The organism is Streptomyces aurantiogriseus, from assembly GCF_014649375.1.
Classification (GTDB): Bacteria; Actinomycetota; Actinomycetes; order Streptomycetales; family Streptomycetaceae; genus Streptomyces; species Streptomyces aurantiogriseus.
On the sequence record NZ_BMSX01000006.1, the window covers coordinates 1 to 57,671 of the forward strand.

The 57,671-nt window shown below is 71.8% G+C and carries 44 protein-coding genes and 2 pseudogenes; 21 read left to right on the forward strand and 25 right to left on the reverse strand.

Annotation, left to right across the window (positions count from 1 at the left end; all coding sequences use genetic code 11):
- Positions 1 to 374 precede the first annotated feature (374 nt).
- Complete coding sequence (locus IE263_RS14605) at positions 375 to 824, forward strand: PTS sugar transporter subunit IIA (protein WP_189936334.1); 450 nt, start codon at positions 375 to 377, stop codon at positions 822 to 824.
- A 78-nt stretch (positions 825 to 902) separates the two neighbouring features.
- A complete protein-coding gene (gene ptsP, locus IE263_RS14610; protein WP_189936336.1) occupies positions 903 to 2,573 on the forward strand; it encodes a phosphoenolpyruvate--protein phosphotransferase in 1,671 nt (556 codons plus the stop codon).
- Between the two features lie 74 nt (positions 2,574 to 2,647).
- On the opposite strand, the gene IE263_RS14615 is transcribed toward ptsP, so the two are convergent.
- Both IE263_RS14615 and IE263_RS14620 read right to left on the reverse strand, forming a co-directional pair.
- Positions 2,648 to 3,550: a DUF8829 domain-containing protein gene (locus tag IE263_RS14615; protein ID WP_189936338.1), complete on the reverse strand. Its 903-nt coding sequence runs from the start codon at positions 3,548 to 3,550 to the stop codon at positions 2,648 to 2,650.
- Positions 3,551 to 3,795: 245 nt separating this feature from the next.
- Positions 3,796 to 5,763, reverse strand: a complete 1,968-nt coding sequence (locus tag IE263_RS14620; protein ID WP_189936340.1) for an acetoacetate--CoA ligase — start codon at positions 5,761 to 5,763, stop codon at positions 3,796 to 3,798.
- A 213-nt stretch (positions 5,764 to 5,976) separates the two neighbouring features.
- On the opposite strand from IE263_RS14620, the gene IE263_RS14625 reads away from it, so the two are divergent.
- Positions 5,977 to 8,355, forward strand: coding sequence for a glycoside hydrolase family 31 protein (locus IE263_RS14625; RefSeq protein ID WP_189936342.1), 2,379 nt, complete (start codon positions 5,977 to 5,979; stop codon positions 8,353 to 8,355).
- On the opposite strand, the gene IE263_RS14630 is transcribed toward IE263_RS14625, so the two are convergent.
- Positions 8,346 to 8,882 (reverse strand): NUDIX domain-containing protein, encoded by a 537-nt coding sequence (locus IE263_RS14630; protein ID WP_189936344.1) that lies wholly within the window; start codon positions 8,880 to 8,882, stop codon positions 8,346 to 8,348. The genes IE263_RS14625 and IE263_RS14630 overlap by 10 nt on opposite strands.
- Before the next feature lie 46 nt (positions 8,883 to 8,928).
- Positions 8,929 to 9,738 carry a M15 family metallopeptidase gene (locus IE263_RS14635; protein ID WP_189936346.1) on the reverse strand — a complete coding sequence of 270 codons (810 nt, stop codon included), beginning with the start codon at positions 9,736 to 9,738 and terminating at the stop codon, positions 8,929 to 8,931.
- Positions 9,739 to 9,899: 161 nt separating this feature from the next.
- On the opposite strand from IE263_RS14635, the gene IE263_RS14640 reads away from it, so the two are divergent.
- The 5 genes from IE263_RS14640 to glpK all read left to right on the forward strand — a co-directional run bounded on the left by IE263_RS14640 (position 9,900) and on the right by glpK (position 15,962).
- On the forward strand, positions 9,900 to 10,325 hold the full coding sequence (locus IE263_RS14640) for a Zn-ribbon domain-containing OB-fold protein (protein ID WP_189936987.1): 426 nt from the start codon (positions 9,900 to 9,902) through the stop codon (positions 10,323 to 10,325).
- A complete protein-coding gene (locus tag IE263_RS14645; protein WP_189936348.1) occupies positions 10,322 to 11,512 on the forward strand; it encodes a lipid-transfer protein in 1,191 nt (396 codons plus the stop codon). The genes IE263_RS14640 and IE263_RS14645 overlap by 4 nt, the downstream gene beginning before the upstream one ends.
- A gap of 167 nt (positions 11,513 to 11,679) precedes the next feature.
- The gene (locus IE263_RS14650) at positions 11,680 to 13,335 is read left to right on the forward strand and encodes a GGDEF domain-containing protein (RefSeq protein WP_189936351.1); all 1,656 of its coding nucleotides are present in this window, start codon (positions 11,680 to 11,682) and stop codon (positions 13,333 to 13,335) included.
- A gap of 336 nt (positions 13,336 to 13,671) precedes the next feature.
- Positions 13,672 to 14,421 carry an MIP/aquaporin family protein gene (locus IE263_RS14655; RefSeq protein WP_189936353.1) on the forward strand — a complete coding sequence of 250 codons (750 nt, stop codon included), beginning with the start codon at positions 13,672 to 13,674 and terminating at the stop codon, positions 14,419 to 14,421.
- 20 nt (positions 14,422 to 14,441) lie between these two features.
- Positions 14,442 to 15,962: a glycerol kinase GlpK gene (glpK, locus tag IE263_RS14660; protein WP_189936355.1), complete on the forward strand. Its 1,521-nt coding sequence runs from the start codon at positions 14,442 to 14,444 to the stop codon at positions 15,960 to 15,962.
- Between the two features lie 127 nt (positions 15,963 to 16,089).
- On the opposite strand, the gene IE263_RS14665 is transcribed toward glpK, so the two are convergent.
- The 5 genes and pseudogenes from IE263_RS14665 to IE263_RS14685 form a co-directional block, all read right to left on the reverse strand.
- The gene (locus IE263_RS14665; RefSeq protein ID WP_189936357.1) at positions 16,090 to 16,695 is read right to left on the reverse strand and encodes a GTP-binding protein; all 606 of its coding nucleotides are present in this window, start codon (positions 16,693 to 16,695) and stop codon (positions 16,090 to 16,092) included.
- A pseudogene (locus IE263_RS14670) lies at positions 16,676 to 20,310 on the reverse strand (hydantoinase B/oxoprolinase family protein). The gene IE263_RS14665 and the pseudogene IE263_RS14670 overlap by 20 nt, the downstream one beginning before the upstream one ends.
- Positions 20,311 to 20,334: 24 nt before the next feature.
- Complete coding sequence (locus IE263_RS14675) at positions 20,335 to 20,730, reverse strand: DUF742 domain-containing protein (RefSeq protein WP_189936358.1); 396 nt, start codon at positions 20,728 to 20,730, stop codon at positions 20,335 to 20,337.
- Positions 20,731 to 20,739: 9 nt separating this feature from the next.
- Complete coding sequence (locus tag IE263_RS14680; protein WP_189936361.1) at positions 20,740 to 21,174, reverse strand: roadblock/LC7 domain-containing protein; 435 nt, start codon at positions 21,172 to 21,174, stop codon at positions 20,740 to 20,742.
- The gene (locus IE263_RS14685; RefSeq protein ID WP_189936363.1) at positions 21,171 to 24,071 is read right to left on the reverse strand and encodes a sensor histidine kinase; all 2,901 of its coding nucleotides are present in this window, start codon (positions 24,069 to 24,071) and stop codon (positions 21,171 to 21,173) included. The genes IE263_RS14680 and IE263_RS14685 overlap by 4 nt, the downstream gene beginning before the upstream one ends.
- Positions 24,072 to 24,491: 420 nt before the next feature.
- Here IE263_RS14685 and IE263_RS14690 point away from each other — a divergent pair, with 420 nt between their 5' ends.
- Positions 24,492 to 25,139, forward strand: a complete 648-nt coding sequence (locus IE263_RS14690; protein ID WP_189936365.1) for a hypothetical protein — start codon at positions 24,492 to 24,494, stop codon at positions 25,137 to 25,139.
- A gap of 229 nt (positions 25,140 to 25,368) precedes the next feature.
- Here the strand turns inward: IE263_RS14690 and IE263_RS14695 are convergent, their stop codons facing one another.
- The 4 genes from IE263_RS14695 to IE263_RS14710 form a co-directional block, all read right to left on the reverse strand.
- Entirely contained in the window at positions 25,369 to 29,973 is a 4,605-nt protein-coding gene (locus tag IE263_RS14695) for a coiled-coil domain-containing protein (protein ID WP_189936367.1), read from the reverse strand.
- A 47-nt stretch (positions 29,974 to 30,020) separates the two neighbouring features.
- The gene (locus tag IE263_RS14700) at positions 30,021 to 30,893 is read right to left on the reverse strand and encodes a hypothetical protein (protein ID WP_189936369.1); all 873 of its coding nucleotides are present in this window, start codon (positions 30,891 to 30,893) and stop codon (positions 30,021 to 30,023) included.
- Between the two features lie 52 nt (positions 30,894 to 30,945).
- Positions 30,946 to 32,472 carry a hypothetical protein gene (locus IE263_RS14705; RefSeq protein ID WP_189936371.1) on the reverse strand — a complete coding sequence of 509 codons (1,527 nt, stop codon included), beginning with the start codon at positions 32,470 to 32,472 and terminating at the stop codon, positions 30,946 to 30,948.
- A 99-nt stretch (positions 32,473 to 32,571) separates the two neighbouring features.
- Positions 32,572 to 33,279 carry a GntR family transcriptional regulator gene (locus IE263_RS14710; protein ID WP_189936373.1) on the reverse strand — a complete coding sequence of 236 codons (708 nt, stop codon included), beginning with the start codon at positions 33,277 to 33,279 and terminating at the stop codon, positions 32,572 to 32,574.
- A gap of 206 nt (positions 33,280 to 33,485) precedes the next feature.
- Here IE263_RS14710 and IE263_RS14715 point away from each other — a divergent pair, with 206 nt between their 5' ends.
- The 5 genes from IE263_RS14715 to IE263_RS14735 are packed head-to-tail and all read left to right on the forward strand — an operon-like array spanning position 33,486 to position 37,873.
- Positions 33,486 to 34,787, forward strand: a complete 1,302-nt coding sequence (locus IE263_RS14715; protein WP_189936375.1) for an MFS transporter — start codon at positions 33,486 to 33,488, stop codon at positions 34,785 to 34,787.
- Positions 34,784 to 35,614, forward strand: a complete 831-nt coding sequence (locus IE263_RS14720) for a putative hydro-lyase (RefSeq protein ID WP_189936377.1) — start codon at positions 34,784 to 34,786, stop codon at positions 35,612 to 35,614. Before IE263_RS14715 ends, IE263_RS14720 begins: the two co-directional genes overlap by 4 nt.
- 20 nt (positions 35,615 to 35,634) lie before the next feature.
- The gene (locus tag IE263_RS14725; RefSeq protein WP_189936380.1) at positions 35,635 to 36,393 is read left to right on the forward strand and encodes a LamB/YcsF family protein; all 759 of its coding nucleotides are present in this window, start codon (positions 35,635 to 35,637) and stop codon (positions 36,391 to 36,393) included.
- The gene (locus IE263_RS14730; protein ID WP_189936382.1) at positions 36,390 to 37,007 is read left to right on the forward strand and encodes a 5-oxoprolinase subunit B family protein; all 618 of its coding nucleotides are present in this window, start codon (positions 36,390 to 36,392) and stop codon (positions 37,005 to 37,007) included. The genes IE263_RS14725 and IE263_RS14730 overlap by 4 nt, the downstream gene beginning before the upstream one ends.
- Positions 37,004 to 37,873 carry a 5-oxoprolinase subunit C family protein gene (locus IE263_RS14735; RefSeq protein WP_189936384.1) on the forward strand — a complete coding sequence of 290 codons (870 nt, stop codon included), beginning with the start codon at positions 37,004 to 37,006 and terminating at the stop codon, positions 37,871 to 37,873. The genes IE263_RS14730 and IE263_RS14735 overlap by 4 nt, the downstream gene beginning before the upstream one ends.
- 41 nt (positions 37,874 to 37,914) lie before the next feature.
- On the opposite strand, the gene IE263_RS14740 is transcribed toward IE263_RS14735, so the two are convergent.
- The 5 genes from IE263_RS14740 to IE263_RS14760 all read right to left on the reverse strand — a co-directional run bounded on the left by IE263_RS14740 (position 37,915) and on the right by IE263_RS14760 (position 43,549).
- Positions 37,915 to 38,784 carry an SGNH/GDSL hydrolase family protein gene (locus tag IE263_RS14740; protein WP_189936386.1) on the reverse strand — a complete coding sequence of 290 codons (870 nt, stop codon included), beginning with the start codon at positions 38,782 to 38,784 and terminating at the stop codon, positions 37,915 to 37,917.
- Positions 38,781 to 40,118 carry a glycosyltransferase gene (locus tag IE263_RS14745; protein ID WP_229910993.1) on the reverse strand — a complete coding sequence of 446 codons (1,338 nt, stop codon included), beginning with the start codon at positions 40,116 to 40,118 and terminating at the stop codon, positions 38,781 to 38,783. The genes IE263_RS14740 and IE263_RS14745 overlap by 4 nt, the downstream gene beginning before the upstream one ends.
- Complete coding sequence (locus tag IE263_RS14750) at positions 40,115 to 41,242, reverse strand: glycosyltransferase family 4 protein (protein WP_189936387.1); 1,128 nt, start codon at positions 41,240 to 41,242, stop codon at positions 40,115 to 40,117. Before IE263_RS14750 ends, IE263_RS14745 begins: the two co-directional genes overlap by 4 nt.
- A gap of 170 nt (positions 41,243 to 41,412) precedes the next feature.
- Entirely contained in the window at positions 41,413 to 42,831 is a 1,419-nt protein-coding gene (locus tag IE263_RS14755; RefSeq protein WP_189936389.1) for a HEAT repeat domain-containing protein, read from the reverse strand.
- Between the two features lie 325 nt (positions 42,832 to 43,156).
- Entirely contained in the window at positions 43,157 to 43,549 is a 393-nt protein-coding gene (locus tag IE263_RS14760; RefSeq protein WP_189936391.1) for an ankyrin repeat domain-containing protein, read from the reverse strand.
- 262 nt (positions 43,550 to 43,811) lie between these two features.
- Here IE263_RS14760 and IE263_RS14765 point away from each other — a divergent pair, with 262 nt between their 5' ends.
- Together IE263_RS14765 and IE263_RS14770 are read left to right on the forward strand one after the other, a co-directional pair.
- Positions 43,812 to 44,006, forward strand: a complete 195-nt coding sequence (locus IE263_RS14765) for a hypothetical protein (protein WP_189936393.1) — start codon at positions 43,812 to 43,814, stop codon at positions 44,004 to 44,006.
- A gap of 51 nt (positions 44,007 to 44,057) precedes the next feature.
- Entirely contained in the window at positions 44,058 to 45,626 is a 1,569-nt protein-coding gene (locus tag IE263_RS14770) for a hypothetical protein (protein WP_189936395.1), read from the forward strand.
- Between the two features lie 126 nt (positions 45,627 to 45,752).
- Here IE263_RS14770 and IE263_RS14775 read toward each other — a convergent pair whose 3' ends face one another.
- On the reverse strand, positions 45,753 to 47,261 hold the full coding sequence (locus IE263_RS14775) for an SCO1417 family PLP biosynthesis transcription factor (protein WP_189936397.1): 1,509 nt from the start codon (positions 47,259 to 47,261) through the stop codon (positions 45,753 to 45,755).
- A gap of 99 nt (positions 47,262 to 47,360) precedes the next feature.
- Between IE263_RS14775 and yczE the strand changes: the two genes are divergently transcribed.
- The 4 genes from yczE to IE263_RS14795 all read left to right on the forward strand — a co-directional run bounded on the left by yczE (position 47,361) and on the right by IE263_RS14795 (position 50,873).
- The gene (gene yczE, locus IE263_RS14780) at positions 47,361 to 48,038 is read left to right on the forward strand and encodes a membrane protein YczE (RefSeq protein WP_189936399.1); all 678 of its coding nucleotides are present in this window, start codon (positions 47,361 to 47,363) and stop codon (positions 48,036 to 48,038) included.
- Positions 48,035 to 48,802 (forward strand): glycerophosphodiester phosphodiesterase family protein, encoded by a 768-nt coding sequence (locus tag IE263_RS14785; protein ID WP_189936401.1) that lies wholly within the window; start codon positions 48,035 to 48,037, stop codon positions 48,800 to 48,802. The genes yczE and IE263_RS14785 overlap by 4 nt, the downstream gene beginning before the upstream one ends.
- A 71-nt stretch (positions 48,803 to 48,873) precedes the next feature.
- A complete protein-coding gene (locus tag IE263_RS14790; protein WP_189936403.1) occupies positions 48,874 to 50,220 on the forward strand; it encodes an MFS transporter in 1,347 nt (448 codons plus the stop codon).
- Between the two features lie 278 nt (positions 50,221 to 50,498).
- A complete protein-coding gene (locus IE263_RS14795; protein ID WP_020128921.1) occupies positions 50,499 to 50,873 on the forward strand; it encodes an RNA polymerase-binding protein RbpA in 375 nt (124 codons plus the stop codon).
- Between the two features lie 182 nt (positions 50,874 to 51,055).
- On the opposite strand, the gene fxsA is transcribed toward IE263_RS14795, so the two are convergent.
- The 4 genes from fxsA to IE263_RS14815 all read right to left on the reverse strand — a co-directional run bounded on the left by fxsA (position 51,056) and on the right by IE263_RS14815 (position 55,169).
- The gene (gene fxsA / locus IE263_RS14800) at positions 51,056 to 51,616 is read right to left on the reverse strand and encodes an FxsA family membrane protein (RefSeq protein ID WP_189936405.1); all 561 of its coding nucleotides are present in this window, start codon (positions 51,614 to 51,616) and stop codon (positions 51,056 to 51,058) included.
- Between the two features lie 47 nt (positions 51,617 to 51,663).
- On the reverse strand, positions 51,664 to 52,518 hold the full coding sequence (locus tag IE263_RS14805; RefSeq protein WP_189936407.1) for a polyprenol monophosphomannose synthase: 855 nt from the start codon (positions 52,516 to 52,518) through the stop codon (positions 51,664 to 51,666).
- Positions 52,519 to 53,079: 561 nt separating this feature from the next.
- On the reverse strand, positions 53,080 to 54,681 hold the full coding sequence (locus IE263_RS14810) for an amidohydrolase (RefSeq protein ID WP_189936409.1): 1,602 nt from the start codon (positions 54,679 to 54,681) through the stop codon (positions 53,080 to 53,082).
- Positions 54,682 to 54,728: 47 nt separating this feature from the next.
- Entirely contained in the window at positions 54,729 to 55,169 is a 441-nt protein-coding gene (locus tag IE263_RS14815; protein ID WP_189936412.1) for an Lrp/AsnC family transcriptional regulator, read from the reverse strand.
- Positions 55,170 to 55,435: 266 nt separating this feature from the next.
- Between IE263_RS14815 and IE263_RS14820 the strand changes: the two genes are divergently transcribed.
- A complete protein-coding gene (locus IE263_RS14820; RefSeq protein WP_189936414.1) occupies positions 55,436 to 55,894 on the forward strand; it encodes a hypothetical protein in 459 nt (152 codons plus the stop codon).
- A 24-nt stretch (positions 55,895 to 55,918) separates the two neighbouring features.
- Here IE263_RS14820 and IE263_RS14825 read toward each other — a convergent pair.
- Positions 55,919 to 56,214: pseudogene (locus tag IE263_RS14825) on the reverse strand (phosphotransferase family protein); the annotation flags it as partial.
- Between the two features lie 213 nt (positions 56,215 to 56,427).
- A complete protein-coding gene (locus IE263_RS14830) occupies positions 56,428 to 57,579 on the reverse strand; it encodes an Rv3169 family protein (RefSeq protein ID WP_189936416.1) in 1,152 nt (383 codons plus the stop codon).
- Between the last annotated feature and the right edge of the window lie 92 nt (positions 57,580 to 57,671).

Below are 57,671 nucleotides of genomic sequence, written 5' to 3' on the forward strand. Positions count from 1 at the left end.
TTCCTTTGTACTCACCCGAGAGACTCTCTCAGGCTTTCCTCCGGGCGCTTCCCTTCGGTGTTTCCAACTCTACCAGGGTTTTTCCGGCCCCCTGACCACCCTCCCGCAGGCATGCAGAAGATGATCCAGAGATAGGATCTGACAAGTTGGATGCTGCTCGGTTAAGCGCGCTTGTTTGCGTCGCTCACCCTCAAGCAGGAGTACGACTGTACACGGGGCCCCGGAGCGCGTGCAAATCCCCTAGACTGGTGGTCTAGACCACGGAGGAGCTCTCGTGCGGAACCGGTAGTTCATGTGACATACCCTGCTGCACAGTGCGTCGTCCGGGGTAGCAGTGACGGCCCATATACATCTCCACCCCTGGGAGGCTTCCCATGACCACCGTGACGTCCCCCCTGGCAGGACGCGCCATCGGACTGGCCTCGGTGCCTGATCCGGTCTTCTCCGGGGCCATGGTCGGCCCGGGGACGGCGATCGACCCGGTGCGTGAGCCTTCCGAGGCTGTCGCACCCGTGGACGGAGTCATCGTCTCCCTCCACCCGCACGCCTTCGTCGTGGTCGACGCCGATGGACATGGCGTGCTCACCCACCTCGGTATCGACACTGTGCAGCTCAACGGCAAAGGCTTCGAGCTCCTCGTGAACAAGGGCGACACCGTGACGCGCGGACAGGGCATCGTGCGCTGGAATCCGGCCGCTGTCGAAGAGGCCGGCAAGTCCGCGGTGTGCCCGATCGTGGCGCTGGAGGCCACTGCCGACGCACTCGGTGAGCTCCGCGACGACGGCGACGTGAAGACTGGCGACGTTCTCTTTTCCTGGCGCTGAGGCCGAGGCCGTCGTATGACGGCACGTAGGACTACCACCGCGGCGGCGGGACCCGCCGCACTATCGGAGACGGGTGAGATGGAGACAACGCTGCGAGGCGTCGGCGTGAGCCACGGTGTGGCGATCGGCGAGGTTCGGCACATGGGAACGGCGGTGCTCGAACCGCCCGCCAAGCAGATCCCGGCGGAGGAGGCGGAGCGTGAACAGGGGCGCGCCCGCAAGGCCGTGGAAGCTGTGGCAGCCGACTTGATTGCGCGCGGCAATCTGGCGGGGGGCGAAGCCCAGGCGGTGCTGGAGGCGCAGGCCATGATGGCTCAGGATCCTGAGCTGATGGCCGACGTGGACCGGCGCATCGCCGTCGGGAGCACGGCCGAACGTGCCGTGTACGACGCATTCGCCGCCTACCGCGAGTTGTTGGCAGGGGCCGGCGAGTATCTCGCTGGTCGCGTGGCTGACCTTGATGATGTGCGGAATCGTATCGTCGCCCGTCTGCTGGGCGTTCCGATGCCGGGTGTCCCGGACAGCGACGAGCCGTATGTGCTCGTGGCGCGGGACCTGGCGCCGGCCGACACGGCTCTGCTGGACCCGACGCTGGTGCTCGGGTTCGTCACCGAAGAAGGCGGGCCGACCAGCCACAGCGCGATTCTTGCGCGTGCCCTGGGCGTGCCGGCCGTCGTGGCGCTGCCGGGTGCCGGTGAGCTCGCCGAGGGGACGATGATCGCCGTCGACGGCAGCACCGGCGAGATCTTCGTGAACCCGAGCGAGGACAAGAAGGCGCAGCTCGAGGCTGCGGCGGCGGAGCGCAAGGCGGCGCTCTCCGCCTCGACCGGGCCGGGTGCCACCGCCGACGGTCACAAGGTGCCGCTCCTGGCGAACGTCGGCGGGCCTGTCGACGTGCCGGCCGCCGTCGAGGCGGGCGCCGAGGGTGTCGGTCTGTTCCGCACCGAGTTTCTCTTCCTCGACGACAGCAAGAACGCGCCGTCCGAAGAGAAGCAGGTCGAGGCCTATCGGCAGGTGCTCGAGGCGTTCCCCGAGGGGCGGGTCGTCGTGCGCGTGCTGGATGCGGGGGCGGACAAGCCGCTGGACTTCCTGACCCCGGCGGACGAACCGAACCCGGCCCTGGGCGTGCGTGGTCTGCGGACCTTGCTGGACCACCCCGAGGTCCTGCGCACCCAGCTGACGGCTCTGGCGAAGGCCGCCGAGGGGCTGCCGGTCTACCTCGAGGTGATGGCCCCGATGGTGGCGGACCGCGCCGACGCCAAGGCGTTCGCGGACGCGTGCCGTGCGGCGGGACTGCAGGCGAAGTTCGGTGCGATGGTGGAGATCCCGTCGGCTGCGCTGCGGGCCCGTTCGATCCTCCAGGAGGTCGAGTTCCTGTCGCTGGGGACGAACGATCTCGCCCAGTACACCTTCGCCGCCGACCGTCAGGTGGGTGCGGTGTCCCGTCTGCAGGATCCTTGGCAGCCCGCGCTGCTCGACCTGGTCGCGCTGTCCGCCGAGGCGGCCAAGGCCGAGGGCAAGAGCTGTGGTGTCTGTGGCGAGGCCGCGTCCGACCCGCTGCTCGCGTGTGTGCTGACTGGTCTGGGGGTCACCTCCCTGTCCATGGGTGCGGCATCGATTCCTTATGTACGGGCGACGCTGGCGAAGTACACGTTGGCGCAGTGCGAGCGGGCCGCTGCGGCCGCGCGTGCGGCCGACAGTGCCGAGGAGGCACGGAACGCTGCGCAGGCCGTGTTGTCCGGTGAGTAGTCGGAGGACCCTGTCGGTGCTCGGCTGGTGACAAGGGGCGCTCCGCCTTCGGTGGAGCGCCCCTTGTCATGGGGTCAGTGGTGATGGCCCGGCATCGGTCCTTCCGGCTTCTCCTGGCCGAGGTCGGGCGGTTCGCAGTAGTCGACTCCGGCCTCGGGCGGGATGAGGTCTCCGGATACGACGTCGGTGCAGTAGGCGTCGAAGACCTCGCCGGCTGTGAGGGGTTCGAGTCCGTCGCCGCGCAGCCGCCATCCGTAGATCTGGTCGGGGGCGTCTGGGCTGCTGGTGCGCATGACCATGCCGCCGGGGCTCTGGGTGGCGAGGCCGAGTGCGAGGACGGTGGTGAATTCGAGGGCTTCGGCCTCGTCGAGTGGAGTGGTGCCGTTGGCCGGCCCATCGGCGTGGAGGACCGCGACGAGGGTTTCGGGGGTTCCCGTGACGCTGCACACGAGGTGCCGGTTGCCCGGTGGTGCGGTGTCGAGGATGCGGGCGAGGAGAGCGGAGGCGCGTGCGAATGCCGCACGGCCGAGATCTTCGCCGCAGGTCGTGCAGGCGCCGAGGCGGGCCAGGAGGGTGGCCGCGTACTCCCAGGTCGCCTGCCGGACCGCTTCGTCGACGAGGGCGGGCACAAGGTCTGCCAGGGGCTGGCCTTCGTAGGGAATGGTGGGGCCGGTCGTGGCGAGTTCGGCCGTGAAGCGGGTGCGGTGGGCTGGGACGTCGGGGTCGAGGCCCTTGGCCGCGCAGTACTCGGCGTACTCCTGCGGGTCGAAGAGGGCGACTGTGGTGTGGATGCCCTGGAGAGCGCGTGTCTTGAGGAGGTCCTCGACCTGCTGGAGGTAGGTGGCGTGGTCCTCGAAGGTGAAGCTGCGGTAGCGCCGCATGGCACGGAAGTCGTGTTCGTCAGTGAGCAGGCCGATGGTGCCCGCGATTTCACGGCGCAGGACGCGTCGCATGGTCTGGTGGTCGGTCTGTGCCATGTTTCCCCCTGTGTGCGCAGTCGATCAATGCTCACTCACAGTAATCTAAAGCACTGACAACGGGCCGGAGCGTACCGGCCGCGATGCCAGGCGGCGCTGGAAACTCGCAGCTCAGAGCGGTGGTGCAGGAGACGATGGCCACCCGACGGGGCCGATGGTGATCGTCACGGCGGGTGGTCATTCGGGGTCGTGGGCGTCAGGTCCGAGACCGGCTGGGGCGAGTGAACGGTCTGTGCGCGGGGTGGTCAGGCTCGCTTGCGTGCGAGGTCCTCGTAGAAGTGGAGCAGATCCAGGTTGTCGATGGATCCCGGGTTGACCGCCTTTTCCAGCGGGGTGCCTTGCAGGAGGCGCTTGACCGGGACCTCGATGCGTTTCCCGGTGAGGGTGTGCGGGACGCCGGGAACCTCGATGATCTCGTCGGGGACGTGGCGCGGGGAGAGCTGTTCGCGGATGGTCTGTTTGATCCGGTTGAGGAGGCTCTCGTCGAGGACGACTCCCGGAGCCAGGTGGACGAAGAGGGGCATCCAGTAGCCTCCGTCAGGCTGCTCGATGCCGATGACCAGGGACTCCTTGATCTCGGGCAGGCGCTCGACGGCCTCGTAGATGTCGGCCGAGCCCATGCGTACGCCCTGTCGGTTGAGCGTGGAGTCGGAGCGGCCGTGGATGATGACCGAGCCTCGTGAGGTGACGGTGATCCAGTCGCCATGGCGCCATACGCCGGGGTAGGTGTCGAAGTAGCTGTCGTGGTAGCGGCTGCCGTCGGGGTCGTTCCAGAAGTAGACCGGCATGGACGGCATGGGGTTGCTGACAACTAGTTCGCCGACCTCGTCGATGACGGGGTGACCGGCCGGGTCCCAGGACTGCAGGTCGGTGCCGAGGCCGGGTGCCTGGAGTTCGCCGGTGTACACCGGGAGGGTCGGGACGGCTCCGGCGAAGCAGGAGCACACGTCCGTGCCGCCACTGACCGATGCGATCCACAGGTCGTCGCGGACCTCGTCGTGCAGCCAGCGAAAGCCGTCGGGCGGCAAGGGCGAGCCGGTGGTGGCCACGCACTGGATCCTGGAGAGGTCGAAGTCGCGCGCCGGGTGGATGTCCGCCTTGCGGCAGGCCATGACGTACGCCGCCGAGGTGCCGTAGAGGGTGGCTCCTGTGCGTTCGGCGACGCGCCACTGGGCGCCGGTGTCGGGGTAGCCCGGGCTGCCGTCGTAGAGGACGACCGTGGTGCCGGTCAGGAGGCCGGAGACGAGGAAGTTCCACATCATCCAGCCGGTCGAGGTGTACCAGAAGAAACGATCTTCGGGGCCCAGGTCGCAGTGCAGGCCGAGCTGCTTGAGGTGTTCGACCAGGATGCCGCCCTGGGACTGGACGATGGCTTTGGGCAGGCCGGTCGTACCCGAGGAGTAGAGCACCCACAGGGGGTGGTCGAAGGGGACCTGTTCGAAGACGGGTTCTTCGTCTGCGGCCGTGAGGGCCGACCAGTCCAGGGCTCCCTCGGGCGCCTTGGTGCCCAGGAGCGGGATATGGACGACGGCGCGCAGTGTGGGCAGTTCGCGGCGCAGTTCGGCGACGACGTCACGGCGGTCGTGCTCCTTGCCGCCGTAACGGTAGCCGTCGACGGTGAACAGGACGACGGGCTCGACCTGCTGGAAACGGTCGAGGACACTGCGAGCGCCGAAGTCGGGGGCGCAGGAGGTCCACACGCCGCCGACGGCAGCAGTGGCAAGGAGGGCGACGACGGCCTGGGGGACGTTCGGGAGATAGCCGCTGATCCGGTCTCCCGGGCGGACGCCGAGGCCGCGCAGTTCGGCGGCGAGGGAGCCGACCTGACGGCGCAGCTCGGACCAGGTCACTGGGCGCGGCTCATGGGTCTCGTCGACGTACAGGAGAGCCGGTTGGTCCGAGCGGGTGGCGGCGGCGCGCAGGGCGTGCTCGGCGTAGTTCACCGTCGCCCCGGGGAACCACTGGGCGCCGGGCATGGAGCGGTCGCCGAGCACGCGCGCGTAGGGGCTTGCGAACCGTACGTCGAACCACTCCGTGACGGCTTTCCAGAACGTCTCCAGTTCGTCCACGGACCAGCGGTGCAGGGCCGGATAGCCGCCTTCGGCGGGGGCTCCGTGGTGCTCGGCCGCCCAGGATTGGAACCTGGTGATCTGGGCCTGGGCGATGCGCTGCGGATCGGGCCGCCAGAGCGGCTCGGGGTTCACGGTCGACATGGGGCGGCTCCCGGACTGTGCGCGTCGTGTGCGTCGCTCGCGCACGTGCTGGGGTGTGCGCGTCACGCGGCTGACACGGACGATGCCATGTGATCGACTTCTACACCAGGGCGTGCCCCACACAGTCCGTGTCGTGAAGATGTGGTCCCGGCACGGGTGAACGGCAGTTGAACGGCACGCGCGCGGGGGACGGCGAGTGGCAGGGTGGGCAGCATGGACGGTCGTGACCTGGTGCGTTCGATGAAGGCGGTTGGTTCCGCGGGGGCGGCCCAGCGTTTGCGCACCGTGCGGGCCGCGTGGCGCAGACGGCGCGCCGACGCCGGCGGGCTGCCGGCCAGGGGCACCGAGCGGGCGCGCGTGCCGGGGCAGGTGCAGGAGGTGGAGCCGGCTCCCGGTGGCGGAACGGTTCGGTTCAGTCGCTCGGAGCTGCGGATCCGGGTGACCGTCAGCGGGGCCGTGTTCTGGGGCTGGGACGGGGCCGAACCCGAGCCGTCGTACGCGCTGGCCGGGCGCTGCCCCGAGGCGGATCCTCGGGCCGTGCTGGAGCCGGACAAGGACGGTGGCTGGCGGGTCGTCGCCGAGCGGGTGACGGTCGTGATCTCGCGGCACGGTGCGATCGAGGTGCGCACGCCGGGAGGGGTGACGCTGCGGCGCGATCTGCCACCGCGATGGTGGGAGCCGCAGCACGGGGGCCCGGGGCGCTGGATGCAGCGGTCGGAGGTGGCGGCGGACGCGCGGTTCTTCGGGCTCGGCGGGCGGGCGTCCGGGCCGCGTCTGCGTGAGGGGACGTACCGCCTGTGGAACACCGATCCCGGTCACGCGTTCGACCGCGGGGACGATCCGCTCTATCTCACGATGCCGGTGCAGCTGGTGGTGGCCGATGCGGCCACGCACCTGGCGTTCCACGACACCTCCTGGGACGGCACGGTGACGTTGCGGGAGGGCGAGGAGGGGGCCGGCTCGGGGCACGACCGGGCTGGGACGTCCGAGCTGCGGATGGACGGCGGCCCGCTGCGCTGCTGGGTGATGGTGGGCACCCCCGCGCGCGTGCTGCTCACTTGGGCCTCGCTCACCGGCGCGCCGGCGCTGCCGCCCGCGTGGGCGCTCGGGCACCATCACGCGCGCTGGGGTTTCGGGAGCGAGCAGGAGGTGCGGCGCATCGTGGCGGGCTACCAGGAGCGTGGCCTGCCGCTCGACGCGGTCCACCTGGACATCGACCACCTCGACGACCACCAGGTGTTCACCGTCGACCAGGAGCGCTTTCCCAAGCTGCCGGTGCTCGCCGAGGAGCTGCGGCGGGACGGGATCGGTCTGGTGTCGATCGTCGACCCGGCGGTGAAGGCAGAGCCGGGCAACGCCGTCTACGACAGCGGGGTCACCGAGGACGCGTTCGTGCGGGACGCCTCCGGACGGCTCGTCGAGGGTGTGGTGTGGCCCGGTGAGGCGGTCTACCCGGACTTCACGCACGCGCGCGTGCGGCGTTGGTGGGGAGGCCTCTACGCGGAGCGGATCGCGCAGGGGTTCTCGGGTTTCTGGCACGACATGAACGAGCCCACGTCGTTCACCGCCTTCGGCGAGTCGACCCTTCCGCGGTCGGCCCGGCACGCTCTGGAGGGGCGAGGCGGCGATCACCGCGAGGCGCACAACGTCTACGGGCTGTGCATGGCCCAGGCGGGCCACGAGGGGCTGCGGGAGCTGCTGCCCGAGAAGCGCCCGTTCGTCTTCTCCCGCTCCGGCTGGGCCGGCCTGCAGCGCTACGGCGGCACCTGGTCCGGTGATGTCGCCACGGGCTGGCCCGGGCTGCGGGTGTCCCTGTCGCTGGTCATGGGGCTCGGGCTGTGCGGGGTGCCGTACTCGGGGCCGGACGTGGGCGGTTACGACGGCAGCCCGTCTCCCGAGCTCTATCTGCGCTGGTTCCAGCTGGGCGCCTACCTGCCACTGTTCCGTACACACGCGAGTCTGCGGGCGGGGCGCAGGGAGCCGTGGGAGTTCGGTGCGGAGGTACTGGAGCACGCACGCGTGGCGCTCGTCGAACGGCGGCGGCTGCTGCCCTACTTCATGACGCTGGCGCATCTGGCCCGGCGGACGGGGGCTCCCTATGTGCGTCCGCTGTGGTGGGGATCACCGGAGGACCGGGCTCTGCGGGACTGCGAGGACGCCTTCCTGCTGGGTGACTGTCTTCTGGTGGCACCAGTGCTCGATCCGGGCACGGACCGGCGGGCGGTGCAGTTGCCGCGGGGGCTCTGGTACGACACGGCGACCGGGAAGGCGTACGAAGGCTCGGGGCAGGTGCTCGTCGATGCTCCCTTGGCGCGTATTCCGGTGCTCGCGCGCGCGGGTGCCGTGATACCGGTGCGTGGGGAGGACGGCAGTCTGGAGCTGGAGGTGTGGGCGCCGGCTCGGGGGCGGACGGGGGGCGGTCTGGTGGTGCAGGACGCTGGCGATGGCTGGGAGGAGCCCGAGGTCGAGCGGTATGCCGCCCGCTGGGAGGCCGGCCGGGGGGTCGTCGTCGAGCGGGAGGGTGAGGACGGCGTGCGCGAGCCGTCTCACCCCGTGCGCGTACGCGGGCTCGGCGGGGAGCCTCAGACGTAGCGGCCCTCGAAGAACGCCCGTGCGGCGAGCGTGTGCAGCGGGAAGGCCAGCTCCTCCGGCCTGCGCAGGAGGTGCCAACCCTCCGTCTCGTCCGTGGCGGCCGACGTCGGCAGACGATCCGCAGGGCGTTCCGGCAGAAGGCCGAACAGGAGGAGATGGCCGTCGGGGGAGCTCATCGCGTCGACGAGGCGTACGTCGCGGCTCGCGGCCTCGATACTCGTCTCCTCCCTGAGTTCGCGGACTACGGCCTGCCGCCAGTCCTCTCGGTCGTCGATGTAGCCGCCGGGCAGTGCGATGCCCCCGCGCGCGGGGTCGACGGTGCGGGTGATGACGACCAGGGCGGTGCCCTTCGTGTCGTACACGGGCTGGAGCGCGATCGCGACCGGTAGCGGGTTGCGGTAGGCCACGGTGGCGCAGGCCGGGCAGGTGCGGGGCCAGCCGGTGACGCCCTCCCCGTAGAGCGCTCCACAGCTCGAACAGTGGGAGTCGCGCGCGGAGTTGGAACTGGAGTGCTGAGTTTCGGACACGCGGCGGACTGTATCCGATCATGGGAGGGCGTCGCGCGCGGGCTGTTCAGAACGCCTTGTCGAGCGACTTGGCGCAGACGGGAAAGTCGAAGTAGGTGTCCGGGTACGGCTCGGGCTTGAAGGTGTAGTGCCACCACTCCTCGGCGAGGTTGGCGAAACCGAGCTCTTCGAGGGTGCCCTTGAGGAGCAGCCGGTTGGCGCGCTGCTCGCCCTGGATACGCGGGTCGAGCGTGTGACTGAGGGTGTCGAAGCAGTCGAAGCCGGTGCCCATGTCCACGGAGTTGTCGGGGAAGCGCTCCTGTTGCGGTGCGTAGCACGGCACGAGGGGTTCGCCGGGGACGTAGGGCCTGGTCGGTCGGGCCGGTAGCTTCACCAGGGTGAGATCAACGGTCGAACCGCGGCTGTGGCCGGATTTCTCGGCGATGTAACCGTCCTCGAACAGACGGGTCTTGTCGACGTTCGGGTAGAACTCCCTCTTCATGGCCTGGTCGTCGAGGTCCTGTGCCCAGCGGACGAAGTGGTTCACCGCGCGCTGCGGCCGGTAGCAGTCGTAGACCTTGAGTGTGTAGCCCTGGCGCAGGAGCTTCGTCTGTGCGTTGTGGAGGGCTTCGGCGGCCGGCCGGGTGAGGATGCACAGCGGCTGTCGGTAGCCGTCGACGCGTTCCCCGACGAAGTTGTGCGGGGTGAAGTAGCGCATCTCCTGGAGGATCGTCGGGTCCACGGTTCTGAGGGCGACGAAGTCCGCCGGGGCCTTGGGCTCTGTTCCGGCCCGGGCGGTGGCGGAGGCGGCGGTCACGGTCAGCAGGGCGGCGAGCAGGGTGACGAAACCGCGCCCAGCACTGGAGAGTCGTGTCATGTCTCCTGCATCTATCAGGATCGGGTTCCGCCGGGGAAGCGATCGCATGCAGTCGGTCCTGTCCGTGGGACGCCTGCCCATCTGCTCGTGAGCATGTCAGACTTCTGACGCTCCGTCAGACCCCCTCTTCGGGAGGCGCCTTGTCACGTACACGTACACCTGTGGTCGCCGGGTGGTTCACCGGGGACGGGAACGCCTTCAGACTGCTCGGGACGCGATGCTCGGCGTGCAGCTCGGTCTTCTTCCCCCGAGCGGACACGTACTGCCGCAATCCGGGATGCGACGGTGGGGAGTTGGAGGAGGTCCCGCTGTCGCGGCGAGGGCGCGTCTGGTCGTACACGGACAGCCGTTACCGGCCTCCGTCACCCTATGTGACCGATCCGGAACTTCCATGGGAGCCGTACGCGTTGATCGCTGTGGAGCTGGAGTCCGAGCGCATGGTGGTGCTGGGACAGGCGGTTCCCGGGATCACCGTCGCCGATCTGGCGGTGGGCATGGAGGTGGAGGTCGTCCCCGGAGTGCTTCATGAGGACGCGGAGACGACCTGGACGACCTGGCACTGGCGGCCGACGGAGGTGAGGGGATGACGGCGGAGGTGGCGGTGCTCGGCGTGGGAATGCACCCGTGGGGCAAGTGGGGACGCAGTTTCGTCGAGTACGGCGTGGTGGCGGCGCGTGCGGCGCTCGACGACGCGGGCCTGGCCTGGCGGGACGTCGGCTCGGTCGTCGGTGCGGACACCGTGCGTGGCGGTTACCCGGGGTATGTGTCCGGGGCGACCTTCGCGCAGGCCCTGGGCTGGCAGGGGACCAGGGTGACGAGCGTGTATGCCGCGTGTGCCTCGGGGGCGCAGGCGATCAACGCGGCGCGGGCACAGATCCTCGCGGGGCTGGCGGACGTGGTGCTGGTGGTGGGTGCCGACGCCGCGCCCAAGGGCTTCTTCCGCCCTGCGGGCGGGGACCGTCCGGACGACCCCGACTGGCTGCGGTTCCGGGTGCTCGGCGCGACCAACCCCACGTACTTCGGGCTGTACGCGCGCCGGCGCATCGCGGTGCACGGAGACACGCTGGAGGACTTCGCCCGGGTCAAGGTGAAGAACGCCGCCATGGGGGCGCTGAATCCGAACGCGCGGTACCGCGCGCGGGTCACTGCCGAGGAGGTCGCCGCGTCCGCGGTGGTCGCCGATCCGCTGCGGCTGCTGGACATCTGCGCGACCTCGGACGGTGGGGCGGCGGTGGTGCTGTCCAGCATGGAGTTCGCGCGGCGGCACGGGGCAGCGGATCCGGTGCGGATCCGGGCGGTGGCCACCGTGACTCCCCGTTATCCCAACACGATGCTGGACCTGCCGGACATCGCGACCGACTCGGCGGTGGCGACGGAGCCTCATGGCGAGCCGTTCAGGGCGTCGATCGCGGCGGCCGCCTACGAGGAGGCGGGCGTCGGGCCCGAGGATCTGTCCCTGGCCGAGGTCTACGACCTGTCCACGGCATTGGAGTTGCAGTGGTACGAGGACCTCGGGCTGTGCGGCGAGGGCGAGGGCGCCAAGCTGCTGCGGGAGGGTGTGACAGCTCCGGGCGGCCGTATACCGGTGAACGCGAGCGGCGGACTGGCCTCGTTCGGGGAAGCGGTGCCGGCTCAGGCGATCGCCCAGGTCTGCGAGGTGACGTGGCAGTTGAGAGGGCAGGCGGGCGAGCGTCAGGTCAGTGGCGCGCGTGTTGGTATCACGGCGAACCAGGGGCTGTTCGGGCACGGATCGGCGGTGGTCGCGGTGCGGTGACAAGGAGAGGGGGCCGGTGCGGGTCGGTGGGTGTTTGCAACGGACTGTCGTCGCGGCACAGGGCGTGCTCCGGCACGCGGTCTGACGCTCTGTGAGCACCCCGGAATGCTGCGTGAACGTCTCATGAACTGGGCCTGGGCGCACGCCCGCGGCGACATCATGCTCCCGTGCACTCCTGGACGGATACTCTCCGCTTCGCCTTCCAGCCGGTGGTCAACCTGACCACCGGAGGTGTGGCGGGGCTGGAGATCCTCGCCCGCCCGGAGACCGGCGACATCCTGGCGGAGGCCCGGCGGGATCCCGAACTCGACGGTCAGCTGGCCGTGTTGGCGGTGCGGGCCGCGGTCCGCAAGGAGACGTTGCTGCCGCTGCACGTGAACGTGTTCGCCGGCACCCTGGCCGACCTCGGCGGTCTCACCCCGCTGCACGACGCCGTGCGGGAGGCGGGGCGGCTGCCGTGGGAGGTGACGCTCGACGTCGTCCCGCCGTACACGCACGTGCCGCAGCGGGCGCTGCTGGAGGCGCTGGCCGCGCTGCGAGACCAGGGTTTCCGCATCAGCGCGGACGGCGTCGGCGACGGGGACCTGCCGCTGCGGCTGCTCACGGACATCGCGCCGGACCTGGTGAAACTCGACGCGTCCCTGCTGGCGCGGCCGGCGGCCGTGCGGGCGATGCGGACGCTGTGCGACGAACTGGGAGCACTGCTGGCGGTCGAGGGCGTGGAGACCGAACTGCAGTGTGCGGCGGCGCAGTCGGCCGGTGCGCAGCTCGCTCAGGGTGAGCTGTTGGCACCGCCCGCCCGCTTGCCCGCGGCCGACGTGTACGTGCCGTCGCGCTCCTTCGGCGTCGCGTCGGCGCCCCGGTCGGGGCCGTCGGTACGGGAGTTCGTCCGGCCGGCCGCGCTGTTGCCCGCAGGCGCCTCAGCCGGTCAGGTACGGGCGCTGTTGACGGGGTCACCGGACGTGTCCGGAGTGCTACTCGTCGATCAGGAGGGCGTGCCGGTCCGGTCGGTGCACCGGTCGCGCTTCCTGCTGTCGATGTCGGGGCGCTACGGACACGCCCTGTACGCCGACCGGCCGGCGGCCAAGCTCGGCGACCCGCCGCGCACGGTGGGCATCGACGCGACGGCGTGGGAGGTGCTGGACGTGGTCGCGGACGGCGGCCGGGACCGTACGTCAGACGACGTGGCCGTCGTCGACCACTACGGGCGGTGCGTGGGCGTCGTCCGTCTCGCGGACCTCGTGCGGGCACTGGCCGAGACGCGGGTCGAGGAGGCGGCGGGACTCAATCCGCTGACGCGGCTGCCCGGTTCGGACGCGATCACCGGGGAGGTGGACCGACGTATCGCGGACGGGCGGACCTTCGCGCTGAGCTGGCTGGACGTCGACCACTTCAAGCAGGTCAACGACGGAGCAGGGTTCGCCGCCGGGGACGAGTTGATCCGGTCGGTGGGGCGGACGTTGCAGGTCTCGGCGTCCGGAAGCACGCGTGTGGGGCACATCGGTGGTGACGACTTCCTGGTTCTGGCCGATCCGGAGGGTCTGAATCCGCTGGCCGCCTCGGTGCTGGACCCGCCGTGGTCGGCGGGCGGGCGCCCGGTCACCCTGTCGCTGGCCACAATCCTCTGCCCGCCGGGCAGCGTGACGGACCATCGCCAGGCAGCGGCCTGCCTGGCGCCACTGAAGAAGGTCGCGAAGGCCCTTCGCGGGGCGAGTTGGGTGGTGGGGCGGGCGGGAGTGCCGGGGCACGAGGTGCGGCGGGGGTCGCTGCCGGTGGGAAGGGCGGGATCGGGAGTGGTGGGGGTGGAGCCGGGCGTGGGGTGACGGATTCAACACTCCGTGCGGCCAACGACCGGCCACCCACCGGTTCCCGGCTTCCTCAACGGTTGCCGTCACGCTCCTTGACGCTCCCTGGGCGCCGGTGAACACTTCCCGGTGTCAGCCGACATCGCCGTACATTCACGATGTATCAGGCGCCGTGCCACAAGGGCTCCCAGCCCATGGCTCACTTCCCCACGGGCGATTCGGCTACGACGGCACGCTCGTCACGGACGCCGGGCGGGGCGCGGGACCTCCCTGCCTTGGCCGAAGCAGCCACGGGAACCGCACCCTGCACGGAGCACCGGGGTCGATCACCCCGGGCCGGGCCTAGGAGCCGCCATGAGCAACGGAGACATATTCGTCGGTGAGGTCATCGGAACCGCGATCCTCATCCTGTTCGGCGCGGGCGTCTGCGCCGCCGTCACCCTCAGATACTCCAAGGCGCGGGCCTCGGGGTGGGTCGTGATCGCCTTCGGGTGGGGGTTCGGCGTGCTGGCCGGGGCGTACACCGCCGCACCGCTGTCCGGCGGGCAACTCAATCCGGCGGTCACCCTCGGGATCGCCGTCGACACGGGCAAGTGGGACAAGGTCTGGATCTACTTCCTGGGGCAGATCGTCGGCGCGATGCTCGGCGCCGTCCTCGCGTACCTGGTGTATCTCGCTCAGTTCCAGGCGAACGTACGGCAGACGGGTACGACGGAGGGCACGGCGGAGGAACCGACGCCGACCCTCGGTGTCTTCTCCACCATTCCCGAGATCCGGAATCCTGTCGCCAACCTGATCACGGAGATCATCGCGACTGTCGCGCTCGTCCTGCCGATCCTCGCCTTCGGGCTGACGAAAGGGCTCGGCCAGTCCGGCACGCTCGTCCTGATCGTGTCCCTGCTCGTCGTCGGTATCGGTCTCTCCCTCGGCGGGCCCACCGGTTATGCCATCAACCCGGCGCGGGACCTCGGCCCACGCATCGTGCACACCTTCCTGCCGATCCCGAACAAGGGCACCTCCGACTGGGGTTACGCCTGGATCCCGGTCGTCGGCCCGCTGATCGGCGGAGCGCTCGCCGGCCTCCTCTACAACGCAGCCTTCTGAACCCAGCCCAAGGGGTAGCCATGACGGACAACGCCGAGAAGTACGTCGCCGCAATCGACCAGGGCACCACCTCGAGCCGCTGCATCATCTTCGACCGGAACGGCGCGATCGTCGCCGTCGACCAGCGCGAGCACCGTCAGATCTTCCCGAGGCCCGGCTGGGTGGAGCACGACGCCACCGAGATCTGGTCCAAGGTCCAGGCGGTGGTCGCCGGAGCGATCGCCAAGGCCGGGCTACGCGCCGAGCAGATCAGCGCGCTGGGCATCACCAACCAGCGCGAAACGACCGTGCTGTGGGACCGCGCCACGGGCAAGCCGGTGCACAACGCGATCGTGTGGCAGGACACCCGGACCGCCGCGCTCTGCAACGAGCTGGGGGGCACCGATGGCCAGGACCGCTTCCGCGAGCAGACCGGGCTGCCGTTGGCCAGCTACTTCTCGGGGCCGAAAGCGGCCTGGCTGCTCGACAGCGTGCCCGGCCTCAGGGACCGCGCCGAACGCGGCGAGATCGCCTTCGGCACCATCGACTCCTGGCTCATCTGGAATCTCACCGGCGGCGTCGACGGCGGCCGGCACGTGACCGACGTGACCAACGCCGGGCGCACCATGCTGATGAACCTGGAGACGCTCCAGTGGGACGCGTCGATCCTGTCCGCGATGAGCGTGCCCGAGGCCGTCCTGCCCGAGATCAGGTCCTCCGCCGAGGTGTACGGCACCGCGGTGGGCCAGCTCTCCGGCGTGCCCGTCGCCTCGGCGCTGGGCGACCAGCAGGCGGCGGTCTTCGGTCAGGCCTGCTACGACGTGGGGGCGGCGAAGAACACGTACGGGACGGGCAGCTTCCTGCTGCTGAACACCGGCAACCGACCGGTGCCGTCGAAGAGTGGGCTGCTGACGACGATGGGCTACAAGATCGGCGAGGAGGCGCCCGTCTACTGCCTGGAGGGTTCGATCGCCATAACGGGCGCGCTCGTGCAGTGGTTCCGGGACCAGCTCGGCATCATCCGTACGGCTGACGAAATCGAGACACTGGCGGCGAGTGTCGACGACAACGGCGGCGCGTACATCGTGCCCGCGTTCTCCGGGCTGTTCGCGCCGTACTGGCGGTCCGACGCGCGCGGTGTCGTCACCGGGCTCACACGGTACGTCACGAAGGCGCATCTCGCGCGCGCGGTGCTGGAGGCGACGAGCTGGCAGACGCGGGAAGTCGTGGACGCCATGTACCAGGACTCCGGGGTGCAGATCACGACCCTCAAGGTGGACGGCGGCATGACGAAGAACAACCTGCTCATGCAGCACCAGGCGGACGTGCTCGGGGTGCCCGTGATCCGGCCCCGTGTCTCCGAGACGACCTGCCTGGGCGCAGCGTACGCGGCCGGGCTGGCCACCGGCGTGTGGAACGACCTCGACGAGTTGAAGGCTCACTGGCAGAAGGACGCCGAGTGGACGCCGTCGATGGAGGCGTCGGTGCGGGACCGGGAGTACCGCAACTGGCGCAGGGCGGTGGAGAAGAGCTTCGGGTGGGTCGCGGACGGCGAGGGCTAGGCGGCACGCGGCGGTGTGGCCTCGGACCGCACGCGCGTGTGGGGCTCGATGTGCCGTACGCGCGCGTGCGTCCACGTTGAGCCGCGGCCCGTAGCCCTGTCGGCGGGCTACGGGCCGTGCGCATGTCTCAGGTGGTGACGGTCCGACGGCGGTCGGTGCCGTACTCCATGGCGTGCTGGACGACGCCGACCAGGACGTCCTTGACCGAACCGCGGTCGCGGGCGTCGCAGAGCACCACCGGTACGTCGTCATCGAGGTCGAGCGCCCGGCGTACGTCCTCGGCCGGGTAACGGGCCGCGCCCTCGAAGCAGTTGACGCCGACGAGGAAGGGTATCGAGCGGCGTTCGAAGTAGTCGATGGCGGCGAAGCAGTCCTCCAGGCGGCGCGTGTCGGCAAGCACGACGGCACCGAGCGCGCCCTCGGAGAGTTCGTCCCACATGAACCAGAATCGCTCCTGGCCGGGCGTTCCGAACAGGTACAGCACCAGGTCCTCGCGCAGGGTGATGCGCCCGAAGTCCATGGCGACTGTGGTGGTGTGCTTGCGTTCGACGCCCGTGGTGTCGTCGACCGGGCGGCCCGCCTCGGTGAGGAACTCCTCGGTGCGCAACGGCCTGATCTCGCTGACGGCGCCGACAAGGGTGGTCTTGCCCACGCCGAAGCCGCCGGCCACCAGGATCTTGAGCGTGACGGGCTCGACCGGGGGCTTGCCGCGCTCAGAACGCCCGAAGATCATCGATCACTTCTCCTGCTTGATGGGGTCGTGGGGCGGTGGGCCGAAGCCTCCGCCGCCGGGGGTTTCGATGACGAGGACATCGCCAGGGCTGACGTCCACGGAGTCGCTGCCGCCGAGTTCGGCGACGGTGCCGTCCGCGCGTTCCACCCGGTTGGCGCCCAGCGCGCCGGGTGCGCCGCCGGCCATGCCGTACGGGGGCACTCGGCGGTGCTGGGACAAAGTGGAGACGGCCATGGGCTCCAGGAAACGGATGCGGCGCACCGCCCCGTCTCCACCGCGCCACCGTCCGGAGCCGCCGCTGCCGTGGCGGACCGCGAACTCATCGAGCCGCACCGGGAGCCGCCACTCGAGGACCTCGGGATCGGTCAGACGGGAGTTGGTCATGTGGGTCTGGACGACGCTCGCGCCGGGGAAGCCGTCGCCGGCACCGGATCCGGAGGCGACGGTTTCGTAGTACTGGTGGCGTTCGTTTCCGAAGGTGACGTTGTTCATCGTGCCGGAGCCCTCGGCCTGGACGCCGAGGGCCGCGTAGAGGGCACCGGTGATGGCCTGGGACGTCTCGACGTTGCCTGCGACGACGGCGGCGGGCGGTTCAGGCGCGAGCAGGGAGCCGCGCGGCACGATGATCTTCAGGGGGCGCAGGCAGCCGTCGTTGAGCGGGATGTCGTCGGCGACGAGGGTGCGGAAGACGTACAGGACGGCCGCGTTGACGACCGAGGAGGGGGCGTTGAAGTTGGTCGCCAGTTGGGGTGAGGTACCGGTGAAGTCGACGGTCGCGGAGCGGTTCTCGCGGTCCACGCGCACACGTACCCGGATGACGGCGCCCGCGTCTGTCTCGTAGGCGTACTCGCCGTCGTCGAGGGCGTCGATGACACGGCGCACGGCCTCCTCGGCGTTGTCCTGGACGTGCCTCATGTATGCCTGCACGACGTCCAGTCCGAAGTTCTCGATCATGCGGGCGACTTCGTCGACGCCTTTCTGGTTGGCGGCGATCTGGGCGCGCAGGTCGGCGATGTTGGTCCGTGGATTCCGGGACGGGTAGGACGCCTCCGTGAGCAGGCGGAGGGTCTCCTCCTCACGGAAGCGGCCGTTCTCGGCGAGGAGCCAGTTGTCGAAGAGCACGCCCTCCTCGTCGAGGGTGCGGCTGTTCGCGGGCATGGACCCGGGGGCGATGCCGCCGATCTCGGCGTGGTGGCCGCGGGAGGCCACGTAGAAGAGGATCCGGTCACGCTCCGTGTCCGTCGAGTCCTTGGTGTCGAAGACCGGCGTGATCACGGTGACGTCGGGCAGGTGGGTGCCGCCGTGATACGGGTCGTTGACCGCATATGTGTCGCCAGGGCGCATCGCGGGGCCTCGGCGACGGATGACCTCCTTGACGCTGGTGCCCATCGAGCCCAGGTGGACGGGGATGTGGGGGGCGTTGGCCACCAGGTTTCCGTCGGGGTCGAAGAGGGCGCAGGAGAAATCGAGGCGTTCCTTGATGTTGACCGACTGGGCCGTCGACTCAAGGCGGGCACCCATCTGTTCGGCGATGGACATGAAGAGGTTGTTGAAGACCTCGAGGAGGACGGGATCGGCTTTCGTGTCGAGATCGGAACTCTGCGTAATCGCGGCTCGTTCCATGAGCAGATGCCCGCCGTGGGTCGCCGCGGCCCGCCAGCCGTCGTCGACGACGGTCGTCGCGCCGGCCTCGGTGATGATCGCCGGGCCGGTGACGGTCTCGCCGGGAGGAAGGTCCTCGCGGCGGTGGAGGGGTACGTCGCGCCAGGTGCCGCCGGTGTGGAGGCGGACGGTCTCGGGGGCGGCGGTGCGGCCTTCGTACGGGGCGAGGGCGGAGAGATCGGGGGGTTCGGTGATGCCGGTGGCTTCGACGGAGAGTGCTTCGACGACGATCGGGCGGTCGAGGGTGAAGGAGTACGTGGCGCGATGACGTTCTTCGAAGGCGTGTCTCATCGCGGCGGGCTCGGTCAGCTCGACGGTGAGAGTGGTGTCGGTGCCGTCGTAGCGGAGCTGTGCGCGGCGGGTCACCTGGATCCGGTCGTCCGGGACGTCCTCGGCGAGGAGTTCGGCGCGGGCCGCCACCTCCAGCTCGTCGGCCGTCTTGAGGATCGCGGGCATGGAGGCAGCCTGCAGGGGCGCCTCCACGGACTGTTCGCGCATGGTCGTGGTGTCGGCGAGACCGATCCCGAGCGCGGACAGCACGCCGGCCATGGGGGGTACGAGGACGGTGCGGATGCCGAGCGAGTCGGCGACCATGCACGCGTGCTGGCCTCCTGCACCACCGAAGGTGGTGAGGGCGTAGCGGGTGACGTCGTGGCCCTTCTGGACGGAGATCCGCTTCACGGCGTTGGCGATGTTGGCGACGGCGATCTGCAGGAATCCCTCGGCGACCTGTTCCGGGGTGCGGTCGTCGCCCGTCCTCCCGCGGATCTCACGCGCGAGGGCGGTGAAGCGTTCGCGGACGAGCGTGTCGTCGAGGGGCTGATCGCCGTGCGGGCCGAACACGTGGGGGAAGTGGGCGGACTGGATGCGCCCGAGCATCACGTTGGCGTCGGTGACGGCGAGCGGGCCACCACCTCGGTAGCAGGCAGGTCCCGGGTCCGCGCCGGCCGAGTCCGGTCCCACGCGGTAGCGGGAGCCGTCGAAGTGGAGGACGGAGCCGCCGCCCGCGGCGACGGTGTGGATGTCCAGCATGGGGGCGCGCAGGCGGACACCCGCGATCTGCGTGGTGAAGACCCGTTCGTACTCGCCCGCGAAGTGGGAGACATCGGTGGAGGTGCCGCCCATGTCGAAGCCGATCACCCGGTCGAAGCCGGCGAGCTGGGACATGCGGGCCATGCCGACGATGCCTCCGGCGGGCCCGGAGAGGATGGCGTCCTTGCCGCGGAACTGGCTCGCCTCGGCGAGCCCGCCGTTGGACTGCATGAAGAGCAGCCGTACGCCATGGAGTTCATCGGCGACGTGCCGGACGTAGCGGTGCAGGACGGGCGAGAGGTAGGCGTCGACGACGGCGGTGTCCCCGCGCGGGACGAGTTTCATCAGAGGGCTGACCTCGCTGGACAGCGAGATCTGCGGGAAGCCGATGCGGGCGGCCAGACTGCCCACGGCTTGTTCGTGGGCGGGGTGGAGATGGCTGTGCATGCAGACGACGGCGAGGGCTCGGATGCCGTCGTCGTACGCCTCCTGCAACGGCTCTGCGAGGGCGTCCGGGTCGGGCGCGCGCAGAACGGTGCCGTCGGCGGCGATGCGCTCGTCGACCTCCACGACCCGCTCGTACAGCAGCTCGGGGAGGTCGATGCGGCGGGCGAAGATGTGAGGGCGGTTCTGGTAGGCGATGCGCAGGGCGTCGCGGAAGCCACGGGTGACGACGAGCAGGGTGCGCTCGCCCTTGCGCTCCAGGAGGGCGTTGGTGGCCACCGTCGTGCCCATCCGCACCGACTCGACGGGCTCCTGCGCGTCCCCCAGCAGGGCGCGGACACCGGCGACGGCCGCGTCGGCGTACCGGGCCGGGTTGTCGGACAACAGTTTGTGCGTCAGCAGTCGGCCGTCGGGGCGGCGCGCCACGATGTCGGTGAAGGTGCCGCCCCGGTCGACCCAGAATTGCCAGCCGGTCACGTCCTCACCTCGCTTCCGCGCCGCTCACAGCGCTCGGAGGCCGTTGATCACGTCGCGCAGGATACTCTCGTCCGGCAGTTCGGCCGGGGGTACGGGCCGGTTCACATGGACGAATTCCCCGTCCACGAGGTCCCCGACCAGGACCCGGACCACGCCGATGGGCAGATCGAGTTCGGCGGCGAGTTCGGCGACCGACTGCGGCGTGTCCCTGCACAGATGCACGATGTCCACGTGTTCCGGGGACATCGCGGGATCCGCTTCCGGGTCGTCCGCGTGGGGCTCGGCGACGACCACCGCGATCAGATCGAGACGGTGCTGGACCGCACTGGTGGTGCGGCCACGTGTCATGGCGTACGGACGGACTACCGGCCCGGCCTCGTCGTCGAACCAGTGGCTGCTTCCCTGACCGTCTGTGCTCATGCCATCCCACTACCCGCCCGAGGGCAGATCGGTGCGCGGTGCGGTGCCCAGATGTGCGCCGACCCGCTTCACGAGGAGCGTCATCTCGTACGCCACCAACCCGACGTCCGAGTCGGCGTCCGCGAGCACGGCGAGGCAGCTGCCGTCACCGGCGGCGGTGACGAACAGAAACGCCTCGTCGAGTTCGACCACCGTCTGTCGGACGCTGCCGGCCTCGAAGTGGCGGCCGACTCCCTTGGCAAGGCTGTGGAATCCGGAGGCGACGGCAGCCAGGTGCTCGCTGTCCTCCCGGGCCAGGTCCTTGGACACTCCCGTCGGCAGGCCGTCGCCGGAGAGCACGACGGCCTTGCGAATGCTGGCGACGCGGTCGACGAGGTCGTCGAGGAGCCAGTTCAGGTCGCCGTCGTTGGTCGTGGTGTGGCCGGTCGCCTTCGGTGCGGTCATCGACCGTCCCCCTTAGTCGTTCCTTGTGGTGCTGTGCCGCTGTGGGCCTCTTCGCCCGCGGCGTTTTCTGCGCGGCCCCGCTGCCAGCCGCGCTGGAGCGAGGCCATGCGACTGCGTACCTCGTCTGCGTCCCGGTCGGCGGGGTCCTTGCGGTCCTCGGTGCGCGATGCCGGGCCCTGCCGCAGTTGCGGGGCCAGGTTCGCCTGCCGTACGCGCCGGGGCAGGGGTGCTGTGCCGGAGCCGGCGTCATGAGTCGCGGCTCCGGGTTGCCGGGCGGAATCCTCGGGGCTGCGCGGCGCCGCGTCGGCGGGGCGGTGGGGCGTGGCGCCGGGGCGCTCGGCCGGGTGCTCCGGGCCGCTCTGCAGCGCTGCGGCTGGGCGGGTCCGCCGGGGAAGGGTGGGCGGCTGGGACGGTTCCTCGGCGCCGCGGCCCGGGTACTCGCCCGCACCGGTGCTCCGCGGGAAGTGTGCCGTCGCTCCGCGTCGGCGCGAGGGCAGGGGTGCCGGGACGTCCTCATCCGGCCGACGTGCCCCCGGCCGGGACAGGGAGTCCTCGGCCGTTTCCGCGCGGCGGGGCCGCTGATCGGTCACGGGACGGCCGTGGGAGCTGACCAGTTTGGGTGTCCGGCGGCTCGGCAGCGGGAGGGGGGCGGCCGGGTCGCCAGGGGCGGTCCGGTCCGGGTCTCCCAAGGGGTCGGGAAGCCGGCGGGACGGTTCGACGGCGCCGACGCCAGGCTCGTCCTCCGCACGGGTGAGGGAGCGGCGGGGGCGGAAGAGACCGCCCCGGTCGCCGTCCTCCTCGATCAGGGGGGTCGAGAAGTCGTCGAGGGCGTCCAGGTCGACGGGGGCTTCCAGCTCTACCGGCCCGCCCAGCAGCGCGGCGGGCACTCCGGGAAGCTGCACCGGGGCCTGGGAGAGCGCGGACCTGCGGCTCTCTGCGGGCTCGCCCTCCTTGGGGGGCCGGGGGCGGTCGAGGCGGAAGCCGATGCCGTTCGTGTCGGGGACGTCATCGGTGAGCAGGACGTCGGGGATGAAGACGACCGCGGTCGTGCCCCCGTACGGGGAGGGTTGCAGGGAGACCCGGGCGTTCTGCCGCTGGGCGAGCCGGCTGACCACGAACAGTCCGAGCCGGTCGGTGTCGGACAGCTCGAACTCGGGCGTCTCGGCGAGCCGGAGGTTGGCCTCGAGGAGCGCTTCGGGCGCCATGCCGAGGCCGCGGTCGTGGATCTCCAGAGTGAACCCGTTGGCGACCCGCTCGCCCAGGACGTGCACGGCGGTGTGCGGAGGGGAGAACACCGTGGCGTTCTCCAGGAGTTCGGCCACGAGGTGGGTGAGGTCGGCGACGGCCGGTCCGGTGACGGCGACGCGTGGCAGGCGGCGGACCTCGATGCGCTCGTAGTCCTCCACCTCGGCGACCGCGGCGCGCACGATGTCCATGAGCTGGATGGGCTTGCGCCACTGCCGCGAAGGGGCTGCGCCGGAGAGGATCACCAGGCCCTCGGCGTGCCGGCGCATACGGGTGGTGAGGTGGTCGAGCCGGAAGAGGTCGGCGAGTTCCGCGGTGTCCTCGGTGCGTCGCTCCATGGTGTCGAGCAGGGTGAGCTGCTTGTGCAGCAGGACCTGGCTGCGGCGGGCGAGATTGACGAAGACCTCGGAGACTCCGGCGCGGAGCTCGGCCTGTTTGACGGCGGCCTCGACGGCGGCGCGCTGGAGGGTGTTGAGGGCCTGGCCGACCTCGCCCATCTCGTTCTTGTCGTACTCCAGGCGCGGGACCTCGGTCTCGACGTCGACCTGCTCGCCTGCGGAGAGGCGGCGCATCACGCTGGGCAGGCGCACACCGGACGCCTCGTGGGCTTCGAACCGCAGCTGGCGCAGGTCGCGGATGAGGCCGCGGCCGATGCGCACCGACAGGAAGAGGGAGACGAGGAGGGCGATCAGACCGAGGACACCGGCGACGACCGCCTTGACGATGACCTCGATCGCCACCGGACGGACGCGGTCCTGGTAGCGGTCGTTCGCCTGTTCGTCGAGGGTGCCGAGTTCGTCCAGGACGTTCGCTGCGGCGGTGTCCCAGGTCCGCGCGGTGACGCCTCGGGGCATGTCGCCCGGCGTGGTGGAGACGACGGCCTGCTCGGCTGTGCGCAGCGGGGCGGTGGTGGCGTTCTTCCAGAAGCTCTCGTAGCGTTCGCGCTCCGCGACGGGCAGTTGAGCGAGGCTGATGTCGTAGACCACGTTCCGCTGGGCCTCGAGGTCGGAGACGTCGCGTATCTCCTCGCGGGTGAGCCGGCCCACGACGAGGGCGGAGCCGAGCAGCGCGTCCTCCTGGGAGAGCAGTTCACGGGCGCGGGCGACGCTGACGAGGGCCCGGTACTGCTTGTCCATCTCCACACTGTCGACCACGTCCAGCTTGGCGAGCAGGGCGTAACAAGGGTCGATCAGCCGGTTGTAGAGGTCCAGGGCCTGCGCCCGGGTCACGGTTCCCTCTTCGACGCTGCGACGCAGGGAGTCGACGCCGTCGAAGGCGTCGAGCACCGCGGTCAGGCCTTCGCCGTCGTCCTGGTCCAGGACATCGCGTACGTCGGGGTCCTTGGCGTTCTTACGGATCTCCGCAAGGGCCTCGTCCGTGGCGGTCCGGGTGCGGCGCAGCGCGGAGAGCGCGTCGGAGGCACGGGGGTCGGCGAGGTAGACAAGGGTCTGGCGGCGCTCCTGCTGGACGACGCGAACAGTGTCCTCGAGCGGGTAGCCGACCTTCTCCACCACGTGCGACACGGTGAACAGGCGGTTCGCCTCACGGCCCGTGAGCACCGTGGCGAAGCCCCAGATGGCGGTCAGGGACACCAGCGGCACGAGAAGCAGCGCCACGATCTTCCGGCGGATCGACTTCCCGCGAAAGCGCATGGCCTCCCCCAGCTCGAACCCCCACCGGCAGGGGGTACACATGTGCGTCAACAAACGTCGCGAGCCTACTACCGACGCAAAGTTAACTCGAAGAGGCGTCTGGAAGCCGACCATCCGTATCGACGTCGAGGCAGGGGGAGTTGTCCGGGCATTGCGGGAGATTGCCTCCCTGAATCCAGGCTTCGCGGCCGGACCGGATCGGATCGGCGTCGTGGGCGAGTTGGCCAGAATTTTTCCAAACCGGGGAATCTTCCAGGCGCGTTGCTCGTCCTACTCATTGGGAATTGGGGGCGGAATCGGCCACAGGAGCCGCATGCCGCACCTGGGCGGCGTAAAAGAGCGCAAGCCGGGCAGCCACTGGGGAGCCGGTTCTTCGAGCCGGAGGCAAGCGGTCTGCCGGCGGTGGGGAGTGACACGTTGATGGGCACGGCGGAGCGGCGCGGAGCGCCCGAGGACGGCGCGGCGGTGCGCGGTACGGCGCTGCGGGAGCCCAAGGCTTCCAAAGCACCCGCGGCGCGCAATTCCGAGATCGCGGCGCACGGTCGCGGTGTGACGGACGGGCGCGGGGCTCCGGCGGCTGCGGGGGCCGTCGGTGGCGCACCCGAAGGCACCGGGCGAGTGGGCGCTGTTGAAGGCAGGGGTGCGAGCGGAAGTGCGGACCGAGAGCGGGCGGCGTACCGGCCGTTGTGGGTAGAGGAGCCCGCGGCCCGACGTCGGCTCCCCGACCCGGTCCGTAGGGCGGCGGTGCGCGCGGTGCTCATCATCGCCGTGACGCTCCTTCAGGCCATGGTCGCCTTCCTCTGCACCCTGGCCGGATCCTGGTTGGCCTTCCCCATGGTGATCAGCAGCGTGGTCAGTACGGTCGTGGCGACCTGGGGTGCGCTGGACGTCTGGGTGACCCGGCAGGTGTGGAACCAGCGGCACGGTGTCGTGTCCGCCCCGAGCAGCACCGCACGAGCACTGCGGCGCGAGCGGCGCCGGGCACACCGGCAGGCGCGGGCCGCCGAGCGCGCCCAGGAGCGGATACGTCGGCACGGCGGCGGTGCCGGACAGTTGTCCCACTCCTGAGGCGAGCCTCCGAGGCGTACCTCCTGAGACACCTTGGTAGCGGAGGAGGTCCAGCGCACCCCCGTAGGGCACACCGACCGACCCGACCCACCTGCCCCTCCTCCGCGTGCCGCGCCGCAGGGAGAGCGAGTAGCGTGCCTCCTCCTGACACACCGGCGGCCCGGTGTGGCTGGACGCGCCCACGCGGCGGAGCCGCATATCGGCACAGCCCCGCGCACCTTGGGGGGCGCTACTGCGGGCGTTTGTACATGCGCGTCGCCGTGATCTCGCTGTGCACCGCCTCCCCTGCCTGGGGCTGCTGGGGCAGTCCCGGGCGGAGGTGTTCCTCGACGCTGATGTACTTCAGGCCCGCCCTCAGGTCGGCGTCGTTGCGCAACCGGATGACCAGCGGGAACTCGGCCAGTGCGGTCGTGTCGAACAGGCCTGTGGTGTAGAGGAGCTGGACGCCGAGGGCGTCCGAGACCGCCCGCTGGAGCTCCAGCAGATAGGTCGCGTTGGCCCGCCCGATGGGGTTGTCCAGGAACAGCGTGCCCGCGTGCCGGTGCTTGTCCCGACCTCGGTCGTTCGACCTGAGCGCGGCCATCGTGCAGTACAGGGCGATGGCCGCCGTCAGCAGCTGACCACCGGAGAACACGTCACCCATCTGCCCGACGGGCACCCGCTCCGCACGCAGCACGGCGTCCGGCTTCAGGATCTCGACGGCGACGCCCTTGGGCTGGAGCGCGGCGGCCACGCCCCGCAGCAGCAGGGACATGCCGTCGCGCCGCAGGTCGGAGTTCTTCTTGACGGCGGCCCGGGTCGCCTCGTCGATGACCTCGCCCAGCCGCTCGGTGAGGGTGGCCTGGTCGGGCTCCTCGAAGCGGATGCGCAGGAACTCCTGTCCCGACCACTCGCCGAGGCCCTCAGGGAGGCGGGACAGCCGCTGGGCGGACCGCAGCGTCGCGAGCGCGGACTCGACGAGCCCTCTGAGCCGGTCCACGATCGAGTCGCGGTTCCTCTCCAGCTGCTCCAACTCATCGGTGAGCACCCGGAGTCGGGGCGCGAAGGCGTCCGCCCACTTCTGGGCGTGCTCGGGCAGCGCGGAGGCGGGCAGCTCGCGGATCTGCTGCCGGGCGGGGGTGCGGACCTGCTCGTAGCGCGTGGCGTTGGCGTGCCGGACCAGCACGTCACTCGCCTCTCGTACGGCGGCCTCGGCGGCGGACAGGTCGGCGGCGCAACCGCGCAGCGCGCGCCGGGCCTCGGCGGCCGACTGGCGGGCCTCCTCCAGGGTGCCGGGGTAGGGCTCCGGCACCTCCTGATCCTCTTCAGAGGTGTGTTCGCGCAGCAGGTCGCGGAGCATCGCGGCGATCTCGTCGAAGCCGCCGGCCGCGTCCTCGGCGGCCCGGTGGGCGTCGAGGAGTTCGGCGTGCGCCTCGCGAGCCTGGCTCAACGCCTCGGTACGGGAGACGAGTTCGGCTGTGGCGGTGCGCAGCAGCGCCTGCGCGTGCTCGGCGTCGCGCGGCTGGAGCTCCTCGGGCAGCTCGGTGTGGGCCTCGCCGTCCTCAGGTGCGTGCCGTTCGGCCTCGCCGCGCAGTCGGCCGAGCTGCTCGCTGGCGCTGGACATCCGGGTCTCCAGGAGCTGGACCAGCTCCTCCGCGCGCGCGACGGCGGCCTGCCGGGACGGCCCGTCGGAGCCGTCGGGCGACTGGAGCAACTGCTCCGCGCGTGTGCGGACCTTGTTGCTCAGCCGGTCAAGCTCGGCCCGCGCCGCGCTCTCGTCGCTCTCCGCCCGCGCCTGCTCGGCCCGCAGATCGGCGCCGACGCCGACCTTCTCGTACACCTGTGAGGCGGCTCGATAGGCCTCCCGCAGAGCAGGCAGGGACGCCTTGGGCGCGTCCGCGTCGTCCTCCGGCACGTCGTCGGGGGCACCCGCGATCTCAGAGCGCTCGGCGCGCAGCGCACGCGCGGTGCGGCGCGCGTCGTCAGCGGCGCGCTGGGCGGCGCGGCGGTCCTCGTCGGCGGCGCGGGCACGCTCCAGGCAGGCCTGGGCGCGGGCCTCGGACTCGGTGGCCTCGTCGGCGAGTTCCCGCAGCTTGACCTGCCAGCCGGCGCGTTCGCGCAGCCGGAAGGCGAGTCCGGCGAGGGCGTCGGCGGCGCGCCGGGCCTTCTGCGCGGCCTCCTGGCGCTCGTCGCGCACCTGCGCGGCCTCCGCGGCGGTTTCGTCGGCCTCCGCCCGCACGGTCCGCGCCTCGGCCAGTTCGGCCTCGGACTCCTCGGCGAAGGAACCCGCTTCCCGAGCGGCCTCCGCCAGCTCCACCAACCGCCCCGCCGGACAGCCCGTACGCCAGGAGGCGAGCCGCGCCGCCAGTTCCCGGTCCTTGCCGAGCCGGGCCGCGAGCCGCCGGATCTCCTCGTCCCGCTCCGTCGCCCGCGCCCGCAGCGCCTGCCGCTCCTCGTCGGCGGCGTGCTCGTCGTGCATGGCCGGGTTCGGCGGTACGAGGAAGACGTCACCGGTGTCGGCGTCGGGCGCCGGGGTCGGGGCGAGCAGGGCGGAGGCCGTGCCGACCGCCACGGCGGACCGGGGCAGCAGGGCGGCGTCGCTGAGCGCCTCACGCGCGCGTGCGTGCGAGTCGGGGTCGGTGATGATCACGCCGTCGACGAGCTCCGGCCGGGCGGCGAGCACGCGCGCGTGGTCGGCGGGGTCGACGGCCTGGGCGAGGTAGCGCCAGCCGGGCAGCGCGGGGATGCCGTGCTCGCCGAGGAACTCGACCGTCGCGACCACGTCGGGGCCGGGCGGCAGCAGTCCGCCGTCGCCGAGCGCGCCCAGGATCCGGGAGTCGTCGGCGGCGGCGGTCCGCAGCTCGAAGAGCTGCCGCTCGGCGGAGGACACGGCGTCGTCGAGGAGTTCACACAGCTCGTCGGCGTAGCGGTCCAGGTCCTCGGGGGTCAGACCGGTGTCGTCCGTCTCGCTGCCCTGGCGGGGCTGCGGGATGATCCGGCGCGCGCCACCGCCGGTCACGCCCAGCAGCTCCGCCAGCCGCTCTTCGCCCGCCAGCGCCTCGGCGGTCCGCCGCTCGGCCTCGTACGACCGTTGCGCGGCCGTCGCCGCGTCCGCCGCGCGGGCCGCGGTCAGCTCGGCGCGGGACTCGGCGGAGGCGGCCTCGCGCGCGTGCTCGCTTGCCCTGCGGGAGGCCTCGCGGGCGGTGTCCCAGGCGGCGACGGCGGTCTTCTCGGCGTCGCTGGCGGCGAGGGCGGCGCGCGCGGGGTCGGCGTCGGGCGCGCTGTCGTCGAGCCAGCCGGCGCGGACGGCCTCGGCGGTCTCCTGCTCGACCTCGGCCAGACGCTGGCGCAGGTGACCGATCTCGCTGCGGGCGCGCTGTGCCTCGGTGGCGGCGGAGGTGGAGTCCCGGTACGCGGACTCGCTGGCTTCCTGAAGCGCGGCGGAGCGCTCCTCCTCTTCGTTGGCGAGGGTCTCGGCGTTCTCGGCGGCCGCGTGCAGGGCCCGGACAAGGTCGACGGCGGCCTTGGCGCGGGCGGCGAGGGCCGGGGCGGCGTCCCGCTCGGCTTCCTGGATGGCGGCGGAGACTCGCGTGACCCGATCGGCGGCGGCGCGGTGGCGCAGGACGGCCTCGGCGGCCTGCCAGGCGGAGTGCAGGGTGCGCGCGTCGGCAAGCTCGCGCTTCTGTGCGGTGGCGGACTTCTCAGCGGCGGCCAGCGCCAACGAGGCGTGCCGGAAGGCGAGTTCGGCAGCGATCAGGGCGCTGCGTTCGCGTGCCCCCTCGGAGTGCGTGACGGCGTAGGCGGCGGCCGTGACCCGCTGGGCGAGGTCGGCGGCGCGCGCCCGCTCCCGCACGCCCCGCGCGGACAACCTGCGCGCCAGCGTGCGCGTACGCCGCTCCGCACCGGCGTGGATGTCACGCGCGCGTGCCCGAGCGTCGGCGGCCTCGACGATGCGCCCGAGCAGGTCCACCGAGCCGGCGGTGAAGTCCCGTTCGGCGATCAGCTCGGCGCGCCGGCCCAGCTTGTTGCCGAAACCGCTGACGAGGTCGGCGAGCCCGTCGGTGTCCCGGGTGTCCGTCACCGCGCGCAGCAGCAGATCGGTGAAGTCGGAGTCCTTCTTGACCGCGAAGAGACCGGCGGCCTCACCCTCGTCGGCGTTCATCTCCCGCTGATAGCGGAAGAGTTCGGGGTCGAGGCCCAGATCCCCGAGGTGCTCGATCCACCGATCGTGGATCTCCTCCCAGTGCACCTCCAGGTGCGGATACGCCTTGCCGGCCTCGGTGAGCGCGTCCCGGAACCCCTTCATGGTCCGCCGTCGCCCCTGTGCCCCCGACTGGCCCTCGACGGGCGGCCGTACGGCGGTGGACTCGGCGACGGGCAGGTTGTCGAGGGTCAGCCCGGGACCGGGCCGGAACGAGTACCAGGCCTCCGCGAACTTCCGCGGGTCGTTGGACACCTGCCGCCCACGCCACTCGCTCACCTTGCCGACCACCACGCACTCGCCGGTCAGGACGTGCTGCCACTCCAGCGCGACATGTCCGCAGTCGTCGGCGAGCAGGAACTTGCGCAGCACGCCGGAGCTGGCGCCGCCGAGGGTGTTGCGGTGACCCGGCAGCATCACGGAGAAGATCAGCTTGAGCAGGACGGACTTACCGCCGCCGTTCTCCAGGAAGAGCACGCCGGCGGGCGCCGGCCGGCGCGGCGGGCCGACGGGCTCCTCCTCGAAGAACTCCGCCTGTGTGGGGGCGGGGTCGGGCACGACGTCGCCGACGCCCCGCAGGTCAAGCACGGTGTCGGCGTAGCGCGCACCGGCGGGCCCGATGGAGTAGAGGCGGACCCGGGACAGCTCGTACATGGCGGACTCTCGTAAGTCTTCGCAAAAGATGCGGTTGATCAGGGGTTTCAGGAGTGGAACGGCAGCCCGGCGTCGGCGACGAGCTCGTCCGCCTCGTCGGCGGGCAGCAGCGTCGGCGTGCCGTCGGTGACCGGGACCACGCCCAGTTCGAGCAGCTCGGCCATGGCGGCGCTGCCGGCCATGTCCCGCACCTGGAGCTGGTAGCGGGCCGTGGTCCGGTAGGTCCCGCCGTTGTCGTCACCGGTCCGCTGGAGGAACCCGGAGTCGGTGAGGAACGCGACGGCCTTGCCGACGATGCCGGTCGTCGAACCGGCGAGTCTGCGCGCGTCCTTGGTGGCGCCGGTGGAGCTGCGTCTGGCCCAGATCCGCCAAGCGGCCTCCAGACCGGGCGCGTCGCTGGCCGGGTCGGTGTTCTCGCCCTGCTCCTCAGCCCGCTCCTCCAGCCGGCGGCAGGCCTGCCGTACGAAGGCGTCGACGCCGTTGACGCTGACCCGCCCGACGTATCCGTCGTCGGCCAGGTCCTCGGGCCGCGGGAAGGCCATCGCGGCCACGGCGAGATGTGCGAGCCCGTGCAGGAACCGGTCCCCCGAGTCGGCCGACGTACGACGCGCGTAGTCACCCATGCGGACGGCGAACACCGAGTCCTCGGCGGCGGTCACCGCCATCCCCGCGCGCGGGGACACCTCCAGCACGATCAGCCCGAGCCCGGCGGCAACAGCATCGGCGAGCCGCGCGAACGCCGGGTCCTCGCGGTATCGCCGCAGGAGCTCCGCGTACTCCTGGTCACGCGCGGGCTGCACCTTGGGCTGCAGCCCGAACGCGACGAGCCGCGCCGCGTCGGCGGCGTCGGCGGGGGTGACGGCGGCGGCCACCGGTACGGCGGCAGCCTCGGGTTCACTCCAGTCGACGTGCTCGGTCACGGTTTCGGCTCCTTGCTGCGGTAGTGCTCGTCCATACGCTTCCCGGCCCGGCTCATGCTGCTTCCGTCCGGTCGGCGGCCATACCGGCCGCGTCCAGCAGGGCCGTACCGACTATGAGGTCGGCTCCACCGAACTCGGGATCGTCCAGCTCCGTCCCGTCGTCCACGGCGAACAGCAACTTCTCCTCGCCCTGCCGATACGCGGTGCCCACGGCCGGGCTCGCCGCATGAACCGCCAACAGCGCGACCAGGTACGGCAGATCGGGATCGGTGCGCCGCGCCTGCGCCAGCAGCCCCGACAACCTCCGGGGCGCGTCCGCGGGCAGATCCAGCAACTCCATCGCCGCGGCCAACTGCTCCTCGCTGAACCGGCTGTCGTCCGGCGTCGCGATGAGGTCCGGTTCCGGCATCTCCGCCCCGAGGTGCTCCCGCTCGACCGGCGGCGTCAGCAACAGGTCGACGAGATCACCGACCCGCACGGACACGGGCGTACGCATCCCGGTCCCGCGTGTGAAGAAGGCGTCGGTGACCCGCACCGCCTGTTCCAGCGGCAACGGCAGCACGGGCGCGACGAGATGCCCGTACAGGTCGATCCCCGACGTCGTCATCGGCGTGGCGAAGGCCTGCCGGTCCTGCTCGGCGCGGAACAGGGGCCCCGCCTCCAGCAGCCGGGACTGAAGCTGTGTGTGCCGCCGGATGCAGTCCTTGACGATGTCGACGAGCTCCGCAGCGCGACGCTTGTGCTCGGGGTCCTCGGACTCGTCGCGGGCCTTGCGGATGTTGGTGAGGATCGCGTTCTCGTGACGGTAGCGGTCGGCCACGTGGTCGAGGGCCTCGGCGATCATGTCGGGTACGGCGTTGAGCCAGTCGACCGCGCGCACGTTGCGCCGGGTCGCCTCCAGGGCCCTGCGCAGGGTCTCCGAGTACTGCACGGTCCGGTAGCGGGCCTGCTCGGCGGCGAGTTGGGCGTCGGCGAGACGGCCGCGGCGGATGAGGACCTCCAGCTTGACCTCGGCCGCGATCTGCGCGCTGGTGACGTCGGTGTCGAGGGCGCCGACGAGCACGTTGACGGCCTCGTCCGTGGTGCGGAGGTAGACGGCACCGCCGTATCCGGGGACCTCCTCGATCAGCTTGAAGTCGTAGTCGCGGCGCACATAGGTGCCGTCCGGCGCGAAGGTGCCGTACACGGCGCGGAAGCCGCGGTCGACGCTGCCCACGTTGATCAGGTTCTCCAGGACCCAGCGGGCCACGCGCTCGTGTTCCTCGGCGGGCCGTTGCGGGGCCTGGGCGGCGATGCGCGGGATGAGGCGGGCCACTATCTGGTCGTGGTCGGCGCCGGTGTCGAAGTCCATGTTGAGGGTGACGAGGTCGATGGCGGCGAGGGCGATCTCCGCCATGCCGTATACCGCGTACTCACCGGCGAGGTTGGCCTTGCGTGCGTCGAGGTCGTGGAGGGGGGCGGTGCAGGCGAGCGCGCGCAGCCGCCGCGCCAGTCCCTCGTCGGCGGCCGGGCCCGTGGCGGGGCGCGGCCCCGCGCTGAGCTGGGGCGGAACACGGTCCGTCGATGCAGGCGAAGTCACGGTGCACAGAGTAGGTCCTCGGTCTGACATCGACCCAAACGACGCAGAAGCGACCGCCGTCACAGAGGCGCGAGACGGCCTCGGCCGACGCCCCTGACCTCAGTCGACGCCTCGCCCCTCGTCCCCCACCCGCCGCCGGTACACCTCGACGATCCGCTCCAGCGAGTCCCGCAGGTAGACCACGAGCAGCCTCTCCGCCTCGTCCTTGTCGCCCGCCTGGAGTGCCTGGAGGATCTGGCGGTTGCGCGCGAGGTACGGCTCGTGCAGCCGCCGGGGGTGGTCGACGACATGGAAGGCGAGGCGCAGCTCGGCGAAGACACTGCGCATCAGCTCGTCGGTGCGGGCACTGCCGGCCAGCGCCACCAGTTCGCGGTGGAAGTGGAAGTTGGCGGTGCCCAGCCCTTTCCAGTCACTCTCGACGGCCGCCACCTGACCCTCCGTGACAGCGGCCTGCAGACTCTGGAGCGCGTACGGCGGCTCCCCCAGCCCGCGCACGACCGCGCACTCGACGAGTGTGCGGGTGCGGTAGATGTCCTCGACGTCCTCGACGGTCAGGACCCGGACGAACACGCCCCTGTTCAACTCGTGGACGAGCAGGCGCTCGTGGGTGAGCAGCCGGAACGCCTCACGCAGCGTGTTGCGGGAGACGCCCAGCGCCCCGCCGATGCTGTCCTCCGACAGCCGTGTCCCTGGCGGGAAATAGCCCTCGGCGATACGGCTTCTGAGGATGTCCGAGACCCGCTCGGCCGTGCTGGTGCGGCCCAGGAGGGCGCGGTCGTCGGCCAGTCCCGCCAGCTGCTCTGCCATGCCCGGAATTCAACCGCAGACACGAGAACGAAACAACAGGGGTATTGAAGGATCGTTCAACGATCCTCTACCTTGCTACGCACGGCACCGCCCCGTCCCCACCGCGGCGCCACCCCTCCCGCACGGCACGGCTCCCGCACCCCATGGCTTTCGCACGGCACGGCTCAGTCCCCAGCACCCTCCGTCATCCCTCTGCGAGGTGCCCCATGAGCACGACCCCTCCACCGCAGGCCCTGCCCACCGACACCCACCCCTCGGCCGCCGAACACCCCCATGACGACGGCGCGTTCGGCTGGCTGCGCGCCCTCGGCTCGCGCGGCCGCCGCGCCTTCGCCGGCGCGTTCGGCGGCTATGCCCTGGACTCCTACGACTACTTCACGCTGCCGCTGAGCATGGTCGCGCTGGCGGCGTACTTCGGTCTGGACAGCGGCCAGACCGGCCTGTTCACCACCGTCACACTGGCCGCGTCCGCGGTCGGCGGCGCCGTCGCGGGCGTACTGGCCGACCGGATCGGCCGGGTCAGGGCCCTGATGATCACGGTGATCACGTACGCCGTCTTCACCGTCGCCTGCGGCTTCGCTCCCACCTACGAGACGCTGCTGCTCTTCCGTGCCCTGCAGGGCCTCGGCTTCGGCGGCGAGTGGGCGGTCGGCGCGATCCTGGTCGCCGAGTACGCGAGCGCGAAGCACCGGGGCCGCACCCTCGGCGCGATCCAGAGCTCGTGGGCCGTCGGCTGGGGGCTGGCGGCCATCGTGTACACGGTGGTCTTCTCGGTCTTCGGCGACGACGTGGCCTGGCGCGTGATGTTCTGGACGGGCGCCCTGCCCGCGCTGCTCGTGGTGTGGATGCGTCGCCGCGTGCAGGACGCTCCGACGGCGGTCGCCGCGCGCGAGCACAGCGCCGAGAAGGGGTCTTTCCCGGCGATCTTCCGGGGCCGCCTGTTGCGTACGACGATCTTCGCGGGCCTGCTGTCCACCGGCGTCCAGGGCGGCTACTACACGCTGGCGACCTGGGTGCCGACGTACCTGAAGAGCGAGCGCGGTCTGTCGGTGGTCAACACGGGCGGCTATCTGACGTTCCTGATCTCCGGCGCCTTCCTCGGCTACCTGACCGGCGGCCACCTCACCGACCGGCTGGGCCGGCGCCGCAACATCTGGCTGTTCGCCCTGCTCTCGGCGGTCTGCATCCTGGCGTACGCGAACATCCCGAGCGGCGCCAACACCCTGCTCCTCGTCCTCGGCTTCCCGCTCGGGTTCTGCATGTCGGCGATCTTCAGCGGCTTCGGGTCCTTTCTGAGCGAGCTGTACCCGACGGCCGTGCGCGGCACGGGCCAGGGCTTCACGTACAACACCGGCCGCGCCGTCGGCGCCGTCTTCCCCACCACGGTCGGCTTCCTGGCCGACAGCTGGGGCGTGGGTGGCGCGCTGGTCTTCGGCGCGGTCGGCTACGGCCTCGCGGCCCTGGCGCTGCTGGGGCTGCCGGAGACGCGTGGGAAGGAGCTGGAGTGAACCGTCCGACCTTCGTGGAAGACCGCCCGCTGACCCTAGTCAACGAGCACGCGCACGCGTGGAGCCCGAAAACCGCCCGGTCCCGCTTCCGGGCCGGGCTGACGGGCCCCACGGCCGGGGTCGCGGCGGGCCACACCCAGGCCAACCTGATCTCGGTCCCCGCGGACTGGGCGTACGACATGCTCCTGTTCTGCCAGCGCAACCCGAAGCCGTGTCCGGTGCTCGACGTCACGGACACCGGTTCCTGGACGACCGTGCTGGCCGAGGGGGCCGACCTGCGCACCGATCTCCCGCGCTACCGGGTGTGGCGGGACGGCGAGCTGGTGGACGAGCCGACGGACGTGCGCGCGTACTGGCGCGACGACCTGGTGACGTTCCTGCTCGGGTGCAGCTTCACCTTCGAGTGGGCGCTGTCCGAGGCGGGCGTCCCGGTCCGCCACCTCGAGCAGGGGCGCAACGTCCCGATGTACGTGACGAACCGCCAGTGCCGTCCGGCGGGGCGGCTGCACGGCCCGATGGTGGTGTCCATGCGTCCGGTGCCGCCGGAGCACCTGGCGGCGGCGATCCGGGAGAGCAGTCTGCTCCCGGCGGTGCACGGCAGCCCCGTACACTGCGGCGATCCGTCGGGACTGGGCATCGACGACCTCGCCCGGCCCGACTTCGGTGACCGGGTGGACGCCGAGCCGGACGACATCCCGGTGTTCTGGGGCTGCGGAGTGACCCCGCAGGCCGCGGTCATGGCCTCCCGCCCGCCGTTCGCCCTCACCCACGCACCGGGACAGATGTTCCTCACCGACGCCCGCGACGAGCAGTACCGCGTGGCCTGAGAAGGAGACACGAAGGATCCATGACCGTGATCGATCTGAACGCCGACCTCGGCGAGGGCTTCGGCCGCTGGCGGCTGACCGACGACGAGCAGCTCCTGTCCGTCGTCACCAGCGCCAACGTGGCCTGCGGCTTCCACGCCGGGGACGCGGCCACCATGCGGCGGGTGTGCGAGCTGGCGGCCGAGCGGGGCGTGACGATCGGCGCGCAGGTCTCCTACCGGGACCTCGCCGGGTTCGGGCGGCGCGCCATGGACGTGCCGCCCGCAGAACTGGCCGCCGAGGTGGCGTACCAGATCGGCGCCCTGGAGGTCTTCGCGCGGGCGGCGGGCGCGCGCGTGGCGTACGTCAAGCCGCACGGCGCGCTCTACAACCGGGTCGTGCACGACGAGGAGCAGGCAGCCGCGGTCGTCGACGGGGTCCTCCTCGCCGATGCCGCGCTGCCCGTGCTCGGGCTGCCCGGCTCGCGTCTGCTGGAGCTGACCGGGAAGGCGGGGCTGCCGGCCGTCTCGGAGGCGTTCGCGGACCGCGCGTACACCGAGGAGGGCACGCTCGTGCCGCGCGGACAGGACGGGGCCGTGGTCACCGACCCGGACGCCGTCGTGGAACGGTCGGTGGGCCTGGCGCTCTTCGGCGAGGTCACCTCACACACGGGGGCGCGCGTCGGGGTACGTGCCCGCTCCCTGTGTCTGCACGGCGACACGCCCGGCGCGGTGGAGCTGGCCCGCCGGGTCCGGCGGCGCCTGGAGGAGGCGGGCGTACGGGTGGAGGCCTTCGCATGAGGGCGCTGCCCGTGGGCGAGGACGCCCTGCTCGTGGAGGTGGAGTCGGGAGAGGAGGCCCAGGCCCTGCACGCGGAGCTGCTGCGGTGGCGCGCGGAGGGTTCGCTGGCCGTCCGCGAGATCGTCCCGGCGGCCCGGACGGTCCTCCTCGACGGCCTGGACGACCCGGTCCGTTGGGTTTCCGAACTCACCGTGGCCGACATCCCGCCCGCTCCCCCGCACACGCACGAGGTGATCGAACTGCCGGTGCGCTACGACGGCCCCGACCTCGCGGACGTCGCCGCCCACTGGGGCGTGCCGGAACGGGAGGTGGCCCGCGTGCACGCGGCCACCGAGTTCCGCGTCGCCTTCTGCGGCTTCGCGCCCGGCTTCGGCTACCTCACGGGCCTGCCATCCCACCGCGACGTCCCGCGCCGGGCCACTCCGCGGACGGCCGTGCCGGCCGGTTCGGTGGCACTGGCGGGCCCGTACACGGGCGTCTACCCCCGCTCGTCGCCGGGGGGCTGGCAGCTGATCGGCACCACGGACGCGGTGCTGTGGGACCACGCACGCGTGCCGGCCGCGCTGCTCACGCCGGGCACACGCGTGCGCTTCGTGCCGGAGCGCGCCGCATGAGCGACCGCGCGCTCGCCGTCGTCCGCGCCGGGGCGCTCACCACCGTGCAGGACCGCGGCCGCCCCGGCCACGCCCACCTCGGCGTGCCCCGCTCCGGCGCCCTTGACGCGCCCGCGGCGGCGCTCGTCAACCGACTGGTCGGCAACCCACCCGACGCGGCCGTCCTGGAGACGACGCTCAACGGCTGTGCCGTACGCCCCCGTTCGACCATCACCGTGGCCGTCGGTGGCGCGCCCTGCCCGGTGACCGTGGACGGACGGGCGGTTGCCTGGGGCGCACCCGTGCACGTGCCTGCGGGTGCGCTGCTCGATGTCGGGCCGGCGGCCTCAGGGGTGCGCAGTTACGTGGCGGTGGCCGGCGGCATCGCCGTCGAACCCGTCCTCGGCAGCCGCTCCACGGACCTGCTCTCCGGCCTCGGCCCGGCGCCCCTCACGGACGGCACAGTCCTGCCCTTGGGACACGTCCCCGCCCCGCACACGCGCGTGGACGTCGCTCCTCAGCCGGCGCCTCCGGCCGAACTCATCCTCCGGGTGACCCTGGGCCCGCGTGACGACTGGTTCACGCCGGACGCGATCCGCACGTTCCTCTCGCGCGCGTACCGCGTGTCGCCCGCGAGCAACCGCATCGGCCTGCGCACGGACGGTCCCGTTCTGAAGCGTGCCCGACCCGGCGAACTTCCCAGCGAGGGCATGGTGCTGGGCGCGGTCCAGGTCCCCCCGGACGGCAGACCGGTCGTCTTCCTGGCCGACCACCCGACCACCGGGGGCTACCCGGTGATCGGGGTCGTCCGCCCGGTCGACCTCCCGTCCCTCGCACAGGCGGTCCCGGGTACACCGATCCACTTCGTGGCCGTACGCCGCCGCTGAGCCGACACCGCCGGCAATGCGACAGCCGCCGGCGGCAGCGGTTACGCCGCGTCCGGCTGTCGCTCCGCCACCGACAGCGCGGCCAGTGCCGCCGAAACCGCCGCGGACGCCCGCAGGTCGAGCCGGGCGCTCGTGCCCCGCGCGCGGTGGCGCATTTCGTCGACGGCCAGCGCGAGCAGCTGGGGCAGCAGGTCGGTGCACCGCCGGGCCACCCAGCCGGTGCCCGCGGTCGCCAGCCACCACAGGCTCGCCGACTTGGTGGGCTCCGGAAACTCCGGCTCGGGCGAGGGCGCGGCCCCGTCCGCAAGGCCCGCGTGGGTCAGCAGCGCGTGGAAACGCACCGCCAGCTGCCGGTGCCCCCGCTCGCCGGGATGGAGCCGGTCGGCGCTCCACATCGCGCGGTCCGTCAGCCAGGCGCCCTCGGAGGCGTGCAGATGGATCGCCCCGTACCGCTCGGAGAGCGCGTGGACGACGGTGTTCACCGCGCGCTGCCGCCGGGCGAGCGGGCGGGCGAGGGCTCCCGGCAGCCCGAGCATCCCGCCCGGATCAGGCAGGCACGCCGTGAGCAGGACAGCGCCCTGCTCGGTGAAGGCGCTGTACACCGTGTCGAGCCGGGCGGCGACGGCGTGGATGTCGAAGGTGCAGCGCAGGGTGTCGTTGACGCCGACGACAACGGAGACGAGGTCGGGCCGCAGCGCCAGCGCTTCGGGGAGCTGCCGTTCCAGTACGTCCCGCGTCTGTGCTCCGCTGACCGCGAGGTTGGTGAACTCGACGGACTGCCCGGCCACCTGGGCCTCCCGGGCGAGTCCGGCGGCGAGCAGCGCGGCCCAGCCGCGCCACCCGTCGCCCACGGGGTCCCCGACGCCCTCGGTGAGCGAGTCCCCGAGGGCCACGAAGCGGACGGGTCTCATCCGAGCCCTCCGGAGACGAAGGGACGGGACGGCGCCGTCGCGTCGTGCTCAACAGAACGGGACGGCGCCGTCGCGTCGCTCACGGCAGAACGGGGCCGTAGCGTCGCATCGCCCGCGCCGGAACGGGACAGCGCCGTCCCCTCCCCCGCGCCGGAACGAGACGGTCCCGTTCCACCGCCCCCGTCAGGACGGCACAGCACCGTCGCATCGTGCGCGTCCAGGAACGCCTCCACCGCCGTCCCCCACCCGAAGCACTCCGCACGCGCGCGTGCGTCCTCCCGCCGCTCCACGACAGACCGCTCCAGGAGCATCTCCACCGCGTCCGCGAAGGCCTCCCCGGCGTCAGCCGCGACAGCCCCCGCGGCCCCGATCACCTCGGGCAGCGCCGACGAGGCACTCACCACCACCGGCGTCCCGCAGGCCATCGCCTCGAGCGCGGCGAGCCCAAACGTTTCCGCAGGCCCCGGCGCGACGCACACGTCCGCGGACGCCTGCAGGGCGCCCAGCGCACGGCGGTCGGACACGTGCCCCAGGAAGGTGACCGGCAGCCCGCGCTCCCGCGCCCGCTGCTCGAGCCGGCCCCGCAGCGGCCCGTCCCCGGCGACGACCAGCACCGCGCGCCGGCCGCGCCGTACCAGGGCCTCGAGCGCGTCCAGGGCCGTACCGGGCCGCTTCTCGACGGACAACCGTGTGCACGTCACCAGCAACGCGTCGTCCGCACGCGCGTACCGGGCCCGCAGCTCCGCGTCACGCAGCGCGGGGTGCCGTTCGACGAGGTCGACGCCGAGCGGCGCGCGCACCACGTTGCGGGCCCCGATCCGCACGAACTCCCGCTCGGCGAACTCGGTGGTGCACACCACGCGCGCGTAGGTGTGCGCCGTACGGATGTTGAGCGCGTCGGCGGCCCGTCGCGCCGCGCCTTCCGGCACGCCCCAGGTGCGCAGCACGCCGTCGGCGGTCTCGTGGGAGACCATCACGGCGGGCACCCGGGCCCGTCGCGCCCACTTGCCGGTCCACCGCAGCGTCGTACGGTCGGAGACCTCCAGGCGGTCGGGTGCGAGTTCCTCCAGCAGGCGGGCGACACGCCGCTTGTCGGTGAGGACGCGGTAGCCGCCGGTGCCGGGCAGCAGGGGCCCGGGCAGGGTGATCACGCGGCCCTGCTCGGTCTCCCGGTCACTCGCCCGCTCACCGGGCACGATCAGGACCGACTCGTGGCCGGCCGCGCGATAGCCCTTGCCCAGCTCGCGCAGCGCCGTGCGCAGCCCGCCCGAGGCGGGGGCGACGAAGTTGGCGAGCCGGACGATCCGCAGCGGCCCGTGCAGTGCGGCGCTCATGCCGCCACCACCAGACGGCGCGCGGCGAGCACATCCGCGTAGTGGCCTATCAGCTGGTCCCCGACGGCTGCCCAGGTGCGTCCTTCGACCATCGCCCGCCCGGCGGCCCCGTAGGCGGCCCGTCGGGAGGGATCGGCGACCAGCGCGGCCACCGCGTCGCGCACGGCGGCGGCGTCGCGCGGCGGCACGAGCACTCCGGTGCGCCCGTGGGCGACCAGGTCCAGCGGTCCGCCCGCGGCGGGCGCGACGACCGGAACCCCGCTCGCCATGGCCTCCTGCACGGTCTGGCAGAACGTCTCGAAGGGCCCCGTGTGCACGAAGACGTCCAGGGAGGCGAAGATACGGGCAAGTTCGTCACCGGTCTGCCGGCCGAGGAAGACCGCGCCGGGCAGCGCCTCGGCCAGCCCCGCCTGGCTGGGTCCGTCGCCCACCACCACGACCCGCACGCCCTCCAGGCCGCACGCACCGGCCAGGAGTTCGACCTGCTTCTCGGGGGCGAGCCGTCCGACGTAGCCGACGATCACCTCGCCGTTCGGGGCGAGTTCGCGGCGCAGCGCGTCGTCGCGCAGGTCGGGCCGGAAACGCACGGTGTCCACGCCGCGTGGCCAGAGCTTGACCCGGGGGATCTGGTGTGCCTCCAGGTCGTGCAGGGCCGCGCTGGAGGGCGCGAGGGTGAGGTCGGCGGCGGCGTGGACGGACCGTATGCGGCGCCAGGCAGCCGCCTCGCCCGCGTGCACGTAGGTGCGGGCGTATCCGGCCAGGTCCGTCTGGTAGACGGCCACAGCCGGGATGCCGAGCCGGGCGGCGGCGGCCATGCCGCGCACACCGAGGATGAAGGGGCTGGCCAGGTGCACCATGTCGGCCTGGTGTTCGACGATGGCGGCGGCGACGCGTCGGCTGGGGAGGGCGACGCGGACCTGGGGGTAGCCCGGGAGCGGGAGGGAGGGGACACGGACGACGGGGCACGGCGCCTGGGCGTCGGGCCCGCTGCCGGCGGCGGTGGCCGGCGCGACGACGAGCGGAAGGTGACCGCGATCTACGAGGTGCCGGGCGGTCTGGAGCGCGCAGTGGGCCACGCCGTTCACGTCGGGGGGAAAGGATTCGGTCACGATGACGACACGCATACCGGTGTTGTCGCCGCGCCGGACGTGGCCGCGTCAACGTGGATCTTTCCGAACGACAAACGTCCCATGAGCGTTGCGCTGCACACCCGCGCAGGTCAGACGGCGTCCATACCCGCCTGACCCGCGGGTCATCCCGTGTTCACCCGACGGGCGCACCGCGGCCCGGATGATCACATCGTGGCCGCGTCCGGCCCGATCCGGCTGCGTACCGCCGTTTGCACCTCCGCCTCCTCGGCCGGGTCGGCGGCGAGCCGGCGCAGCCGCTCCACGACCCGGGCGTCACCGGTCTCGGCGTGCCGGGCGGCGATCTCGCGGGTGGTCTCCTCGCAGTCCCACAGGCACTCGACGGCGAAGCCGGTGGCGAAGGAGGGGTCGGTGGCGGCAAGTGCGCGGGCGCAGCGGCCGCGCAGATGGGACGAGGCGGTCTCACGGTAGATATGACGCAGGACGGGTGCCGCGCAGACGATGCCGAGGCGTCCGGCACCGTCGACCAGGGTCCACAGCGTGGGCGCGTCACAGCCCTCGCCGCGTACGGCTTCGCGCAGGGCGCCGAGGACCAGGTCGCTGTCGCGGGTGGCGCCCCGGCAGGCGAGCATGCGGCCCGCTGCGGCGCCCAGGGCGTCGGGCCGGTGGGCCCAGCCGCGGGCGCGGTCGACGGCGGCGACGCTGCGCATGCGTTCGAAGGCGTCGACGGCGGCCTCCACCACGGGCGTCGAGCCGGTGGTCACGGCCTGTTCGATCAGGTCGAGGGCGTCGGGATCATTGCTGTCGGCGAGATAGCGCAGGGCGGTACACCGGGCTCCCTCGGTGCCGTCCTTGGCCGCCTGCACGATCTCCGGCCGGTCCTCGGGCCCGGCCACGGCGGTGAGGCAGCGGGCGGCGGGGACATGGAGCGCGGCGCCTCGTTCGACGCCCTGCTGGGCCCACTCGAACACGGCCTGCACGCTCCAGCCGGGGCGGGGGCCGGTGGGGCTCATCTGCCGCTGCCAGCGGTCGAAACAGCCGGTCTCCTGAGCGGCACGCACACGCGTGGAGATGTACTCGCGGGGATCCTCGGCCCACAGCCGCCAGGGCCGTGGCTCGAAGGCGTCCCGCACGGCGGCGGCCAGCTCGGCCTCGCCCTCGGCGTCGGTCGCGAACCGGGCCAGGACGGGCGCGGCCAGGGCCCGTAGGCCCGCGTCGTCGTCGCGCAGGGCGAGCTCGTCGAGGGCCCAGGCCCAGTTGGACCCCGAGGCGGCGTATCTGCGCAACAGCTCGAGGGCGTCCCGCCTGCCGTAGGAGGCGAGGTGGCCGAGGACGGCGAGGGCGAGGCCCGTGCGGGACTCGTCGGCGTCGAAGGCGTCCTCGACGTCGAAGAGGTGCGCCTCGATCTCGTCCAGCTCGCCGTTCAGGTCGAGGTAGAGACGGGCGTAGTAGAGGGAGCGGTTCTCCACCTGCCAGTCGTGGCGGGGATCGCGCAGCACACAGTGGTTCAGTGCCGCGAGCGCCTCGGGGCGGGGGGCGGTGAGCGCGTGCAGTGTGCCGTCGCCGCGGCCCCGTTGAAGCAGGCCGAGCAGCGTACCGCTGGGCGCTATGACCGGATCGAACATGGGAAACAGCCTCACATCAAGCGTCGACGCAACCGGGGAACACGCACTACCTGGCCGCGTGACAACACGTCGGGGCGCCCGCCGTCTCTTGCTTGTTGTAGACCATCTTCCTCTGCCTCTCGTCGGTGGCCCATGCGGACCGCATCACGGCCCGCGCGGTGCGGCAACACCTGCCCAGCCATCGCGTCCGTGAATCACGACGTCATGATGACCCGGCAGTTCAGCCTGCCGCGACCGAAATTTCCGGCGGCCCCGTACCGCCTCCCCCGTGGTCGTCGATTTACCTGCTCAGAACTTTCGTTTTACCTGCTCAGGGCGGTCGGTGTCACTGCGCGCCGAACAGCTCCAGGAGCTCCGCCCTGCCGAACATGCGCGCCGTGTCGATGGCCGAGGGCGTGCCGACGGCCGGGTCGGCACCGGCCTCCAGGAGGACCTTGACGACCTCCGTCTCACCCTTGAAAGCGGCCCCGGCGAGCGGGGTCTGGCCTCGGTCGTTGATGCGGTCGGCCTCGGCGCCACGGGCCAGCAGGGCCCGGACCGCCTCGGCGTGGCCGTGGTAGGCGGCGAGCATCACCAGCGAGTCGCCTCGGTCGTTGGTGAGGTTGGCCGGAACACCCGCGTCGACGTACGCCACGAGCGCCTCGGTCTGCCCCCGGCGGGCCAGATCGAAGATCTTGGTCGCCAGCTCCACGACCTCGGGGTCGGGGGCTTCGCTCATCGGCCGGACCGCCTCTCGTTTCAGCCGTTCAGGTGAATCGCCAGGGTACTGGCTGTGCGGGCACATGACGGGACCCGTCACGGGCAAAGATCACGGCCAGACCCGTTCGCCGCAACTTTGCTGCTCAGGCAGCCCGTCAGGGCTTCCACCACTCGAGGGAAATCTCCGAGATTTCACCCAGTTGCACCTTTTATCGTATAGATACATCCTGTGAGCCTGGAAGTACTCAGGGTGACTGTCCCCACGAACCAGGAGAACTCACATGATCCTGTCCATCTCAGGCGTGGTCCTGCTCGGCATCATCGTCTTCCTGTTCTTCCGGAAGGACGGACTCAAGGCGTCGCACGCCTGTGTCTGCGCCCTGTTCGGCTTCTATCTGGCAAGCACGGCCATCGCCCCGAGCATCAAGGCGGGCGGCGAGAGCCTGGCGGGCCTGCTCGGCGGCATCAAGTTCTGACGCCGCCGACCCGCCGTCCGTCCCTTCCGTACGCACCCTCAGGAGACCGCAGTGGCCCGGCGTCCCCTCCCCCGCATCCTGAGCACAGGCAGCGCGCAGATCGCCCGGAGCCGGGAGCTGGCCCGGACGGCGGCCGAGAGCGCCACCGACGTCCTCCACCCACTGATCACCATCACCCGCGGTCTGCGCCGGCTGGCGTCGGCCGGGCGGCGCAAGTGGGCCGAGACCCCCAAGGACAAGCGCGGGCCGCTGCTGTTCCTCATGGCCTCGATGGTCCTGGTCGTGGCGCTCGTGCCGTACGGCCCGCTGCTCGCCGTCATCACGCTGATGGCGGCCGCGGCCTGGCAGGGCCGGGACCGCACCCCACCGGATCCCGAAGGCCCCGACGAGTCGCAGACCCAGCGACTCCAGGCGCTGTACGAGGCCCTGGTGCCGTACTTCTCGACGGCCGAGGACCCTTCTCCCCTTTACGCCCACGGCGGCGAGTGGGAGAAGGCCTTCCCGTCCTACGCGTTCGACGGCTCGAGCCGGATCACGGACCTCGAGATCCGCTACCCCGCGTACTTCCCGGACGGCGAGGCCCGAGCACGCGCGCGTATCGAGCATCTGCTGGCGGCCAAGTCCGGCCGGGGCCGCGAGTACCACTTCACCTGGGACGAGGAGGGCAACACACTCACAGTGACCGCGCTCCCCCCGCTCCCCACCGACATCGCCGCCCAGCGCTTCGTGACCGCACCCGGCGAGACGGTCCTGGGCTTCACCGACCCCACCCAGGTCCCGCGCACCCTTCCGCTCACCCACGGCGAGGAACAGCGTGACGTCCCGCCGGTCGTCTGGCGCACCGGCATCCGCTCCACCGAGCCCCACCTCCTGGTGGTCGGCCAGCCCGGCAGCGGCACCTCGACCCTGCTCCGCTCCCTCGCCCTCCAGGCCCTCCAGTACGGCGACGTCCTCGTCGTAGAGGGCGGCGGCACCGGCGAGTACGCCTGCCTGACCGGCCGCGACGGCGTCCTGGGCGTCGAGGTCGGCCTGGCGGGGGCCGTGGCCGGCCTGGAGTGGGCCGCACACGAGACGGAACGCCGGCTGATCGCCGCGAACGAGGCCCGCCAGGCGGGCCACCCGCCGCCGGACGACACCAGGCGCCCCCTGTGGATCCTGCTCGACCGCCCCACCGCGTTCACCCACCTCGCCGAGGCGGACGGCCGCAAGGACCCCCAGTCCCTCCTCCAGGTGCCCCTCCGACACGGCCGCGCGGCCCAGGTGACGGTGGTCGTGGCCGAGCAGTTCGACAACCTGGACATCCTGAGCGACGCCGTACGACAGCACACGCGCGCGCGTGTCGTGCTCGGACCCGCTCCGGCCGACCTGTTGGAGGCGATCCTGGGCGCACGCCCGCACACCACCCCCGTCGACCACGTCCCGCCGGGCCGGGGCTACGCCCGCCTGGGCACCGGACCGGTGCACCGCCTCCAGGTACCGGCGACTCCGGACCCGTACGACGACGCGACGAGCGACGCGCACCGGCAGGCGGTGCTGGAGCTGCTGCCGCCGCGGACGACCCCGGCGGACGGGGAGACGCTGCCGGTGCCGGCCGAGGCCGTGGCCGCGGAAAGCTCGTAGGTCTGTCATTCCGTCTGCGAGCAGTCGCGCCGCTGGGGCGGAGCCGAGAGCGGGAGAGGGTGAGCGCGGGCGGCACCCCGCAAGCGCGGGTGAGCGAACCACCCGCCCGCGCCGACGTCCCTCGCGCTACGCGACAAACGTCCGCGGCCCCTCCGCCCCCACCGTCCCGCCGCTCTCGACGATCCGCGCCGCTGCGGCCAACCGCACCGCCGCCTCGTCAGCCACCGCACCCCCCACCGTGAACGGCAGCCGTACATACCCCTCGAAGGCGCCGTCGACGCCGAACCGGGGCCCGGAGGGCACGCGCACCCCCACCCGCTCCCCCGCCTCGGCGAGCCGTGAGCCCGACAGTCCCCCGGCCCGCACCCACAACGTCAGCCCGCCCTTCGGCACGGCGAACTCCCACTCCGGAAGCTCCCGCCGCACCGCGGCGACCAGCGCGTCCCGGTTCTCCCGGGCCTGCTGCCGGCGCAGGTCTACCGCCTGCTCCCAACCCCCCGTGCTGAACAGCCAGTTCACCGCCAGCTGCTCCAGCACCGGCGTCCCCAGGTCGGCGTAGGCACGCGCGGCGACCAGGCTGCGGACGACGTCCGGAGCCGCCCGCACCCAGCCGATGCGCATCCCGGCCCAGAAGGCCTTGCTCGCCGAGCCGACGGTGATCACCGTGGACCCGGCGGGGTCGAAGCCGCACACAGGCCGGGGCATCGCGCCGCCTTCGACGTCCTCGTCGAGCCACAGTTCGCTCATCGTCTCGTCGGCGACCAGCACGGTCCCGGCCGACCTGGCCGCCTCGACGAGCCGGCGGCGCTGGTCCTCGTCGGCGAGCGCGCCCGTCGGGTTGTGGAAGTCGGCGACGACGTAGGCGATGCGGGGCGCGGCCTCACGCAGGACCTGGCGCCAGCGGTCCATGTCCCACCCGGCGAGTCCCTCGGCCATCGCCACGGGCACCAGCCGGGCGCCCGCCTCGCGCATGAGCTGGAGGATGTTGGCGTAGGAAGGTGACTCGACGGCGATGCGCTCGCCGCGCCCGCCGAAGAGATGGCAGATCGCGTCGATGGCGCCCATCGCACCCGTGGTCACCATGATCTGCTCGGGCATCGTCGCTATCCCGCGCGCGGTGTAGCGCTCGGCGATCATCGCGCGCAGGGCGGGCAGACCCGCCGGGTAGTCGCCGTGCGTGTGGGCGTACGGGGGCAGCTCCTCCAGCGCGCCCTGCACGGCCCGGGTCAGCCAGGGCTCGGGCGCGGGCAGGGCCGCACAGCCCAGGTCGATCACCGAGCCGAGGGCCTCCGGGGGCAGGGGTTCCAGACCGCGCGCGGGGACCGGGTTCCCCGCCGGAACGGCGGTCCAGCTGCCCGCGCCGCGCCGGGACTCCAGGAACCCCTCCGCGCGCAGCGCCTCATAGGCGGCGGCGACGGTCGTACGGCTCACGGACAGGGCCAGGGCCAGTTCCCGTTCGGCGGGCAGCCGGGCGGCCACGGGGACGCGCCCTTCCAGGACCAGAAGCCGGACGCCGTCGGCGAGCGCGCGGTAGGCGGGCGGCCGGCGCGTCCCCGGGCCCGCCGGACGGTCCTGCTGGGACTTGAGCAGCCGTGCGAGCTGCGCGGCTCCCACTGCGGAGGTCCACTGCGCCATGGTTACCAGTCCACCTTCCCCGAATTGGCCATGGATGGCGTTTCCTTCCAAGCCACAGAGTGTCATGCGTCAGGCCACTACGACCACCGGGGGGACCACTTGTCCGCACCGCCACCGCAGGGCAGCCCATCGAACGGCACCCTCACCCGCCGACTCCTCCAGCTCTACGCCGGCCTCGCCCTCTACGGCGCGAGTTCCGCCCTCCTCGTCCGGGCGGGCCTCGGTCTGGAGCCGTGGAACGTGCTCCACCAGGGTCTCGCCGAGCTGACCGGCCTGACGATCGGCGTCGTGTCGATCGTGGTCGGCGCCGGTGTGCTGCTCCTGTGGATCCCGCTGCGCCAGCGTCCGGGCCTCGGCACGGTCTCCAACGTCTTCGTGGTCGGCCTCGCCATGGACGGCACGCTCGCCCTGGTCCCCGAGGCACACGCCCTGGCGGTCCGAGTGCCCCTGATGCTCGCCGGCATCCTTCTCAACGGTGTGGCCACCGGCCTCTACATAGCGGCGCGCTTCGGGCCGGGCCCGCGCGACGGTCTGATGACGGGGCTGCACCGGCGCACCGGCCGCTCGATCCGCCTGATGCGGACAGCCGTCGAAGTGGCGGTCGTGGTGACCGGTTTCGCCCTCGGGGGCACGATCGGTGTCGGCACCCTGCTGTACGCGGTGTCGATCGGCCCGCTCGCCCAGCTCTTCCTGCGGGTTTTCGCCGTCCCGTCGGCATCCGGCGGCAGCACGGTCGTTGCCACGGGGTCACCCCGGGGGGCGATACTGCGTCCGTGACCACCCTCATTCGCCACCCGTACCTCGACCATCCGGGGCCCATTCCGTTCGCGCACCGTGGCGGGGCCGCGGACGGTCTGGAGAACACCGTGGCGCAGTTCCGGCGCGCGGTCGAGGCGGGCTACCGCTACATGGAGACCGACGTGCACGCCACGCGGGACGGCAAGCTCGTCGCCTTCCACGACGCGACGCTGGACCGGGTGACCGACGGCGCGGGCCGCATCGCCGACCTGCCGTGGGCGGACGTACAGCACGCGCGCGTGGGGGGCAGGGAACCGGTCCCGCTCTTCGAGGAACTCCTAGAGACCTTCCCCGACGTCCGCTGGAACATCGACATCAAGGCCGAGCCGGCGCTCCACCCTCTCCTCAATCTGATCGCGCACACCAACGCCTGGGACCGCGTCTGCGTCGGCTCGTTCTCCGAAGCCCGCGTCGTGCGCGCCCAGCGGCTGGCCGGACCGCGCCTGGCGACGTCGTACGGCACCCGGGGTGTGCTGAACCTGCGGCTGCGGTCCTGGGGCGTGCCCGCGGCGCTGCGCCGGTCGGCCGTCGCCGCGCAGGTGCCCGAGGCCCAGTCGGGCATCCAGGTCGTGGACCATCGCTTCGTCCGCGCCGCCCACGCGCGCGGGTTGCAGGTGCACGTGTGGACGATCAACGAAGCGGACCGGATGCACCGGCTGCTGGACCTGGGGGTCGATGGCATCATGACCGATCACATCGACACGTTGCGCAAGGTCATGGAGGACCGGGGCGTCTGGGTCTGACCCCGGTCACCCCCGATCACCCCGTCCTCGGACCTCGCGCGGCATCTTCAGCGGGGAAGCGAGGGCACGGGGTGGGCACCGACACCGTGCGGACGGCGGCGTCCGACGACGCCGCGGGGCGCCGGCGCGAACAGCGCGGCTGGTACTTCTACGACTGGGCGTGCTCCGTCTACTCGACGAGTGTGCTCACCGTGTTCCTCGGGCCGTACCTGACCTCGGTCGCCGAGAAGGCGGCGGACGCCGACGGGTACGTCCACCCCCTGGGTATCCCGGTCCGCGCGGGCTCCTTCTTCGCGTACTCGGTGTCCCTGTCGGTGATCGTGGCCGTGCTGCTGATGCCACTGGTGGGCGCGGCAGCCGACCGCACGGGCCGCAAGAAGCCCCTTCTCGGAGCCGCCGCCTACACCGGAGCCGCGGCCACGACGGGCATGTTCTTCCTCTCCGGCGACCGCTATCTCCTCGGCGGAGTGCTGCTCGTCGTCGCGAACGCGGCCCAGTCCGTGGCGATGATGCTCTACAACTCCTACCTGCCCCAGATCGCCCCGCCCGAGGAACGCGACGCGGTCTCCTCACGCGGCTGGGCCTTCGGGTACGCGGCCGGCTCGCTGGTCCTGGTGGTGAACCTGGTCCTGTACCTCGCCCACGACTCCTTCGGCGTCTCCGAGTCGACGGCCGTCCGCATCTGCCTGGCCTCGGCCGGCCTGTGGTGGGGCGGTTTCACGCTCGTCCCGCTGCTGAGACTGCGCGACCGCCCCTCGCCCGCGCGCGAGACGACCGCCCCCGGCCTGCGCCAGCTCGCGGCGACGATCCGCGACATGCGCCGCCACCCCCTGACCCTCGCCTTCCTCCTCGCGTACCTCGTCTACAACGACGGCATCCAGACCGTGATCTCCCAGGCCTCGATCTACGGCTCCGAGGAACTCGGCCTCGGCCAGTCCACCCTCATCGGCGCCGTCCTCCTCGTCCAGGTCCTGGCCGTCGCGGGCGCCCTGACGATGGGGCGACTGGCCCGCCGGTACGGCGCGAAACGTACGATCCTGGGCTCGCTCGTGGCGTGGACGCTCACCCTGGGCGCCGGGTACTTCCTGCCCGCCGGCGCACCGGTCGGCTTCTTCCTGCTGGCGGCCGCGATCGGCCTCGTCCTGGGCGGCAGCCAGGCCCTGTCCCGCTCCCTCTTCTCCCACCTCGTCCCGCCCGGCAAGGAGGCCGAGTACTTCTCCGCGTACGAGGTGAGCGACCGCGGGATGAGCTGGCTGGGGCCGCTGCTGTTCGGGCTCACCTACCAGCTGACCGGAAGTTATCGGGACGCGATCATCTCCCTCGTGGCCTTCTTCGTCCTCGGGTTCGCGCTGCTCGCGCGGGTTCCGGTGCGGCGGGCGATCGCCGACGCCGGGAATCCGGTGCCGGAAAGGATTTAGCGCTCAACGCGAAAGGGCGGTAGTGTACGCGTTTGGCCTGCCAGGCGTACCGTTACTGCGCGTCAAAGATGCCGAAACGCTGGGTGACATCTCCTTGCAGATGTGACAAACCGGGCGCCGGTGGGTACTGCACTGGTTGACAAGGCTGCGGCTACGACGGCGACGCATGACCCGGAACGGGACTCGGAACGGGAATCTTTACCGCCGACCGGACGTTGACCGGATGACGACGACAGCGACACCTGTCCTGTGGGCGACAAGCCCGGGAGGCACGATTCATGAGTGAGCGAGCTCTTCGCGGCACGCGCCTCGTGGTGACCAGCTACGAGACGGACCGCGGCATCGACCTGGCCCCGCGCCAGGCCGTGGAGTACGCATGCGAGAAGGGGCACCGCTTCGAGATGCCCTTCTCGGTCGAGGCGGAGATCCCGCCGGAGTGGGAGTGCAAGGTCTGCGGAGCACCTGCACTCCTCGTGGACGGCGACGGCCCTGAGGAGAAGAAGGCCAAGCCCGCGCGTACGCACTGGGACATGCTGATGGAGCGGCGGACCCGTGAGGAACTCGAAGAGGTCCTCGAGGAACGGCTGGCCGTTCTGCGTTCCGGAGCGATGAACCTTGCGGTGCATCCTCGGGACAGCCGTAAAAGCGCTTAGCGGGAAGCCGGAACACAGCGCACGCACATGACCGCGGGCGCCGTACGTGAGATCACGTACGGCGCCCGCGGTCGTTGTGTGGTGCCGGTGCGTGGGGTGGCCGGCCCTGGGGGCTTCGCCCCCCGACTCCCATCGGCCCGAAGAGCCTCGTCCTCAATCTCCCCCAGACGGGCTGACCACGCTCAGCGAGTCAACGGCGGGCGCCGTTCCTCTCCCGCGTCGCTCCCCCGCTCCTGGTCCCTGATCACCTCGCCCTGCACCACCTTCCCGTCGGGACGGTGCATCCGGGCCTGCTGGAAGGCGTCGCCCAGGGAACCCGGGGTGGCCTCGCGCAGCTTGCGGTCGACCGTGCGTTCCGCGTGGCGGCCGACGGCCTTCTGGACCGGCGGGAGGAGCAGGAGCAGGCCCAGCGCGTCGGAGGCCAGTCCGGGGATCATCAGCAGGAGGCCGCCGAGCATCATCAGACCGTTGCCGCCGCCCCGGGACGGGGGCGTCCCGCGCTGGAGGGCCTCGTTCAGGTTCTGGAAGGCGCGTCGGCCCGCCCGCTTGATGACCACGGAGCCGAGGACGAACCCGGCGAGCAGCAGCAGGAAGACCATGAACCCGCCGGCCGCGTCCGCGACCACGGTGAGCAGCCAGATCTCCAGCACCAGCCACGCGGCGAGGCCCAGCGGCAGGAACGTCCGCAGCCGGGAGCGCCGGGGCCGGGCGGGGTAGGTGGGGGTCGGAGCGCCAGTCGTCATGCCCTCAAGTGTGCCTGGGCTCGGCTCAGAGCGGCATAAGCGGACGATCAGCCGTTCCCGTGCGACTGCTCCGGCGACGCCGGGGCAGGGGCCGGAGACTGTGGCTGTTCCTGCCGGCTTCCCCTGCCCGCGATCTTGCCGACCCGCTCCCCCACGCCCCACGCCGTGACCCGCCACAGGGCCTCGACGAGGATGTCGCGGCTCATCTTGGAGTCGCCGTGTTCCCGCTCGACGAAGGTGATGGGCACCTCGACGACATGAAAGCCGGCCTTGACGGCGCGGCGGGCGAGGTCGACCTGGAAGCAGTAGCCCTGGGAGGCGACCTCGTCGAGACCGAGGCCCTCGAGGGTCTCGCGGCGGAAGGCGCGGTAGCCGCCGGTGATGTCGCGCAGCGGCAGGTCCAGCGCCAGGCGGGAGTAGAGGCTGCCGCCGCGGGAGATGAACTCGCGGGACCTGGGCCAGTTCACGACGCGGCCGCCCGGTACCCAGCGGGAGCCCAGGACGAGGTCCGCGCCCTTGAGGGCGGTGAGCAGGCGGGGCAGTTCCTCGGGCTGGTGGGAGCCGTCGGCGTCCATCTCGATCAGCACGCCGTAGCCGTGGTCGATGCCCCAGCGGAAGCCCGCGAGGTAGGCGGCGCCGAGGCCCTCCTTGCCCTTGCGGTGCAGCACCTGGACCTGGTCGTCCTCGGCGGCGAGCTCGTCGGCGAGCTTGCCGGTGCCGTCGGGGCTGTTGTCGTCGGCCACGAGGACATGGGCCTCGGGGACAGCCTTGCGCACCCGGCCGACGATGGTCTTGATGTTCTCCGCCTCGTTGTAGGTGGGGATGATCACCAAGGCCTTACCGAGCGGGCCGAACTGCCTCCCCCGGTCCTGTGCCACGGAGGTCACGTCGCCGTCGTTCACTGCTGCCCCTTCATGTCCGTACGCAGGGGACCACCATAGTGGCCGCCGCCTGCGCCGACGTGACGGGACGTTCGTATGGTGGTGTCGTTTCCACAAAAGCGGGGTATGGATGCTCTTTTCCGGTCTGCAGGGCCGAGCCTACTGCGTGCGGATGAGCCCGCGAGGTGCTGCGGATGGGGGCCCGGCGCTCTTCGGGCCGACCTGGGGCCCGCTGGCTGCGGGTCGACCGAAAGCCGTTGTCTACTGAGCGCCCGGGCCCCACCCGGGTCACACCTCCCCGACCGACCGGAACGTTCCCTCGCCGTGGCGCTGGCGCTGAGCCTGGCTCCCAGTGGCGGTGCGCCGGTGCGGCGGACCGTCCCTGACCCAGCGGCGCCGCGGCGAGTGCGCGGATGTTCCCCGGCGAGGCGTCCTGTGGTGGACTCGGCCGAACCTACCGGCCCCCCGCCGTTCGCTGTCAACAGCCGTTCGACCTGCGGGTCTTCCGTCAATGCGCTGGTCAGCAGGGCGGTCGCGCGACGGCGGGCGGACGGGTGATCCTCCGCGGGCGGCCCCGGCAGGTCACTCGCCCGGCCGTACGAACACCGTCCGCCCTCCGACCACCGTGCGCAGGCAAACGGGCAGGTCGGAGCCCGGGGTCAGGTCGGGCAGACCGGGGGTGCCGGAGCGGGGGTCGGTGGACCAGCGGGCGACCCGGTCGTCGGGGGCCTGGACGATCAGCTCGTCCGTGCGCCACACCGCGTAGTCCGCCGGAGCTCCCGGCACCAGGACACCCGCGTCGTCGCGTCCGATCGCGCGCCAGCCGCCGCGCGTGTGGGCGGTGAACGCGGCGCGGACGGAGACGCGGTGGCCGGGAGTGCGGTGGAAGGCCGCGGCACGGACCGTGCCCCACGGGTCGAGGGGTGTGACGGGGCTGTCGGAGCCGAAGGCGAGCGGGACACCGGCCCGCAGCAGCGCCGCGAAGGGGTTGAGGGTGCGGGCCCGCTCGGCGCCCAGACGCTGGGCGTACATACCGTCCTCGCCGCCCCACAGGGCGTCGAAGGCGGGCTGGACGGAGGCGGTCAGGCCGAGTTCGGCGAACGCCGCGATCGTCTCCGGGGTGAGCATCTCGGCGTGCTCGACGCGGTGCCGGGCGGCTCGGATGCGGGCCAGTCCCAGTTTCTCGGCGGCGGTGCGCACGCCCTCGACGACGGCGGTGACGGCGGCGTCGCCGATGGCGTGGAAGCCCGCCTGGAGTCCGGCCTCGGTGCAGGCCGTGACATGTGCGACGACCTCGGCGGCACTCAGGTAGGCGGTGCCGGTGTGGGCGGCATCGGTGTAGGGGGCGTGCAGGCAGGCGGTGTGGGAGCCGAGGGCGCCGTCCACGAAGAGGTCGCCGGCCGCGCCGAGGGCACCCAGCTCCCTCGCCTTCTCGACGTCCTGTTCGGCCCAGTAGCCGACGACGCGGGGGCTGGGCTCCTCCGCGGCGAGCCGCAGCAGGTCCGTGAAGTCGTCCTCGGAGGAGATCTCCGGGCCGGCGCACTCGTGGACCGAGCCGATGCCGAGGGAGGCGGCGTGCGCCAGGGCGGTGCGCTGGGCCTCGACGCGCTGCCGGGGCGTCACGGCAGCGAACGCGGCGGCGCGTACGGCGTGGTGGGCGTCGGCGGTGAGCGGGCCGTCGACCGGGCCGAGGCCGGGGGTCAGATCGAGCAGGGCCGTGGTGACGACCGCCGAGTGAACGTCGATGCGCGACAGGTAGAGGGGACGGCCGCCCGTGGCCTCGTCCAGCTCCGCGCGGGTCGGGGGGCGGCCGCCGGGCCAGCGGGAGGCGTCCCAGCCGTGGCCGAGCAGGACCTTGTCCTGCGGGCGGGCGGCGGCGAAGTCCCGTAGCCGGGCGAGGGCCGCCTCCAGGGTGGGAGCGGTCGACAGGTCGAGGCCGGTCAGGGCGAGGCCCGTCGACGTGGTGTGGACGTGCGCGTCGGTGAACGCGGGGGTGACGAGAGCGCCGTCCAGGTCGATCACCTCGTCGACACCGTCCGCGAAGGCGTCGGCCGCGCCCTCCGAGCCGACCCAGGCGACCTGGGCGCGCTCGACGACCATCGCGGTCGCGAACGGGTCGGCAGGACTGTGGACCTCTCCACGGCGGAGCAGGACGGTCTTCGGCTCGGGGGTGCGCGCACTCATGGGGAACAGTTTCGCGCCTCACCGGAGCCGACCGGCACGCGGACCCCTCAGATCCGCGGCGGCCTGGCCTCGTACGGGGTGGACAGGACGACCGTCGTCCGTGTCGAGACGCCCGCGAGCGCCCGCAGACGGCCCAGCAGCTCCTCCAGCTCGTGCGGAGTGGCCACCCGTACCTTGAGGATGTAGTTCTCGTCGCCGGCCACGCTGTGGCAGGCCTCGATCTCCGGCACGCCGGCGAGGCGGTCGGCGATGTCGTCGGGGGCGCTGGGGTCGAACGGTTTCACCGAGATGAAGGCGGTCAGGGGCAGCCCGACGGCCTCGGGGTCGACGACGGCCGCGTATCCGCGGATGACGCCGCGTTGTTCCAGTCGGCGCACCCGTTGGTGCACGGCCGATGTGGACAGGCCCGTGGCCTTGCCCAGGTCGGTGTAACTCATCCGCCCGTCCTTGACGAGCAGCTGCACGATTTGCCGGTCCAGCTCCTCCATGCGCAAGAACCTACAGTGCCTCTGACCTCCCCGTATACCTATGCAGTCCAGGCCATACCCGGTTCGTGATGTGGCTGAGAGTCATCTGTGAGCCGGATGGGGGGGCCGGCCCCCGGACGGGCACCTGCGCGGGGCATGTGACGAATGCCACAAGCCCTGTCCGGGCTTCGTGATGTCCTCGTGATTACCGCCGAGACGGGTTGGGAAGTGCTTGCTGTGGTCGAGGCCGCAGCGCCTTCACGGCCCAGCCCGAGGGGGAGAATCCCATGCAGAGTCTTAAGCGCCCTGGTCGCACCGCGCCCAAGCGGTTCCAGCCCGTCGTCGTCGAGCCCGAGCCGGAGGGCGTCGAACCCGACGGCTTCGACGCCGACCTCACCGACAGCGCCGACGAGTTCGACGCGTACGACACCTTCGAGATGTACCGGGTGATCTGCCCGGACTGCGCGCAGCCCATCGCCCTGCTGGCGGACGAGGAGGTCCTGCCGGAGCACGCGCTGTGCGCCTCGCCGTGGAACCCGTTCGGGCTCACGGTCTGCGCCGGTACGGGACGCGCGGCGTCCGAGGCGCGTCCCGCGGACGAGTCCTTCGAGCCCCAGGAGCAGAACACCGCTCTCCTGTTGACGCTCCCTCAGGGGCTGGACTGGCGCATGCAGCCCTTCTCGCACGTCGGCGGTCCGGGCTCACGCCCGATGCGCGTGTCGGCGCTGCGCCGCCACGCCGCCTGAGCGCTTCCGCTCGGCCGAGCCGGCTCACTTCCAGTAGCTGCCCTGCACCATGGCCCGCAGGCTGACGTGGTGCAGGATCAGCGTGTCCGGATCGGCCGGGACGGCGACCTCGCCGCAGTGGACCTGCCGGTAGTCGACGCGCAGCATGCCGATCGCGTGCCGCAGCGCGGCGTACAGCATGGAGGAAAGTCCGTGTCGCGGGGCCTGTGCCCGGTGAGCCGCGCGTACCGCTCCTCGACGCGGTCGCGGCGCGGGAAGCCGGGCGGTCCGCCCTCCCCGGAGGCGACCGTGAGGTCGTGGAAGAAGTGGTGCAGGTGGACCCGAGCCTCAACGCCCAGGCCCAGGCGGGAGTTCGGGGTGGTCCAGGTCGAAGAGCAGGGTCTCGCTGGACGCGCCGTTGGAGGCGGGGACGGTGACGGCGGTGGCCTTGGCACCGGGCGGATGGGTGTCGAGCCAGGCCGTCAGCCGGCGCGCGATGTCCTAGGGGTCGCGCCTCGGGGTGCGCGGGTGGGGTGCCCTGTCGGCGGTCCTCCTCACGGCGCGACCGAGTCGGAGCCGGTGAAGCCGCTGGGATCGTGGCGGCCGAACGAGCCGTGTTCGAAGATGCCGTGGCCGACCTGGCCGTCGAGGCGGAAGCGGGCCGCGTGGTCGGTGACGCCGTAGGCGGCCAGGGGGTGCGGCCGCGTCAGGTCGTAGGTGCGGCGGTCGGTCCAGCCGGGGCCGTGCCAGGTGCCGTGCTGCCAGTCGATGGGGGCCCCTCCCGCTCGAACGGAGCCGAGAGTGGGGAACGGCGGGTAGCCGGCGCCGATCGCGAGGGGGGAGGAGGTGAGGATCTCGACCTCCAGTTTCAGCGGCCGGCGGATGTCCCCCAGGTGGATGAGGGCGCGCTCCGGGTGGCGGGTGCCGGAGCGGTAGGTGATCTCGGCCTGGGGCCAGCCCAGTTGGCGGTCGCGGCGGCCGGGGCGGACGAGGGTGGCGTCGTTCAGGGAGCGGTGGCCGTCGGCGTCCTCCTGGGTGATGACCATCAGGAAGCGGTCGTCGAAGCGGACCGGGCACCAGATCCAGTGGAAGCCCTCGGTCGGGTGGTCCTGTGCGAGCCGCCCGCCGTCCTCGCCGGGAACGGGCCGCACACCCCAGCTGCGGTCGCGGGTGCCGGTCCACGCGCCGGCCGTCAGCCGGATCTCCTCACCGCCCGCCCGCAACCACCCCACGCACCGTCCCGCCTGCACGAACCGCTTTCCCTCCCACGTCAGCCGCCCACCTCGCCGCTGCTGGTGGTGCGGCTCCCACAGCGCCGGGAAGTCCGCCGACCAGTGGATCTCGTACGACAGTCCGTCCGGGTCGTCGGGATCGGCCGCGCAGCTCAACACGAAGTCCCGCAGCGGCCGTTCGACCAGGACACGCAGCGGGCCGACCTCCAGCCGCATCCGGTCGTCACCGAGGGCGTCGGAGGCGCGGACGGCGTGCAGGGTGTCACCCCGGCGCAGGGTCGCGAAGGCGTCGATCACACCCAGGTTGGGGTACACCCCGAGCCCGGCGATCAGCAGGGCGCGGCCCCGCTGGTCGAAGACGTGGAACGTGCAGCGGTCGTAGGCGTTGCGGTCGCCCGTCGCGACGTGCTTCATCGACAGGGGCACCTGGTGGACGGGGTATTCGTCGAGCGGCACGGGACGGTCGTCGGCCATGAGCGCACCTCCCTGGACGCAGGGATTTGACGGTACGTCAGACCAGGGTTCTGCTACCAGACGTCCGCCGCACGGAAACCGGGGCACATCCC

Bases quoted from the DNA above. Each gene is read 5' to 3' on its own strand.
- IE263_RS14605 (WP_189936334.1), top strand. From the start codon at position 375: ATGACCACCGTGACGTCCCCCCTGGCAGGACGCGCCATCGGACTGGCC.
- ptsP (WP_189936336.1), top strand. From the start codon at position 903: ATGGAGACAACGCTGCGAGGCGTCGGCGTGAGCCACGGTGTGGCGATC.
- IE263_RS14615 (WP_189936338.1), bottom strand. From the start codon at position 3,550: ATGGCACAGACCGACCACCAGACCATGCGACGCGTCCTGCGCCGTGAA.
- IE263_RS14620 (WP_189936340.1), bottom strand. From the start codon at position 5,763: ATGTCGACCGTGAACCCCGAGCCGCTCTGGCGGCCCGATCCGCAGCGC.
- IE263_RS14625 (WP_189936342.1), top strand. From the start codon at position 5,977: ATGGACGGTCGTGACCTGGTGCGTTCGATGAAGGCGGTTGGTTCCGCG.
- IE263_RS14635 (WP_189936346.1), bottom strand. From the start codon at position 9,738: ATGACACGACTCTCCAGTGCTGGGCGCGGTTTCGTCACCCTGCTCGCC.
- IE263_RS14645 (WP_189936348.1), top strand. From the start codon at position 10,322: ATGACGGCGGAGGTGGCGGTGCTCGGCGTGGGAATGCACCCGTGGGGC.
- IE263_RS14655 (WP_189936353.1), top strand. From the start codon at position 13,672: ATGAGCAACGGAGACATATTCGTCGGTGAGGTCATCGGAACCGCGATC.
- glpK (WP_189936355.1), top strand. From the start codon at position 14,442: ATGACGGACAACGCCGAGAAGTACGTCGCCGCAATCGACCAGGGCACC.
- IE263_RS14665 (WP_189936357.1), bottom strand. From the start codon at position 16,695: ATGATCTTCGGGCGTTCTGAGCGCGGCAAGCCCCCGGTCGAGCCCGTC.
- IE263_RS14675 (WP_189936358.1), bottom strand. From the start codon at position 20,730: ATGAGCACAGACGGTCAGGGAAGCAGCCACTGGTTCGACGACGAGGCC.
- IE263_RS14680 (WP_189936361.1), bottom strand. From the start codon at position 21,174: ATGACCGCACCGAAGGCGACCGGCCACACCACGACCAACGACGGCGAC.
- IE263_RS14685 (WP_189936363.1), bottom strand. From the start codon at position 24,071: ATGCGCTTTCGCGGGAAGTCGATCCGCCGGAAGATCGTGGCGCTGCTT.
- IE263_RS14690 (WP_189936365.1), top strand. From the start codon at position 24,492: ATGGGCACGGCGGAGCGGCGCGGAGCGCCCGAGGACGGCGCGGCGGTG.
- IE263_RS14695 (WP_189936367.1), bottom strand. From the start codon at position 29,973: ATGTACGAGCTGTCCCGGGTCCGCCTCTACTCCATCGGGCCCGCCGGT.
- IE263_RS14710 (WP_189936373.1), bottom strand. From the start codon at position 33,279: ATGGCAGAGCAGCTGGCGGGACTGGCCGACGACCGCGCCCTCCTGGGC.
- IE263_RS14715 (WP_189936375.1), top strand. From the start codon at position 33,486: ATGAGCACGACCCCTCCACCGCAGGCCCTGCCCACCGACACCCACCCC.
- IE263_RS14725 (WP_189936380.1), top strand. From the start codon at position 35,635: ATGACCGTGATCGATCTGAACGCCGACCTCGGCGAGGGCTTCGGCCGC.
- IE263_RS14730 (WP_189936382.1), top strand. From the start codon at position 36,390: ATGAGGGCGCTGCCCGTGGGCGAGGACGCCCTGCTCGTGGAGGTGGAG.
- IE263_RS14735 (WP_189936384.1), top strand. From the start codon at position 37,004: ATGAGCGACCGCGCGCTCGCCGTCGTCCGCGCCGGGGCGCTCACCACC.
- IE263_RS14740 (WP_189936386.1), bottom strand. From the start codon at position 38,784: ATGAGACCCGTCCGCTTCGTGGCCCTCGGGGACTCGCTCACCGAGGGC.
- IE263_RS14745 (WP_229910993.1), bottom strand. From the start codon at position 40,118: ATGAGCGCCGCACTGCACGGGCCGCTGCGGATCGTCCGGCTCGCCAAC.
- IE263_RS14750 (WP_189936387.1), bottom strand. From the start codon at position 41,242: ATGCGTGTCGTCATCGTGACCGAATCCTTTCCCCCCGACGTGAACGGC.
- IE263_RS14755 (WP_189936389.1), bottom strand. From the start codon at position 42,831: ATGTTCGATCCGGTCATAGCGCCCAGCGGTACGCTGCTCGGCCTGCTT.
- IE263_RS14760 (WP_189936391.1), bottom strand. From the start codon at position 43,549: ATGAGCGAAGCCCCCGACCCCGAGGTCGTGGAGCTGGCGACCAAGATC.
- IE263_RS14765 (WP_189936393.1), top strand. From the start codon at position 43,812: ATGATCCTGTCCATCTCAGGCGTGGTCCTGCTCGGCATCATCGTCTTC.
- IE263_RS14775 (WP_189936397.1), bottom strand. From the start codon at position 47,261: ATGGCGCAGTGGACCTCCGCAGTGGGAGCCGCGCAGCTCGCACGGCTG.
- IE263_RS14795 (WP_020128921.1), top strand. From the start codon at position 50,499: ATGAGTGAGCGAGCTCTTCGCGGCACGCGCCTCGTGGTGACCAGCTAC.
- fxsA (WP_189936405.1), bottom strand. From the start codon at position 51,616: ATGACGACTGGCGCTCCGACCCCCACCTACCCCGCCCGGCCCCGGCGC.
- IE263_RS14810 (WP_189936409.1), bottom strand. From the start codon at position 54,681: ATGAGTGCGCGCACCCCCGAGCCGAAGACCGTCCTGCTCCGCCGTGGA.
- IE263_RS14815 (WP_189936412.1), bottom strand. From the start codon at position 55,169: ATGGAGGAGCTGGACCGGCAAATCGTGCAGCTGCTCGTCAAGGACGGG.
- IE263_RS14820 (WP_189936414.1), top strand. From the start codon at position 55,436: ATGCAGAGTCTTAAGCGCCCTGGTCGCACCGCGCCCAAGCGGTTCCAG.
- IE263_RS14830 (WP_189936416.1), bottom strand. From the start codon at position 57,579: ATGGCCGACGACCGTCCCGTGCCGCTCGACGAATACCCCGTCCACCAG.